General features: G+C 62.0%; 56 protein-coding genes (2 of these 56 cut by a window edge). 40 read left to right on the top strand and 16 right to left on the bottom strand.

What is annotated here, in order from left to right:
• On the bottom strand, nucleotides 1-143 hold the 5' end (the start) of the coding sequence (locus ACZ5J0_RS15520) for a DUF6807 family protein (protein ID WP_464093470.1). The gene continues 1975 nt to the left of window position 1, outside the view; only the first 143 of its 2118 coding nucleotides appear in the window; its start codon is at nucleotides 141-143; its stop codon lies beyond the left edge, outside the window.
• A gap of 264 nt (nucleotides 144-407) precedes the next feature.
• Here ACZ5J0_RS15520 and ACZ5J0_RS15515 point away from each other — a divergent pair, with 264 nt between their 5' ends.
• From ACZ5J0_RS15515 to ACZ5J0_RS15500, 4 genes are all read left to right on the top strand, one after another.
• On the top strand, nucleotides 408-1439 hold the full coding sequence (locus tag ACZ5J0_RS15515) for an acetylxylan esterase (RefSeq protein ID WP_464093469.1): 1032 nt from the start codon (nucleotides 408-410) through the stop codon (nucleotides 1437-1439).
• Nucleotides 1440-1659: 220 nt separating this feature from the next.
• A complete protein-coding gene (locus ACZ5J0_RS15510) occupies nucleotides 1660-2796 on the top strand; it encodes a 3-deoxy-7-phosphoheptulonate synthase (RefSeq protein WP_464093468.1) in 1137 nt (378 codons plus the stop codon).
• 154 nt (nucleotides 2797-2950) lie between these two features.
• A complete protein-coding gene (locus tag ACZ5J0_RS15505; RefSeq protein ID WP_017199160.1) occupies nucleotides 2951-3163 on the top strand; it encodes a helix-turn-helix domain-containing protein in 213 nt (70 codons plus the stop codon).
• 164 nt (nucleotides 3164-3327) lie between these two features.
• Entirely contained in the window at nucleotides 3328-3426 is a 99-nt protein-coding gene (locus ACZ5J0_RS15500) for a 30S ribosomal protein bS22 (RefSeq protein ID WP_003792170.1), read from the top strand.
• Between the two features lie 135 nt (nucleotides 3427-3561).
• Here the strand turns inward: ACZ5J0_RS15500 and ACZ5J0_RS15495 are convergent, their stop codons facing one another.
• Nucleotides 3562-4524 (bottom strand): DUF559 domain-containing protein, encoded by a 963-nt coding sequence (locus ACZ5J0_RS15495; RefSeq protein WP_464093467.1) that lies wholly within the window; start codon nucleotides 4522-4524, stop codon nucleotides 3562-3564.
• 147 nt (nucleotides 4525-4671) lie between these two features.
• The gene (locus ACZ5J0_RS15490) at nucleotides 4672-5535 is read right to left on the bottom strand and encodes an HAD family hydrolase (protein WP_142938092.1); all 864 of its coding nucleotides are present in this window, start codon (nucleotides 5533-5535) and stop codon (nucleotides 4672-4674) included.
• Between the two features lie 100 nt (nucleotides 5536-5635).
• On the opposite strand from ACZ5J0_RS15490, the gene ACZ5J0_RS15485 reads away from it, so the two are divergent.
• The 3 genes from ACZ5J0_RS15485 to ACZ5J0_RS15475 all read left to right on the top strand — a co-directional run bounded on the left by ACZ5J0_RS15485 (nucleotide 5636) and on the right by ACZ5J0_RS15475 (nucleotide 8114).
• Nucleotides 5636-6852, top strand: a protein-coding gene (locus ACZ5J0_RS15485) for an IS3 family transposase (RefSeq protein ID WP_142937384.1) whose coding sequence is annotated in 2 segments (ribosomal slippage) — nucleotides 5636-5900 and nucleotides 5900-6852 — 1218 coding nt in all. Because the reading frame shifts where the segments join, the coding sequence is not laid out codon by codon here.
• Between the two features lie 223 nt (nucleotides 6853-7075).
• Entirely contained in the window at nucleotides 7076-7330 is a 255-nt protein-coding gene (locus ACZ5J0_RS15480; RefSeq protein ID WP_142938093.1) for a glutaredoxin family protein, read from the top strand.
• Nucleotides 7331-7406: 76 nt separating this feature from the next.
• Nucleotides 7407-8114 carry a redox-sensing transcriptional repressor Rex gene (locus tag ACZ5J0_RS15475; RefSeq protein WP_142938094.1) on the top strand — a complete coding sequence of 236 codons (708 nt, stop codon included), beginning with the start codon at nucleotides 7407-7409 and terminating at the stop codon, nucleotides 8112-8114.
• 47 nt (nucleotides 8115-8161) lie between these two features.
• Here ACZ5J0_RS15475 and ACZ5J0_RS15470 read toward each other — a convergent pair whose 3' ends face one another.
• The 3 genes from ACZ5J0_RS15470 to ACZ5J0_RS15460 form a co-directional block, all read right to left on the bottom strand.
• Nucleotides 8162-8902: a hypothetical protein gene (locus tag ACZ5J0_RS15470; RefSeq protein WP_464093466.1), complete on the bottom strand. Its 741-nt coding sequence runs from the start codon at nucleotides 8900-8902 to the stop codon at nucleotides 8162-8164.
• Between the two features lie 261 nt (nucleotides 8903-9163).
• Nucleotides 9164-9886 carry a hypothetical protein gene (locus tag ACZ5J0_RS15465; RefSeq protein ID WP_464093465.1) on the bottom strand — a complete coding sequence of 241 codons (723 nt, stop codon included), beginning with the start codon at nucleotides 9884-9886 and terminating at the stop codon, nucleotides 9164-9166.
• 190 nt (nucleotides 9887-10076) lie between these two features.
• Nucleotides 10077-10628 carry a YceI family protein gene (locus ACZ5J0_RS15460; protein WP_024817916.1) on the bottom strand — a complete coding sequence of 184 codons (552 nt, stop codon included), beginning with the start codon at nucleotides 10626-10628 and terminating at the stop codon, nucleotides 10077-10079.
• Nucleotides 10629-10835: 207 nt separating this feature from the next.
• Between ACZ5J0_RS15460 and ACZ5J0_RS15455 the strand changes: the two genes are divergently transcribed.
• The 10 genes from ACZ5J0_RS15455 to ACZ5J0_RS15410 all read left to right on the top strand — a co-directional run bounded on the left by ACZ5J0_RS15455 (nucleotide 10836) and on the right by ACZ5J0_RS15410 (nucleotide 24983).
• On the top strand, nucleotides 10836-11501 hold the full coding sequence (locus ACZ5J0_RS15455) for a histidine phosphatase family protein (RefSeq protein WP_464093464.1): 666 nt from the start codon (nucleotides 10836-10838) through the stop codon (nucleotides 11499-11501).
• A 4-nt stretch (nucleotides 11502-11505) separates the two neighbouring features.
• A complete protein-coding gene (locus ACZ5J0_RS15450; RefSeq protein WP_142938097.1) occupies nucleotides 11506-12111 on the top strand; it encodes a TlpA family protein disulfide reductase in 606 nt (201 codons plus the stop codon).
• Nucleotides 12112-12116: 5 nt separating this feature from the next.
• Nucleotides 12117-12872: a cytochrome c biogenesis CcdA family protein gene (locus ACZ5J0_RS15445; protein ID WP_166841796.1), complete on the top strand. Its 756-nt coding sequence runs from the start codon at nucleotides 12117-12119 to the stop codon at nucleotides 12870-12872.
• Complete coding sequence (gene resB / locus ACZ5J0_RS15440) at nucleotides 12872-14587, top strand: cytochrome c biogenesis protein ResB (RefSeq protein ID WP_142938099.1); 1716 nt, start codon at nucleotides 12872-12874, stop codon at nucleotides 14585-14587. The genes ACZ5J0_RS15445 and resB overlap by 1 nt, the downstream gene beginning before the upstream one ends.
• On the top strand, nucleotides 14587-15654 hold the full coding sequence (ccsB, locus tag ACZ5J0_RS15435; RefSeq protein ID WP_142938100.1) for a c-type cytochrome biogenesis protein CcsB: 1068 nt from the start codon (nucleotides 14587-14589) through the stop codon (nucleotides 15652-15654). The genes resB and ccsB overlap by 1 nt, the downstream gene beginning before the upstream one ends.
• Nucleotides 15655-15864: 210 nt before the next feature.
• A complete protein-coding gene (locus ACZ5J0_RS15430) occupies nucleotides 15865-17997 on the top strand; it encodes an Hsp70 family protein (RefSeq protein ID WP_464093463.1) in 2133 nt (710 codons plus the stop codon).
• A gap of 3 nt (nucleotides 17998-18000) precedes the next feature.
• Nucleotides 18001-19893 (top strand): LuxR C-terminal-related transcriptional regulator, encoded by a 1893-nt coding sequence (locus ACZ5J0_RS15425; RefSeq protein WP_250820029.1) that lies wholly within the window; start codon nucleotides 18001-18003, stop codon nucleotides 19891-19893.
• 172 nt (nucleotides 19894-20065) lie between these two features.
• Entirely contained in the window at nucleotides 20066-21460 is a 1395-nt protein-coding gene (locus ACZ5J0_RS15420; RefSeq protein ID WP_464093462.1) for an IniB N-terminal domain-containing protein, read from the top strand.
• A 149-nt stretch (nucleotides 21461-21609) separates the two neighbouring features.
• A complete protein-coding gene (locus ACZ5J0_RS15415; RefSeq protein WP_464093461.1) occupies nucleotides 21610-23511 on the top strand; it encodes a dynamin family protein in 1902 nt (633 codons plus the stop codon).
• Nucleotides 23508-24983, top strand: a complete 1476-nt coding sequence (locus ACZ5J0_RS15410) for a dynamin family protein (protein ID WP_142938104.1) — start codon at nucleotides 23508-23510, stop codon at nucleotides 24981-24983. The genes ACZ5J0_RS15415 and ACZ5J0_RS15410 overlap by 4 nt, the downstream gene beginning before the upstream one ends.
• Here ACZ5J0_RS15410 and ACZ5J0_RS15405 read toward each other — a convergent pair.
• Both ACZ5J0_RS15405 and ACZ5J0_RS15400 read right to left on the bottom strand, forming a co-directional pair.
• Entirely contained in the window at nucleotides 24980-25582 is a 603-nt protein-coding gene (locus ACZ5J0_RS15405) for a hypothetical protein (RefSeq protein WP_142938105.1), read from the bottom strand. The two genes, ACZ5J0_RS15410 and ACZ5J0_RS15405, sit on opposite strands and share 4 nt — an antisense overlap.
• A gap of 5 nt (nucleotides 25583-25587) precedes the next feature.
• Nucleotides 25588-26028 (bottom strand): PLD nuclease N-terminal domain-containing protein, encoded by a 441-nt coding sequence (locus tag ACZ5J0_RS15400; protein ID WP_464093460.1) that lies wholly within the window; start codon nucleotides 26026-26028, stop codon nucleotides 25588-25590.
• A gap of 90 nt (nucleotides 26029-26118) precedes the next feature.
• Between ACZ5J0_RS15400 and ACZ5J0_RS15395 the strand changes: the two genes are divergently transcribed.
• Entirely contained in the window at nucleotides 26119-26427 is a 309-nt protein-coding gene (locus ACZ5J0_RS15395; RefSeq protein ID WP_464093459.1) for a DUF4229 domain-containing protein, read from the top strand.
• Nucleotides 26428-26500: 73 nt separating this feature from the next.
• On the opposite strand, the gene ACZ5J0_RS15390 is transcribed toward ACZ5J0_RS15395, so the two are convergent.
• The 5 genes from ACZ5J0_RS15390 to ACZ5J0_RS15370 form a co-directional block, all read right to left on the bottom strand.
• A complete protein-coding gene (locus ACZ5J0_RS15390; RefSeq protein ID WP_142938108.1) occupies nucleotides 26501-27382 on the bottom strand; it encodes a 1,4-dihydroxy-2-naphthoate polyprenyltransferase in 882 nt (293 codons plus the stop codon).
• 60 nt (nucleotides 27383-27442) lie between these two features.
• Nucleotides 27443-28582 carry an AMP-binding protein gene (locus tag ACZ5J0_RS15385; protein WP_464093458.1) on the bottom strand — a complete coding sequence of 380 codons (1140 nt, stop codon included), beginning with the start codon at nucleotides 28580-28582 and terminating at the stop codon, nucleotides 27443-27445.
• Nucleotides 28583-28590: 8 nt separating this feature from the next.
• Nucleotides 28591-29541, bottom strand: a complete 951-nt coding sequence (locus ACZ5J0_RS15380) for a 1,4-dihydroxy-2-naphthoyl-CoA synthase (RefSeq protein ID WP_223940822.1) — start codon at nucleotides 29539-29541, stop codon at nucleotides 28591-28593.
• Between the two features lie 21 nt (nucleotides 29542-29562).
• A complete protein-coding gene (locus tag ACZ5J0_RS15375; protein WP_464093457.1) occupies nucleotides 29563-30000 on the bottom strand; it encodes a VOC family protein in 438 nt (145 codons plus the stop codon).
• Nucleotides 30001-30071: 71 nt separating this feature from the next.
• Nucleotides 30072-30800 (bottom strand): CPBP family intramembrane glutamic endopeptidase, encoded by a 729-nt coding sequence (locus ACZ5J0_RS15370; protein ID WP_166841784.1) that lies wholly within the window; start codon nucleotides 30798-30800, stop codon nucleotides 30072-30074.
• 51 nt (nucleotides 30801-30851) lie between these two features.
• On the opposite strand from ACZ5J0_RS15370, the gene ACZ5J0_RS15365 reads away from it, so the two are divergent.
• From ACZ5J0_RS15365 to ACZ5J0_RS15355, 3 genes are read left to right on the top strand one after another with little or no spacing between them, the layout of a single operon-like run.
• Nucleotides 30852-31796, top strand: a complete 945-nt coding sequence (locus tag ACZ5J0_RS15365; RefSeq protein WP_464093456.1) for a metal ABC transporter substrate-binding protein — start codon at nucleotides 30852-30854, stop codon at nucleotides 31794-31796.
• Complete coding sequence (locus tag ACZ5J0_RS15360; RefSeq protein ID WP_464093455.1) at nucleotides 31793-32527, top strand: metal ABC transporter ATP-binding protein; 735 nt, start codon at nucleotides 31793-31795, stop codon at nucleotides 32525-32527. Before ACZ5J0_RS15365 ends, ACZ5J0_RS15360 begins: the two co-directional genes overlap by 4 nt.
• A 3-nt stretch (nucleotides 32528-32530) precedes the next feature.
• Nucleotides 32531-33403, top strand: a complete 873-nt coding sequence (locus ACZ5J0_RS15355; RefSeq protein WP_250820021.1) for a metal ABC transporter permease — start codon at nucleotides 32531-32533, stop codon at nucleotides 33401-33403.
• Here the strand turns inward: ACZ5J0_RS15355 and ACZ5J0_RS15350 are convergent.
• Both ACZ5J0_RS15350 and ACZ5J0_RS15345 read right to left on the bottom strand, forming a co-directional pair.
• On the bottom strand, nucleotides 33390-34253 hold the full coding sequence (locus tag ACZ5J0_RS15350; RefSeq protein ID WP_464093454.1) for a DUF4097 family beta strand repeat-containing protein: 864 nt from the start codon (nucleotides 34251-34253) through the stop codon (nucleotides 33390-33392). The genes ACZ5J0_RS15355 and ACZ5J0_RS15350 overlap by 14 nt on opposite strands.
• The gene (locus ACZ5J0_RS15345) at nucleotides 34253-34762 is read right to left on the bottom strand and encodes a histidine kinase (protein WP_464093453.1); all 510 of its coding nucleotides are present in this window, start codon (nucleotides 34760-34762) and stop codon (nucleotides 34253-34255) included. Before ACZ5J0_RS15345 ends, ACZ5J0_RS15350 begins: the two co-directional genes overlap by 1 nt.
• A gap of 204 nt (nucleotides 34763-34966) precedes the next feature.
• Between ACZ5J0_RS15345 and ACZ5J0_RS15340 the strand changes: the two genes are divergently transcribed.
• From ACZ5J0_RS15340 to ACZ5J0_RS15325, 4 genes are all read left to right on the top strand, one after another.
• Entirely contained in the window at nucleotides 34967-36631 is a 1665-nt protein-coding gene (locus tag ACZ5J0_RS15340; RefSeq protein WP_464093452.1) for an ABC-F family ATP-binding cassette domain-containing protein, read from the top strand.
• 139 nt (nucleotides 36632-36770) lie between these two features.
• Entirely contained in the window at nucleotides 36771-37118 is a 348-nt protein-coding gene (locus ACZ5J0_RS15335; RefSeq protein ID WP_464093451.1) for a molybdopterin oxidoreductase, read from the top strand.
• Nucleotides 37118-38023 carry an NAD(P)/FAD-dependent oxidoreductase gene (locus ACZ5J0_RS15330; protein ID WP_464093450.1) on the top strand — a complete coding sequence of 302 codons (906 nt, stop codon included), beginning with the start codon at nucleotides 37118-37120 and terminating at the stop codon, nucleotides 38021-38023. Before ACZ5J0_RS15335 ends, ACZ5J0_RS15330 begins: the two co-directional genes overlap by 1 nt.
• Before the next feature lie 220 nt (nucleotides 38024-38243).
• Entirely contained in the window at nucleotides 38244-39707 is a 1464-nt protein-coding gene (locus ACZ5J0_RS15325; RefSeq protein ID WP_142938120.1) for an amino acid permease, read from the top strand.
• Between the two features lie 257 nt (nucleotides 39708-39964).
• Here ACZ5J0_RS15325 and ACZ5J0_RS15320 read toward each other — a convergent pair whose 3' ends face one another.
• A complete protein-coding gene (locus ACZ5J0_RS15320) occupies nucleotides 39965-40834 on the bottom strand; it encodes a DUF1295 domain-containing protein (protein ID WP_464093449.1) in 870 nt (289 codons plus the stop codon).
• A gap of 94 nt (nucleotides 40835-40928) precedes the next feature.
• On the opposite strand from ACZ5J0_RS15320, the gene ACZ5J0_RS15315 reads away from it, so the two are divergent.
• From ACZ5J0_RS15315 to paaZ, 15 genes are all read left to right on the top strand, one after another.
• The gene (locus tag ACZ5J0_RS15315) at nucleotides 40929-41408 is read left to right on the top strand and encodes a MarR family winged helix-turn-helix transcriptional regulator (protein ID WP_223940816.1); all 480 of its coding nucleotides are present in this window, start codon (nucleotides 40929-40931) and stop codon (nucleotides 41406-41408) included.
• The gene (locus ACZ5J0_RS15310) at nucleotides 41405-43273 is read left to right on the top strand and encodes an AMP-dependent synthetase/ligase (protein WP_464093448.1); all 1869 of its coding nucleotides are present in this window, start codon (nucleotides 41405-41407) and stop codon (nucleotides 43271-43273) included. The genes ACZ5J0_RS15315 and ACZ5J0_RS15310 overlap by 4 nt, the downstream gene beginning before the upstream one ends.
• A complete protein-coding gene (locus ACZ5J0_RS15305) occupies nucleotides 43270-43689 on the top strand; it encodes a DUF2177 family protein (RefSeq protein WP_142938124.1) in 420 nt (139 codons plus the stop codon). Before ACZ5J0_RS15310 ends, ACZ5J0_RS15305 begins: the two co-directional genes overlap by 4 nt.
• Before the next feature lie 45 nt (nucleotides 43690-43734).
• On the top strand, nucleotides 43735-44193 hold the full coding sequence (locus ACZ5J0_RS15300; RefSeq protein WP_166841777.1) for an SRPBCC family protein: 459 nt from the start codon (nucleotides 43735-43737) through the stop codon (nucleotides 44191-44193).
• Nucleotides 44193-44849, top strand: a complete 657-nt coding sequence (locus ACZ5J0_RS15295) for a pentapeptide repeat-containing protein (protein WP_166841776.1) — start codon at nucleotides 44193-44195, stop codon at nucleotides 44847-44849. The genes ACZ5J0_RS15300 and ACZ5J0_RS15295 overlap by 1 nt, the downstream gene beginning before the upstream one ends.
• A 142-nt stretch (nucleotides 44850-44991) precedes the next feature.
• On the top strand, nucleotides 44992-46218 hold the full coding sequence (locus tag ACZ5J0_RS15290; RefSeq protein ID WP_250820016.1) for a thiolase family protein: 1227 nt from the start codon (nucleotides 44992-44994) through the stop codon (nucleotides 46216-46218).
• Entirely contained in the window at nucleotides 46218-47048 is an 831-nt protein-coding gene (locus ACZ5J0_RS15285) for an enoyl-CoA hydratase/isomerase family protein (protein WP_223940813.1), read from the top strand. The genes ACZ5J0_RS15290 and ACZ5J0_RS15285 overlap by 1 nt, the downstream gene beginning before the upstream one ends.
• A complete protein-coding gene (locus ACZ5J0_RS15280) occupies nucleotides 47045-47908 on the top strand; it encodes a 3-hydroxyacyl-CoA dehydrogenase family protein (protein WP_464093447.1) in 864 nt (287 codons plus the stop codon). The genes ACZ5J0_RS15285 and ACZ5J0_RS15280 overlap by 4 nt, the downstream gene beginning before the upstream one ends.
• Before the next feature lie 25 nt (nucleotides 47909-47933).
• Nucleotides 47934-48530, top strand: a complete 597-nt coding sequence (locus ACZ5J0_RS15275; RefSeq protein WP_142938130.1) for a GNAT family N-acetyltransferase — start codon at nucleotides 47934-47936, stop codon at nucleotides 48528-48530.
• 148 nt (nucleotides 48531-48678) lie between these two features.
• Nucleotides 48679-49599: an SGNH/GDSL hydrolase family protein gene (locus ACZ5J0_RS15270; protein ID WP_464093446.1), complete on the top strand. Its 921-nt coding sequence runs from the start codon at nucleotides 48679-48681 to the stop codon at nucleotides 49597-49599.
• 160 nt (nucleotides 49600-49759) lie between these two features.
• On the top strand, nucleotides 49760-50497 hold the full coding sequence (locus tag ACZ5J0_RS15265) for a tyrosine-protein phosphatase (RefSeq protein ID WP_142938132.1): 738 nt from the start codon (nucleotides 49760-49762) through the stop codon (nucleotides 50495-50497).
• A complete protein-coding gene (locus ACZ5J0_RS15260) occupies nucleotides 50490-51503 on the top strand; it encodes a glycosyltransferase family 2 protein (RefSeq protein ID WP_223940811.1) in 1014 nt (337 codons plus the stop codon). Before ACZ5J0_RS15265 ends, ACZ5J0_RS15260 begins: the two co-directional genes overlap by 8 nt.
• 281 nt (nucleotides 51504-51784) lie before the next feature.
• Entirely contained in the window at nucleotides 51785-53824 is a 2040-nt protein-coding gene (locus ACZ5J0_RS15255) for an S-layer homology domain-containing protein (protein WP_464093445.1), read from the top strand.
• Nucleotides 53825-53991: 167 nt separating this feature from the next.
• On the top strand, nucleotides 53992-55902 hold the full coding sequence (locus tag ACZ5J0_RS15250; RefSeq protein ID WP_464093444.1) for a carboxypeptidase regulatory-like domain-containing protein: 1911 nt from the start codon (nucleotides 53992-53994) through the stop codon (nucleotides 55900-55902).
• A 211-nt stretch (nucleotides 55903-56113) separates the two neighbouring features.
• Nucleotides 56114-56712, top strand: partial view of a phenylacetic acid degradation bifunctional protein PaaZ gene (gene paaZ, locus ACZ5J0_RS15245; protein ID WP_464093443.1) — the 5' portion only. Its footprint extends 1501 nt past the window's final position; 599 of the gene's 2100 nt are visible here — the first part of the coding sequence; it begins with the start codon at nucleotides 56114-56116; the stop codon falls past the right edge of the window.

Below are 56712 nucleotides of genomic sequence, written 5' to 3'. Positions count from 1 at the left end.
TGCACGCCCACCAGGGCGATTCGGGCGGGGGGAGTGGCGGGCCCAGTGGCACGTCCAGCGGCGCCGGCAGGCCCGGTTGACGCTGCAGTCCCGGTCGAAGCAGGCCTGTTGGGTGTTGGGCTACTGACGGACTTGGTGTCCATGGGCTCTCCTCGGCTGGCGCGGCGACGATGGCGCGTGACGCCGTCGTTTGGGTCTTCACAAAAGTGTTCGGGCGGGTTTAGGCTACACCTCAGCAAGCGCTTTCCCGTGGTTGGCTGTGTTTAGTTTAGCCTGATCCGCCTCGAAATGTAACGATTCAAATTGAGCAACCATTAGAGCCTCTCATGACGTAGGATGTCCTCAATCAGCCTTCGACTCCAGCAGCTCAGCCAGCTCAGTCAGACCCACCCGAACCGGAATGGACCATGCCCCTCTTCGACCTCCCCCTTGACCAGCTCCGCACCTACTCCTCCACGGCCGTAGCACCAGCCGATCTCAGTGACTTCTGGGATCGCACCATCGCTGAGGCCCGGGCGCTCCCGCTCAATGCCGTGTTCGAACCCGTGGACAACTACCTCAGCGTGATCAACACCTTCGATGTCACGTTCTCCGGCTTCGGGGGAGACCGCATCAAGGGCTGGCTGCACGTGCCGTCACAGCTTGAGCCGGGGGAGCAGCTTCCCGTGGTGGTGGAGTACATCGGCTACTCAGGCGGGCGCGGCCTGGTCAACCAGAACACCCGCTGGGCCCAGGCCGGGTACGCGCACTTCATCATGGACACCCGCGGCCAAGGCTATGGCGGCGTCTCCGGAGACACCCCGGATCCACACCCCTCGGCGGGCGAGGTCAATTACGCCGGGCTCATGACCCGTGGGTCCGGGCACCAGGACGATTACTACTTCCGCCGGGTCTACGTGGACGCCTTCCGTGCGGTAGAAGCGGCACAGAACCATCCCGCCGTCGACCCTTCACAGGTAATCCTTACCGGCGTGAGCCAAGGTGGCGGGATTACTGTTGCCGCTGCCGGGCTGACCGCTGGAAGGCTCGACGGCGTCATCGCCGCGCTGCCCGACGTCCCATTCCTGCAGGACTTCCCCCGCGCGATCGACATCACCCCGCGTGGCCCGTACCCCGAGATTGCCGGATTCCTGGGCCGGCACCGCGAAAAGTATGAGCCCATGCTGGCAGTGCTGAACTACTTCGACGGCGTGCACTTGGGCCGTGCCGCCACAGTTCCCGCTCTATTCTCCGCTGCGCAAATGGATGACATCTGCCCTCCGTCAACGGTGTTCGCGAGCTACAACAGCTACGGCACTGGCTTCGGCACTGGCTTCGGCACAGGCTTCGGCGGGGTTGAGAAGGACATCGAGGTTTACCGCTTCAACAACCACGAAGGCGGGCAGGAACACCACTGGATCAAGCAGCTGCAGTTCCTGCGCAAACTACTGTCATCTTGATGGAAGCGATTTGCCCAAGGTGAAGAACCGCGGTTATGGTGTGGCTATGACAAACCGTTGGTATGCGTATTTTTCGTTGGCTCTGGAGGGGCCCGCGTCTAACTGACACGCATCCAACTTTCCTTCAGAGCCAACAGGGCAGAGATTACTCTCTGCCCTTCGCCATATCCGGCGGGTTCTGACAAGGGGCCCGCTCCGCATCCCGGAACAGGACCCAGACATGACCAGCATCGCTGCAGAACCCACACCGCTCCACCCGGCTGATTCCGCCCAGCCCGCCACCTCCAACCTGCGGGTGGCCCGTTTCGAACCGCTTCCGGCGCCCCAGGACCTCATCGCCGAGTTGCCGCTGGACGCCCGCTCAGCTGCCGTCGTCGACCGCGGCCGTGACCAGGTCCGCGCCATCATGGACGGCGTGGACGATCGCCTGTTGGTGATTGTGGGCCCGTGCTCCATCCACGATCCCAAGGCCGGGCTCGAATACGCCCGCCGGTTGGTCAGCCAGGCCGAGAAGCACAAGGAAGACTTGCTGATCGTGATGCGGACCTACTTCGAGAAGCCCCGCACCACCGTCGGCTGGAAGGGCCTCATCAACGATCCCCACCTGGACGGCAGCCACGATATCGCCGCAGGCCTGCGCGCCGCCCGCGGCTTCCTCAAGCAGGTCACCGCCCTGGGCCTGCCCACGGCCACGGAGTTCCTGGAACCCATCAGCCCGCAGTACATGGCGGACCTCGTCTCCTGGGGCGCCATCGGTGCGCGCACCACCGAAAGCCAGATCCACCGCCAGCTCGCCTCCGGTCTGTCCATGCCGATCGGGTTCAAGAACGGCACCGACGGCGACCTCCAGGTGGCCATCGACGCGTGCGGCGCCTCTGCCGCTGAGCAAGCCTTCCTGGGAATCGACGACGACGGCCGGGCAGCTCTCGTAGCGACCTCCGGAAACCCCGACACCCACGTGATCCTCCGGGGCGGACGCAAGGGTCCCAACTACTCTGCCGACGACGTCGCAGCGGCCTCGGGCAAGCTTGCTGCCAAGGGCCTCAACCCTCGCCTGATCGTGGACGCCAGCCACGCCAACAGTGGCAAGAGCCATCACCGCCAGGCCGAGGTTGCACTGGAAATCGGTGCGCAGCTGGAAGCAGGGGAGACCTCGCCGATTGCCGGTGTGATGCTGGAAAGCTTCCTTGTGGGAGGGGCGCAGAACCTGGATACCGCCCAGCAGCTTTCCGGGGAGCAGGAGCTGGTGTACGGCCAGAGCGTTACGGATGCCTGCATGGAATGGGACGTCACGGCCTCGGTTTTGGATCAGCTCGCGGCGTCGGCACGCAAGCGTCGCGCGGTGGTCGCGGCGTAGACCCGGTAACGCCGGGCAGATCTGTGTCGCTGGCTCTTTCACATTGGCCCCATCAGCCTCTAGAGTATCTAGCACATGGTTGTTTGATGGCTCAGCATCGGCACACCGTTCCACTGGGGGTGTCCTATCGTCTGAGAGCAAAGGAATATGGGAAATGTCCGCGGAGACTAACTTCTCGAATGCGCGTTTCATGACGGTGGCCGAGGTGGCCGACGTCCTGCGCGTTTCCAAAATGACCGTGTACCGCCTGGTTCACTCCGGAGAGATGCCCGCTGTAAGGTTTGGCCGTTCCTTCCGGGTTCCCGAAGAGGCTGTTGCCCAGTACCTCAAGGGTGCTGTGGTGGACGGACAATCCGAGACCGCCTGAGACTTGCCGCAGTCCGTCCTCCGGACCGTGGTCACAGGGTGCCTCTTTGAAGCGGTACTCTGTTAAGGAACGTTTTACGTCAATGTAAGAATCTGTCAGTTGTACTGTCTGCTTCCGCGGATCGGTTCCAACAGACAGGAACTTCTAGTTTGTAAGGAACTTTCGTGGGTTCAGTTATTAAGAAGCGCCGCAAGCGTATGGCCAAGAAGAAGCACCGCAAGCTGCTTCGTAAGACTCGCCACCAGCGCCGCAATAAGAAGTAGAGATACTTCATCAAGCGTGAATGCCCGTTGCCTCTCGAGGTGGCGGGCATTTTTGCACCCCCGTCGCTCTCTCACGTCCCGCGGGGTTTTTCCGGTCGCTCTCTCACGTCCTGCGGGATTTTTCCGTTCGCTCTCTCATGTCCCGCGGGAAAAGCCTGAGCTGACGGCGGGATCCTGCCAGGCTGATCTCAGAGCGCGTTTAATCTTCCCAATGGCTGATGAAAAATGGTCCGCCAGGTCATCTTTTCCGAACTTGAGGACCGTCCAACCTGCTGCTTCGAATGCTTTGTCGCGTCGCCGGTCGCTAAATATCTGTTCCTGCTCAAGGTGATGGCCGCCGTCGTACTGTATCGCTACTCGCCGATCGCGGAAGCCCAGGTCCGCGGACGGGGAGAACGGGTCGCCCGGCCGGAGCTGTACCTGCAGCTCCGGTTCGGGAATACCAGCGTCCAGCATCGCCAAGCGGAGTAGCGACTCGGGTGCGGAGTCGGCGCCCACGCGCATGAGGTCGAGTGCTTCTCTTGCCCGAACCACACCCTGGAGATTCTTGTGCCTATCCACCATTTTGCGGAGCGCCTCAAGTGTAGTGAATGGTGTATCGCGTTCTTCGAACTCCAGCCTGGGAGTTCGGATGAGTTCGTCGCCCATGCAGACGAGGTCGGGGACCGGAAGGCGTCTTGCGAGATCCAACCAAGTCCGCGATCGAGTGCTGATCCAGATGCCACGGACAAACTCGATCTCGTCCTCGGAGGCGACTACCGTGTGCCCGATCACTCCCTTGCGCCGAACTGAAGGGAGATGCCTCGGCTTGCTGAGATGCAATTCGTTGGAGTCCGACAACCAAGGCGGAAGACAGGATCCATGTAGCCTCGCGGCCGTTACATGTGAAATCCAAGCGCCAGGAGTTGCAGCTGAGAGCGCTCTTGCAGCCGCTGACAGGTCGAAATTCCAGTCGGAAGGTCGATAAACACCTCGGCTAACGCCATCAATCTTGGTTCGGTTCCTTAGGTGCGATCGCTTGAGGCCCGCAACCTCGGCCTCGTCGAGAGTGAAGGGTGCAACCGTCAGTTGCGGAGGAATCGGCGTGAAGTTCTTCATACCGGCATTCTTGCCCAGATACGTTTAAGGCACCGGAAGTTATCCACAGGCTGTGTGAGGCCCGCGCGTGATGTGAGGGAGCGCTGGGTTTAGGCGCGCGTGATGTGAGAGAGCGTTGGGTTTAGGCGCGCGTGATGTGAGAGAGCGTTAGACGTGGGGGCCGCGGAATTTCGCGAATCCGCGCCATAGACCGTAGACGGCTCCGCCGACGGTCGCGGCTTTGAGGCCGAATGTTGCGGCGCGGCGTCCGGAACGGAAATCGTAAACGGGCCAATTGTTTTCACGCGCATGCCGGCGCAGCTTTGCATCCGGGTTGATGACCACTGGATGTCCCACCATGGTGAGCAAGGGAATGTCATTGGCGGAGTCGCTGTAAGCCCAGCAATGGTCCAGGTCCAGCCCTTCGCGATCTGCAACGATTTGGACAGCGATCGCCTTGGCAGGTCCGTGCAGGATGTCGCCTACAAGCTTCCCCGTGTACACGCCGTCGTCCACCTCGCCCACGGTGCCCAGGGCGCCGGTCAGACCGAGCCGGGTGGAGATGACTGTGGCCACTTCGATGGGCGTGGCAGTCACGAGCCACACTTTACGGCCCACCCGGAGGTGTTGGTCGGCCAGCGCCTTGGTTCCGGGCCAGATCCGCGACTCGATCATTTCGTCGTAAACCTCTTCGCCCAAGGCCTTGATGTCCTCGACCGTAATGCCCGCAGCAAGTGTCAGCGCGGAGTCACGCACCGAATGGACATCTTCCATGTTCTCGCCGCGCATGACGAACTTGAATTGCTTCCAGGCGAATCCGGCGGCCTGCGAAAGAGTGAACGCTTTGCGCTCATACATTTTGCGAGCCACGTGGAAGAGGCTGGCACCTTTCATCAACGTATTGTCGACATCGAAAAAAGCGGCCTCGCCAGCGTACTTCCGCGCCATGTCCTTTTTGGCCGCGTCCCTCTGTACGGCGTCCTGCTGCACCAAGGCATCTGCGACCACGGCGGCGTTCTTCTCCTCGGGCATGCTTTGAGTCTAGTCAATCACCGGGGCCAGTGTTGAGGACGCACGGTGGCGTGCGGCCGTATGGTTTTCTGAGACAGGTTGATGGGAGATCGACTTCAGAATGACTGGTCCTAGAAGAAAATATGATGCGGCTTTCCGTGAGGAAGCTGTGCAGCTGGTGTTGTCCTCGGATCGTTCAGTGAAGCAAGTCGCTGACGAGCTCGGGGTTAAGGAGAGCACGTTGGGGAACTGGCTTCATCGGCACCGGGGAAAACATCAGGACGGTCCTGCTCTAGAGCCTGTGGACCCGGGCCCGGTGTCCTGGGATGAACACCGGAAAGCCTTGGCTGAGAACGAGAGATTGAAGGCCGAGGTCGAGTTCTTGGGAAAAGTCAGCGCCTTCTTTGCCGCGAAGCAAAAGTAGAGGACTTCTACGAGTTCATCGAAGCGGAGAAGGCCAACCATTCCGTGGCCTGGCTATGCCGGGCGTTGAAGGTTTCCAGGGCCTCGTTCTACCGATGGCGCAACCCGGCCGGGCCATCCCCGCGGGCAGTACGGCATCAGGATCTCGCCGCCGCGGTTACCGAGCTGTATAAGGAGGAGAAGGGCCGTGCCGGCCGGGACCAACTGACCCTGCTTTTGAACGAGAAGGGAGTGCGGGTCTCGGCCCCCACTGTCGGGGCGATCATGCGTGAGCACGGGCTGCGGGCCGTCCGCACCCAGGCCTGGAAGGCAACTACCGTCCAGGATCCGCAGGCCAAAACAGCCCACATCGAGAACCACATGCTCGATGCAGAGGGCAAGCGGGACTTCACCTCAACAGTGCCCGGAACCCGCCTGGTCGGTGACATCACCTACCTGCGCACGGGTGAGGGCTGGCTCTACCTGGCTACGGTGATCGATCTTTTCTCCGGCATGGTCATCGGCTGGTCCATGGCCGGGCACATGCGCGCGAGCCTGTGCACCGCGGCGCTGCAAATGGCCCGCAACCACGGCCACCTGACCGGGGCCTCGGTGGTGTTCCATTCGGACCGGGGCACCCAATACACCTCGGATGAATTCCAGAAATGGTGCGGCGATAACTCGGTGACGCAGTCCATGGGGAAAGTCGGGGTCTGCTGGGACAACGCCGTCGCGGAGAACTTCTTCTCCCACCTCAAAACCGAGTTCTACCACCACCAACGCTACGGCTCCCGACTCGCCGCCCGAACCGGTGTCATGGAATACATCGAGGGCTGGTACAACCGCCGCCGGCCCAACCGCCGAGCCGGCGGCATACCACCAGCCAAAGCCCACACCAACTACCAAACCCGCGCCCAGCAACCCCTGGCCGCCTAACCAAAAACAACAACGAGACCTGTCTCAAAAACTTGACGACCGCAGCGTCACCCACGGCGTGGGATGTGAGAGAGCGTTGGCGGGACGGGCTTGGGATGTGAGAGAGGGACGGCGGAAGGGGGTGGGATGTGAGAGAGGGACGGCGGACGGGCATGGGATGTGAGAGAGGGACGGCCGGAAGGGGGTGGGATGTGAGAGAGCGTGGGGCCGGTACCTTTGAGACATGGCTATTCCCGACGTCGTTCTCCTCACCAAAGCTGACTGCCACCTCTGCACTGAGGCTCGTGCCGCCGTCGAGCGTGTCACAAAAAGTCTTGGCGTTCAGTGGACCGAGCAGAAGATTGACGGCGACCCCCAACTGCAGGAGCGGTTCGCAGAGGAGATCCCGGTGGTGCTGGTGGACGGTATCCAGCGCGATTTCTGGAAGATCGACGAGCAGCGACTTACCCGGACCTTGAAGAAAGTCCTGGAGGGCTGAGGGTGGGGTTACCCGCAGGTAATGGCTTTTGTTGAGTCCGCCCGAGGGTCATAGAGTGGAACAACAAAGCGACGCAATGGAGAATACCGTGACTGCGCTGGAACCGTCCCCGGAAGCCACAACCGGAGACAATGAGCCTGCCGCCAAGCAGATCCCGCCCGCGGCCGTGGCCCGGATGACCCTCTATTTGCGTGCGCTCAACTCTCTTCTGGCCGAAGGCGTTGAACGGGTTTCCTCTGAAGCACTGGCGGAAGCCTCGGGCGTTAGCTCATCCACGCTCCGCAAAGACCTTTCCTACGTTGGTTCCTACGGGACCCGCGGCGTAGGTTACGAAGTCCAGAACCTGAGCCGCCACATAGCAGCAGCCTTGGGGCTGACCCACGACTGGAAGGTGGCGATTGTGGGCGCCGGCAACCTCGGCAAAGCCCTCGCCCGGTACGGCGGCTTCGAGTCCCGAGGCTTCGACGTCGTAGCCATTTTCGACGCTGACCCCATGGTGATCGGCAATGAAGTGGGTTGGTTGCGGGTCAGTGACTCAGCCGAGCTGGAACGGGTCCTGGAACGGACCCACACCAACATGGTGGTGCTGGCCCTGCCTGCCACGGTGGCCCAAGCCGTGTGCGACCGCGTCATTGCCGCAGGCATCCGGAGCATCCTCAGCTTCGCCCCGGTACTGCTGCAGGTCCCGCCGCACGTCAACCTCCGCAAGGTGGACATGGCAACCGAGCTACAGATCCTTGCCTACCACGCACAGCGGGCGCAGACACCGGGCCAGGCTGTTTAGCCTTCGCCGGGTCCGCGCCCGCGTGTACTGCTCGGAAGCGTGGGTGTTTAGCGCCCGTACGGATTCTGGTACGGGTTGCCGAAAGGCTGTGCCTTGCGGAAGTACGGCGCCGACGCCGGCAGGTACAGCAGAACGATCGCGGCAACACCCAGCAGGATCACAATGAGCTGCAGGACGCCGTAGGTGGCACCGAACTGGAACAAGCTGGTGAGGCCCAGAACAGAAATGGCAGCGAAGACCGTGCCCAGGATCCTTGCCCAGTTCTTGCCCTTCCGGACAGGGAAGGCAACCAGTGCGTAGAGGCCCAGGGAAATAAAGGCACCCACGATGGCACTGACGCCAATGACGCCACGCATGCCTTCCATGGACCCTTCAGGCAAATCGGTACCCTGCTGGGCCGCCTGCTGGTTCATGGCATTGATGAAGGCATCCGCACCGGTGGTGGCCAGGATAATCGAGCTGATGGCGGATAGAACTCCGGCGGCGATGATCATCCAGAAGGCGTAATTGACCATCTGCGGGACGGTGGTGGGTCCGGGCTGCTGGCTTGGCCAGTTGGTGTCCTGGCCGTACTGCGGAGCTGCGGGAGGCTGACCATACGGGGAGCCCTGCTGACCGTATTGCGGTGCGGCGGGGGACTGCTGACCATACTGCGGCGCGGCTGGCTGGCCATACTGCGGTGCGGAGGGGGACTGCTGACCGTACTGCGGTGCCGGGGGCTGGGAGCCGTTTGTGCCGGGCTGGTTAGTGTCGCCCGGGTTTGACGGCGGGTACGGAGGGTTGCTCATGGCATTCCTTTGCTTGTTCGACTGCTGGTGCGGCCGCCGGGATCAGCAAAACGACCCTGCCCCCAGCGTGGTTCTGCTACCACCGTACCTCCAGGTCCTTGCGCTGCAGACGATCACACGCAGGTATTTACAGCTGGCGGGAAAAATCATCATGTGGGCTTACGCCTTCATGATGAAGGCCGCGGGATCCCTGGGGATTCAACCGCGGCCTTCAGCCTGCATTTGCGTCGAAAACGCCCGACGGCGGCAGCTGGGTACGTGTCAGGCGTGGCCCTTGACTGCCTTGAACCACAGCTGTGAATTAGGTAGCCACATCAGTACCACGGCTACGGCGCTGACCAGGAAGCCGAACCAGTTGCCACCCAGGCCCATCCCTGAGCCGCCGCCGCTTGCTGCGCCGAAGATGGCCAGCAGAAGGGAGATGCCGGCCAGGATGGTCAGGGCGAGGCGTGCCCATTCTTTGCCTTCCTTCATCTTCATGGCCAGGACCACCTGGGCGGCAGAGACGGCCAGGGTGAGGAGTAGGAGGATCAGTGCGATGGCAGCGAATCCTGGAGCGAACGCGAAGGCGGCGATCACCGCGAAGAAGGCGATGAGGCCTAACAACAATCCCAGGAGACCGGAGATCACCCAGATGAAGTAGGAAACCTTCAGTTCCGTTGGCAGGCCCTGGGTTTTGAACATTCCCGAGAAGCCGCCCTGGGGCATGACGTCGTTGAAGTTTCGCGGTCCGTCAGTGGGCATTTCAAAGTGGAAACCCGGCTGGCCGGGTGCGGGCTGGGCCGGTCCGGGCTGTGAGTATTGGCCGGGTTGCGACGGCGGCTGGTAACCCTGCGGTGGCTGGTAACCCTGGGGCGGTTGGTAGCCGGAGGGAGGGACGTCGCCGTGCTGCGGAGGTTGGGGACCCGCAGGAGGAACATTGCCGGGCTGCGGAGGCTGAGCGCCGGGCTGCTGTGGCTGTGGTGTTTCGTCTGGGGTACTCATGGCATCACTTTAGACCGGAGGTTGAAGGATGCATAGGAAATTCGGAGCTAACGCGCAGCTAAATACAGGCTTTTTGCCGAACAATTGCGGGGTGACTTCTCCCTACGCGAAACGGCGCCCCCACAGATTGGACTGTGCAGGGCGCCGTTTGCGGACGCGGGCCGGCAGAAGCCGGCCGGGTGGTGAAGGACTACGCGGCAGCCGGTGCGATGAAAGCGAGTTCCAGGTTGATGACAACCTTGTCGCTGACCAGGACGCCACCGGCTTCAAGGACGGCGTTCCAGGTAAGGCCGAAGTCCTTGCGGCTGATGGTGGTTTCACCGGAAACGCCGGCGCGGGTGTTGCCGAAGGGGTCCACTGCTACACCGTTGAATTCGGTCTCGATGGAAACTTCCTTGGTCACTCCCTTGATTGTGAGATCGCCCACGAGGTCGAAGCTGTTTCCGTTGGCCTTGACGTGCCGGGACACGAAGGTGATTTCCGGGAATTTCTCTACGTCAAAGAAGTCTTCGCCCTTGACGTGCCCGTCGCGGTTGACGTCGCCGGAGTCGAAGCTGGCGGTCTGGATGGTGGCGGTGACCTTGGAATCGGTCAGGGTTTCGCCAACTTCCAAGGTGGCCGTGGCGTCCTTGAACTGGCCGCGGACCTTGCTGATGCCTGCGTGGCGGACGGTGAAGCCGATTTCGCTGTGGGAAGCGTCGAGGGTCCAGGTGCCGGTGGTGACGGAAGCGGGGAGAGTCATCATGGTGTTACTCCTATATCAAGTGGTGGGTACTGCGTGCTTGTCCGGTCGAGCTCATTGCTTGAAGCGTCAACCGAGCTTCGTACCCAGTATAAACATGCATATGCATCTTTTATTCCAACTCCACGGAACATTTCAGGAAAAGTTTGAGTTCTACTAGCGGTAGAAGATTTCGGATCGCCCCGCTTCTTTGAGAAACTGGTAAACATGCCCCAAGCAACTGTCCATCTGCTTCGCCATGGCGAGGTCCACAATCCCGACGCCGTCCTCTACGGCCGGCTGCCGGAATTCCACCTCTCAGAGCGTGGCCGGGAGATGGCCCGGATGTTGGCGGACCACTTCACGGCCCGCGCCAGTGAAGGTGCCAAGTTTGTGCATTTGGTAGCCTCGCCGCTGACTCGCGCCCAGGAAACAGCCATGCCGACCTCCGAGGCGCTGAACCTGGACATCACCACGGATCCTCGCATCATCGAAGCCGAGAACCACTTTGAGGGACTCCATCCCACCAAGAGCGAGTTCCTCAAGCCCAAGCACTGGTTCTACTTCCGGAATCCCCTGCGGCCTTCCTGGGGCGAGCCCTATAAAGAGCAGGCGGCCCGCGTTCTGGCGGCTGTGGAAGACGCGCGGGTGAAGGCGATCGAGCTCGGTGGCGACGGCGCTGAAGCCATTCTGGTGAGCCACCAACTTCCCATTTGGTCAACCCGTTTGACCGCTGAGGGCCGCCGCCTCGCGCACGATCCCCGCAAGCGTGAATGCACCCTCACCTCCCTGACATCCTTGACTTTGGACGATGCCGGCAAGATCGTGCGCGTCGAATACTCCGAGCCTGCTGCCGTTCTGCTCCCCGGCGCGGCGAGCACCCCGGGGGCATAGAGGCATGGACAACAATCTTTCACGCCGCGGCGTGCTGACCGCCGGTGGAGTTCTCCTGGCAGGACTGACCATGGGCCTGTCCGCATGCGCTCAGGAAGACTCCCTTGCCAAGCAGGCCAAGGCCGGCGATAACAAGAACTACGTGGCAGGCGACGGCTCGGTGACGGAATTCGCGAAGGCTGACCGCGCAGCTCCGGTGGCGCTCAAGGGCACTTTGTTTAATGGACAGACCGTCAAGCCTGAGGATCTCCAGGGCAAAGTCACCGTGCTCAACTTCTGGTTTGCCGCCTGCGCTCCGTGTCGCATCGAAGCTCCCCAGCTTGAAGCCCTGCACCAGGACTTCAAGGACCAGGGAGTCCAGTTCTTCGGCGTTAACCTTCGTGACGAAAAAGCCACCGCTGAGGCCTTCGACAAGACCTTCAACATCACCTACCCGAGCTTCGATGACAAGGACGGCGCAGTGCTGCTGTCCGTGTCCGGCATTGTCCCTCCAGGTGCGGTTCCCACCACCCTGGTCCTGGACAAGGAAGGCAAGGTTGCCTCCCGCGTGCTGGGCGAGATTGAGAAGAGCACCCTAAAGGCCCTCATCACCTCCGCAGCGGCGGAGTAGCACCCATGAACAGTCCATTCGCCGAGACGATCCTCAACGGATCACTGCTGCTGGCTGTGCCGGTGGCATTGCTGGCCGGGCTGGTCTCCTTCCTTTCGCCGTGCGTCCTGCCGCTGGTCCCTGGTTACCTTGGCTACGTCACGGGACTGACCGGCGTCGACCTCCAAAAGCAGCGGCGAGGCCGTATGCTGGCCGGAATCGGGCTGTTCGTCCTGGGATTCTCGGTGATTTTTGTCCTCTTGGGCGGTGCTTTCGGGCAGCTTGGAACGTTGCTGACGGGTCCGCAAAACGCCTGGATCACTCAACTGCTGGGCATCCTGGTGATCATCATGGGCGTGGTGTTCATGGGTGGTTTCGGCTGGCTCCAGCGGGACGCGAAAATCCATGCCAAACCGCCGGCAGGCTTGTGGGGTGCTCCGCTCCTGGGGCTGACGTTCGGCTTGGGTTGGGCGCCCTGCATTGGTCCGACGTACTCCGCGGTACAGTTGCTGAGCTTGTCCGGCGGTTCGTCGGCGGCCAAGGGTGCCCTCCTGGCGTTCGTTTACAGCCTTGGCCTTGGCATTCCGTTCCTCCTGATTGCGTTGGCCGTACGCCGGGGCATGGGAGTCATGTCCTTCTTCCGAAAGCATCGGCTGGCCATCCAGCGGATCGGCGGAGGCATTCTGATTTTGCTCGGCATCCTGATGGCCACCGGAGTGTGGGGAGCCTGGGTGACCGAGTTGCAGTACTGGTTCCAAAACGATGTGAAGTTGCCAATCTGATGAGCGAGTCCGTGAAAGCCAAGAAGAAGTCACCAGCCGCTGAGAACACAGCGGACGGAAAACTCCAGCAGGCCAAGTCCGAGGCTGCCCTGCCCGCGCTTGGTTTCAAGGGCATGCTCCGGTGGTCCTGGACCCAACTGACCAGCATGCGCACGGCTCTGTTCCTGCTGCTTCTGCTGGCCGTTGGCGCGGTCCCGGGTTCCCTGTTTCCGCAGCGGCCGGCCAATCCGGTGGTGGTTACTGACTGGATCAGGAACAACCCAACAACCGGCCCATTCCTGGACGCCCTCCAGATGTTCGACGTCTATTCCTCGGCCTGGTTCTCGGCCATCTACATCCTGCTGTTCATTTCCTTGATCGGCTGCGTTACTCCCCGCGCCATTGCCCATTACAAGGCCATGAAGTCTCAGCCGCCGCGCACTCCCAGGCGTCTTTCGCGCCTGCCGGAATACGGCACTCTGGCGCTGCCCGCCGACGCCGGGATCCCGGCGTCGAAGGCCGTCACCGATGCCGCCGGGCTGCTCAAGAAGCGCGGCTACCGCGTGGAAGTCAGGGACGTCGACGGCGACCTGCCGTCCTTGGGTGCCGAGCGCGGCTTCCTGAAGGAAGTGGGGAACCTGGTGTTCCACACCTCATTGATCGGGGTGCTGGTGTCCGTGGCCATTGGTGGCCTTTTCGGGTACAGCGGCCAGCGAATCCTGGTGGAGGGCGACACGTTCGTCAACACCCTGGTGGGCTATGACCAATTCACTCCGGGTACCAACTTCCAGAGCAGTTCACTCCAGCCGTACTCCATGCAATTGGACAAGTTCGAGGCCACGTTCGATCGCGGTGAGTCTCCCGGCAAGGCCGGCCAGCCCATCGATTACACCGCTGAGGTGACCACCAAGGAAACCCCTGATGCGCCGGGCAAGAAGGAAACACTGAAGGTCAACGACCCCGTTTCCCTCGGAGGAACCAGCCTTTATCTCACCGGAAACGGCTACGCGCCCATGGTCACTATCCGCGATGGGGAGGGCAACGTCTCCTTCGAAGGGCCAGTGATTGCCAAGGTCCAGGGCGACAACTATTACTCGTCCGTGGTCATCAAGGTCCCGGATGCCAAGCCGGAACAGCTGGGCTTTGTGGGCTTCTTCCTTCCGACGGCGTTCGTTACAGAGACCGGCACCTCGTTCAGCGCTTCCCCGGAACTCTTCAACCCCCAGCTGAGCCTGAATTCCTTCTACGGAGACCTCGGCCTGGACAAGGGCGTGCCCCAGAACGTGTTCGAGTTGGACGTCAAGGACTTGAAACCCCTTAATGCCCGCGACCTCGCTGCGGGCGGCATCACCTTAACGCCCGGAGCCACCGTGGACCTGCCCGAAGGCAAGGGCAGCATCACGTTCGATGGCGTCAAGAAGTACATCGGCGTGGACATCCACCACAACCCCGGCCAGCTGTACGCCTTGATCTTCGGTTTCCTCGCAGTCGCCGGTCTGGTCATGTCGCTGTACATCAACCGCCGCCGCGTCTGGGTCCGCACCGGAACCCACTCCGATGGCCGCACCATGGTGGAATACGGCCTGCTGGCTCGCGGCGAAGACCACCGCCTCGCCGGTGAAGCAGCAGCCCTCCGCGAGATCTTTGCCCGGGAATGGAACATCCCGGAAACGCCGGCCACGCCGGACACCGCTACAACAACTGCAGGATCTTCCTCAACCTCGAAGGACCAGTAATGCCCGTCATCAACGAAACCCTGGGCCAGTACAGCGAGCTGTTCATGCTGTTGGCCGCCGGCACGTACACCGTGGCGTTCATCGCCTTTGCCTGGGACCTGGCCAAGAGCAGCAAGATGCTCCGCGCCGTGGACCAGAAGGCTGCGGCCAGCACCACCGACCACAAGGTGAGCGTTGCTGCGGGCCGTGTCGCGGCAGGTTTGGGAGGTCCCGACGCCGGTGGGCCGGCTGGCCGCGCCGAGCGTCCGACGTCGGGCCTCACCGTTGAGGGCGGTACCGCCGCCGGCGACATGAAGTACGCAGGCGAACGCCGCGCTCCTGCCCGCGTGGCCGTCGCGCTGACCGTGCTGGGTGTGCTGATCCATGGTGCGGGTGTGGTGACGCGTGCCTTCGGTGCAGGCCGCGTGCCGTGGGGCAACATGTACGAGTTCCTCACCACCGGTGCTTTCGTGGCAGTGGCTGTCTTCCTTATAGTCCTCATCCGTAGGGATCTCCGCTTCCTGGGCACGTTCGTGATCGGCTTGGCCATCATCATGCTGGTAGCGGCTTCGGCTGCTTTCTGGACTCCAGTGGGCCATTTGGTTCCGGCGCTGCAGAGTTACTGGTTGATCATCCACGTCTCCATCGCGGTGCTGTCCTCGGCACTGTTCACCCTGACGTTTGCCATGTCCGTGCTGCAGTTGCTGCAATCGCATCGCCAAAAGAACCTGGCTGCCGGCCGTGCGGACAAGTTGGGCTTCATGCGCCTGGTTCCGAACGCCTTGAGCCTTGAGAATCTCTCCTACCGCATTAACGCCATCGCTTTCATCGGCTGGACGTTTACCCTCATGTTCGGGGCGATCTGGGCTGAGAAAGCCTGGGGCCGGTTCTGGGGCTGGGACCCCAAGGAAGTGTGGACCTTTGTGATCTGGGTGGTCTACGCGGGCTACCTGCATGCCCGGGCCACACGCGGTTGGACCGGAACCCGTGCCGCATGGTTGTCAATTGTTGGCTACGCCTGCGTCATCATCAACTTCACGCTCGTCAATACCGTTTTCAACGGTCTGCACTCCTACTCGGGGCTGTAGGCCGAGGGGCCTGCCGCTTTGGCCCTCTGAGCAGGGGCTTTGCTCCTGCACGCGGATGACGGTCGCGGAGTATGACAAATCGGTGTAGCAATCATGACAATTTGGTGTTGCAACTAAGCCTTTTGCCCGTCAGGGGCAGGTGCTACCTTGTTCAGGACCCGCTTGTGATGCAGCCCGCTAGCGACGCGCCGTGACCTTTTCGAGGTAACCATGAGCTATGTTCTCGCCATCGATGTCGGAACAAGTTTTACCGCCGCAGCCCTTGTCAAGCCCTGCCAAGGACCCACTCCAACCCCTGAAATTCTCTCGTTGGGATTGCATGGCAGTGCCGTGCCCTCGGTGCTGTTTTATGCCGGCGACGGCCGGGTGCTGGTAGGAGAAGCCGCCGAACGTCGCGGTCTGGACGACCCCCAACGCATGGTGCGGGAGTTCAAGCGCCGCATAGGTGACTCCGTTCCCCTCGCTGTGGGCGAAAGCTGGCTGGCACCAGAGGACGTGTACGCCACCATGGCCCGATGGGTGGTGGATAAGGCCCAAGAGCGCGAGGGCACCGCGCCGACGTCGATCATCATGACCCACCCTGCAGCGTGGGGTCAGCACCGCACCTCACTGGTCCTGGCAGCGCTCACCATGGCAGGCCTGCAGGACATCACCCTGATCAGCGAGCCGGAAGCGGCTGCGCTGCACTACGCCTCCCAAACGCGCGTGGAGGACGGCAGCATCATCGCGGTGTACGACCTCGGCGGCGGTACGTTCGACACCGCAATCCTTCGCAAAGCCGGAGCGGGCAACTTTGAGCTATTGGGCCGTCCGGACGGCATTGAAACTCTGGGCGGCGCCGATTTCGACGCCGCCGTCCTGCGCCACGTCATGGGTCACCTTGGCGACGGCCCGGCCATGGACCCGGCCTCTCCCGAGACCTTGGCTGCACTGGCGCGGTTGAGGCGGGAGTGCCGGGAAGCCAAGGAGGCACTCTCACTGGACAGCGAAGCCAGCGTGGCCGTATCCCTGCCCGGAACCCAGACGTCGGTGCGGCTGGTCCGCTCCGAATTCGAGGCGATGATCGAGGCCCCTGTCAGGGATACCGTGGACGCCCTCCAACGCAGCCTGAGAACCATCAACCTCCAAGCCCAGGATCTCAGCGCAGTGCTGCTCATCGGCGGGTCTTCCCGGATTCCACTCGTGGCAGAGCTGATTTCCGTGGAACTTGACCGTCCAATCGCCGTTGACGCCGATCCCAAATCGTCTATCTGCCGTGGCGCTGCTGTCGCTGGCCTGCTCTCGCAGGGGGCGGACGCAGTGGATGCCGCGGCAGCCTCGGCCACGGCCGCTTCAGCTCCGGCCGCTGCAGCCTTGCCATCCGGGCCTGTAAAAACAAGCGCGGCGGCTGCGATGCGGAGGCCGCACGTCCCGGGCAGGGCTCCGGCATTCAACCACCCCAAATCCAGTGTGACCACACCAGGCCGGCATGCCCCGCGGCCCCGCGTGCGGATGGCGGCAGCAGCCGCTGCGGCCGCTACCGCGCTGACCATCGCGACTGCCACGGCGGCCCAAAGCCCCGTAGGCTCAGGACTGCTGGCCACCATGTTCGGCAATCAGGCAGCGGATGTCATGCGCGACGGCGGTGCTCAGGCAGCCGGGGCACAGGCTCCCGGCGCCCAAGGCAACGGCGCTGGAGGCGCAGGGGGTTCGATCCCGGTTGTCGGAGGACTGGCGGGCGGTCTCGAAGCGAGCGCCAAGGCGGGCGTCACGAGGGCTGGATCCAACGGAAAGGCGCCAGCCAAAGGTGCAAACACTCAGGGTACGAACCCCGGGTCAACCAGCGCGGGCACCGGTGGTACAGGAAGCGCCGGGTCCGGCTCCGGAACCACTGCCGGGACGGGAACCGGCGCGGCCGGCACCACCCCACCGGTTGCGCCGGGGGCGTCCACCCCACCGGCTGCACCGGCTCCGGGTACTCAGACGCCGGGTACCCAGGCCCCGGGTACCCAGGCTCCAGGTACCCAGACCCCGCCAGCGACCCCTGCACCTGATCCCACAGGAGGTGCCGCCAGCGGACCGACTCCGCCACCGACCACAACACCGCCAACGACCGAGCCCACCACCCCACCGGTAACAGAACCGACAACACCTCCGAGTACTCCCGCGGACCCAGTGACTCCACCCCCAACGCCGGAACCGACCGTGCCGGCGCCCGAGCCGACGGTGGTCCAAGACCCTCCACCCCCGGCACAGGAACCAATACTGCCGCAAGAGACCACACCGCCGGCCGTCCCTGACCCGGCTCCGTTACCAACGGAAACCAGCCCCGCTGCGGATCCAGCGCTGCTCTCGGCGGTCTAACCCATGACGGGACATGACCATATGCCCGGCCACTATGGTCCCGGCGCAGAAGATCACCCCCTCACAGAGACAACCGATACCTGGGATGCAGCAACGGCACGGTATGCCTTGCTGAAGGAAACTCCACCTGCCCGCACCCGTGCAATGCAAAAAGAGCTGGTGGACAAGACCATTCAGGACGGCCAGCACTTGGGGGAACTGGCCCGTGACCTTGCGCGGACGGGTTTCAAGGATCCCCGCGTGGTGGCTGAGCTCGAACGCTGCGCAGATGAAGCGCTGGAAAATGACCCGCGGCTGGCTGCAGAGCTCTACGCCGAAGCTCTTTTGGCCGGGGGTGACGAGGCCGCCAAGGCCGCAAGACGCGCCCAGGCTGCTGCCGCGACTGGTGATTTGGATGCTGCAGGCAGAATCGCGGACAGACTCCTGGCGGTGCCCAAGGCACCGGACCTGCGACTGGGAGTAGACGTAGCCTCGGCGGTCTGGGCGCAGCGCGGAATGCTGTCCCGGAGCGCCGATACTTACAGCTGGCTTGGGCCGAACAGGATCGATGGTTCGGCACCCCTTGCTGCTGTGGCCATGATCGGGACGGGAAATGCCGCGGCCGCCGAAGAGTTTCTGGCAGCTGCTCCGCCGAGCGGTTCTCCGACGCTCCTGGCAGTGGCCTTGTCACTGACCCAGGAGGGTCTCCGCCGAACCTTGGGGCCGGCCCCGGAACTGGCACTGCCTGAGCTCATCCGGGCCTCGGACATGATGAACGCGGCAGGCACAACCATCCCCCTTCCGGAAACACCCGGAGCCTTGGCAGCCTTATGCGCCCTCCACAGCGGGGAGCCGGAGGTGGCGGACACAGTGCTCAAAGCAGCGCTGGCGGCTGGTCAAGGGGGCGATGCAGCGCGACCACGGCTGTTCCTGTTGCGGGCGTGGTCCTCCATGCAACAGGACAACGCCGATGACGCCATCCTGGCCATCAACGAGGCCCTCAAGGCCAACCATTGGTCCTTGGCACCAAGGGATGGGTTCTTGCTTGCGGCACTGGAGGTGGGCCTTGCCCGGCGCGGCAGTGACATGCACGAGCTCGTGCTTGCCTGGGAGAGAGCCCGCGAAGCGATGATGCATGTGTCCGTGGATCTCTTCAGCCTCCTGCCGTGGGGCGAACTCATGATCACCGCGGCCCGGCTTCGGGAATCAAGGAGGGTTGGCCATTACCTGGACAACGCCTGGGAGCTGCTGGGCAGGCTGGGCAAACCGCCCTTGTGGTCCGTTCCATTGCACTGGGCGGCGGTGCAGGCGGCTTTGCTCAGCGAAGACCCCGCCGGACTGGCACCACACGCTGCAGCACTCGTGCGCGCCTCTGAACACAGCCATCTGGCGTCCGTGCTCGCCACAGGCGGCAAGGCGTGGGTCTCCGTCCTGGCAGGCCGATTTGAAGCGTCCGACGTCGAAACAGCGGCCCGTGGGTTGGCCGCCGTCGGGATGCCTTGGGAGGGCGCGCGCTTGGCGGGCCACGCCGCCGCGCACGCGGATGAGCGACGAGACATGGTGAAACTACTGGCGTGCGCCAGGGATATTCATCCCCAAAGTGCAGCACCGCCTGCCGGGGCGGCCCAACGGCCAGAGGACGCGCGCTCTAGCGCTACAGCTCAACCCGTCATGGACTTTGGCAATGGTGGTCCCGGAACTCCCGACACCTCAGGGCTCAGCGCCCGGGAACGTGAAGTGGGCCGACTCATCCTTGAAGGCAAGACCTACCGGGAGATCGGTGAGGCCATCTATATCTCTCCCCGCACGGCGGAGCATCACGTGGCACGTATGCGGCGACGTCTGGGAGCGGAAAACCGTTCGGAGCTCTTGGTCCGCCTACGGCTGGCGTTGGGGGAGGGGTACCCGCCTCCGTAGGCGGCATACCCCTTCACCCCCTAACGGGAAACCCCGCCATCCCCTAACGGTGGGTGACTGGGTAGGGGGACCACCCCCGATGCCCGGACCCCCGGCCCGGCAATACGTTGAATTCAAGCCCGGCAAAGGCGCCGGGCCAACCACACACCACAGAATTTGAGGGAGCACTCCAATGCCTACACTCGCACAACAGCTCGTGCAGTTCCTGATGAGCCTGTTCAATGATCCAGATGCCGCTGAAGAGTTCGTCCGTGATCCGGAAGCTGCGCTCGCTGCAGCGGGTTTGCGTGACGTCTCCTCGGCCGACGTCGACGCCGTTCGTCCGGTTGTCCTGGACTATGCACCCATCAACGCCCGTTCCTCTTTCGACCGCGAATACAACACTGGCGGCAATCACGCTTCCACCGGTGGCGGGGGTGCCTGGGGTGGCCGCGACGACGATGATCACCCCCACGGCGGCGGCGGCGGCGGACGCCCGGACCATGATGACGACGATCACGGACATGGCGGCCACGGTGGTGGCGGCGGTGGCGGCGGCTGGGGTGGACACGACGGCGGCGGTCACGGTGGCCACGACGGCGGCGGCCACGGTGGCGGCGGCGGTGGCGGCGGCTGGGGTGGACACGACGACGACGATCACGGACATGGCGGCCACGGTGGTGGCGGGGGCGGCGACCACGGTGGCCACGACGGCGGCGGTCACGGTGGCGGCGACTGGGACGACCACGCACATGCCGTTCAGCAGCTGGTCCACGTGGTGAACAATTACTCCTACACCACCACCATCGACGACCGCGACACCATCACTGACCAGTCGGTGAACCAGAACATCTGGGCCGACGGCGATGTCACGCAACTCTTCAACCAGGACGCTGTGGTGGCCTCCGGCGACGGCGCTATTGCTGCCGGCGACGACGTCAGCAATTCGGGCAACACCACCACGACTACAACCACTACCACCACCGATGACCATTCAACGGATAACTCGGTGAACATTACGGAGTCCGGCGACGGAGATGTTGAAGTAGGCAACACGGACATTGAGGTCAAGGATTCGTTCAACGACAACTCCGATCATTCGGTGACCAAGGACTCCTACAACACCGATGTTGATGTTGATGTGGACATCGAGGACTCGTTCAACACGGACAACTCCGTGGACAACTCGGATAACTCGGTCAACGTCTCGGATTCGTTCAACGACAACTCTGACAACTCGGACAACTCGGATAATTCCGACAACTCCGTCACGGACAACTCCGTGAACGTCACCGATTCGTTCAACGACAACTCCACGGATGTGGACGTCGAAGACGTTCAGCTCATCAACGAATCCATCGTTGTACAGGACAACGAGCTGGAAGTTGATAACTCCACCGACATCGACGTCGAGGACGTGCAGGTCAACTACGACTCCACGGTCATCCAGGACAACGAGCTGGAACTCGAATACACCAACGTCGAGGACAACACCGTCATCGCCGACAACGAACTCGACGTTGAGGTTGAATACAACGACATTGATGATTCGATCGTCGTCGCCAAGAACGATGTGGAAATCGACTAGCACCAGGAAGGTCCAAACGTCGTAAAGAATTTTTGACACAACATTTACGAAAACCCCAGCAGTGCCCGGCAGACGCCATAACGTTTGCCGGGCACTTCGTGGCCTCTTCACTGGAGCGGCGCTGGAAAACAAGGGACAAAGGACAGACGGTGACGGAAACAGGACGCATGACCATCTTGGTGGAACAGGGCATGGCGCTGGCAGGGGACCGGAACGACCTCCGGCGTCGTCTGGAAAATACCCTCACCCGCCTCAGCGATCCCAGTGTCCGTGTGATCGTGGTGGGCGAGTTCAAACAAGGGAAGAGCCAGCTCATCAACGCGCTGGTGAACGCACCTGTCTGCCCGGTGGATGACGACATTGCCACCGCCGTCCCAACAGTTGTGCGGCACGGGGACCCGGCGTCGGCGGTCGTTCTCGTTCCCGCCCAACAAAGCAGCGGACCGGAGGCCGAAGGAGATGCCGGAAAACGCGAAAACGGCTTGGAAAGGCAACCCGTCCACCTGGATCAACTCGCGGAATACGTCTCAGAGAAAGGTAATCCGGGCAACGCGAAGAACATCGTGGCCGCAGAAGTGTCACTGCCCCGGAAGCTGCTGAGCGGTGGACTGACGATCGTCGATTCCCCTGGCGTTGGCGGACTGGGCTCAACACACACACTGACCACGTTGACTGCCTTGCCATCGGCCCACGCCATGGTGTTCGTCTCCGATGCATCGCAGGAATACACCGAACCGGAGATGCGGTTCCTGAGTCAAGCGATGCGCATCAGCCCGAACGTCCTGTGTGTGTTGTCCAAGACAGATCTTTATCCCAGTTGGCGCCAAATCGCTGAGCTGGATCAAAGACACCTGGCCAGCGTCGGGCCCGATATTCCACTCTTTCCAGTGTCCTCGGAGTTGCGGCTCCATGCGGCGCGGCTGCAGGACCAGGAATTGAACGCCGAATCAGGATTTCCCGCGCTGATCGGCCATTTGCGGAACAACATTGTGGGCGGGGCGGCCAGGATGCAACGCAGATCCGTCAGCAACGACCTTTTGTCTGTCACCGAAAACCTTCGGCTGGCTTTGCAGTCGGAACTTGAAGCCTTGGAAAACCCGGCAGGAACACCACAAATGATCGCTGGCCTGAACGCGGCGAAGGAGGACGCGGACTCGCTGCGCAAACGCTCCGCCCGTTGGCAGATCACCCTCAATGACGGCATTGGTGACCTGATCGCCGACCTGGAGTACGACTTGAGGGACAGGCTCCGCCGGATACAACGCGAGGCCGAAACTGCCATTGATCAAGGGGACCCTGGACCCGCGTGGGAGCAGTTCACGCAATGGCTGGAACAGAGCACGGCAGCGGCGGTTTCAGATACCTTCGTGTGGACCAGCGAACGTGCGCAATGGTTGGCCACCCAGGTGGCGGAGCACTTCTCAGAGGAAGTGGTGGCCCTCCCCGCCTTGAAAGTGGCAGACACCGGCGGCGTACTGGACCCTGTAGCCGACATCCAGGAGATGCAGGATGGCAGGCTCGGGCCGCTGCAGAAAGTGCTGATCGGGATGCGCGGGTCCTACGGAGGCGTACTGATGTTCGGCCTCCTGACGGGCATCTTTGGGATGGCCCTTATCAATCCGCTATCGGTTGGGGCCGGCCTGATGCTGGGACGGAAAGCCTATAGGGAAGACAAAGAAGCGCGCCTGAAACAACGCCAGTCCGAAGCGAAGGTGCTGGTACGGAAGCACGTTGATGATGTTGTGTTCCAAGTGGGCAAGCAGCTCAAAGACAGGCTGCGGCTGGTCCAGCGTGCCACACGCGACCATTTCACGGAGATCGCCGAAGAGCACCACCGTTCCCTGACAGAATCCGTTGCGGCCGCACAGAAAGCGGCAGCCACGTACGCGGTTGAGCGGGACATGAGAATCAAAGAGATACGGAACCAGCTCACAGCAGTGGACGCCCTGGCGAAGGCCGCGCATCAACTGCACCAAGAGCCACCCGCAACCGCCCAGGCCAACAACCTGCCCCAATCCACCACGTCAACGTCGGCGGTCCCGGCAGGATGATGGACTCGGGCATCGCCGGAGCCTCTGACCTGCTCCGGCAAGCAAGGGAGGCTTTCCAGCACGACGCAGCGGCTCTGGCAGTGGTGGAGGAGCTCGAGGGCAGGCTGGAAGGGCCGTTGCGGGTAGCCGTGGCCGGCATGGTCAAGGCCGGCAAATCCACTCTTCTCAATGCGATCATCGGGGAAGAAATCGCGCCCACCGATGCCGGGGAATGCACCCGAATCGTCACCTGGTACCGGTACGGGCATACTCCCAGGATTACGCTTCATCCCATCATCGGGGAGCCGCTTGCGCTCCCGGTTACCCGTGAGGATGGCCGTTTGATCTTCAGCTTGGGCGATGTCCGGCCTGAGGACGTGGAACGCTTGGTGGTGGATTGGCCGGCAGCGAGCCTGAGGGAGCTGACGCTGATCGATACCCCGGGGATCGCCTCTTTGTCACGGGATGTGTCAGGGCGCTCCGCAGAATTCCTCCTACCCGAGGACGCCCCCATGGCTGCCGATGCTGTCATCTATCTCATGCGGCATCTTCATGCCTCCGATGTCAGGTTCCTCGAGTCCTTTAAGGACACCGCCGCGGGTCAATCCGGGACTGTCAATGCGTTGGCGGTCCTGTCCCGGGCCGACGAGATCGGTGCGGGAAGAATCGACTCCCTCATCTCCGCCGCGGTGATCGCTGATAGATACAGCAGGGACCAGAACCTTAGGCCGCTTGCGCTGGGCGTCGTGCCGGTTGCCGGGCTGCTTGCGCAAAGCTCGCGGACCATGCGCCAAACGGATTTTGAAGCCATGCAGGTGTTGGCGCTGATGGACAGGAACCAGCGGGAAAGGCTGATGCTATCAGCGGACCTCTTTGTCCGGGCCAGCGAACCCGCTGAGCTGACACCGGAAGCCAAAGCGTTCCTCGTGCAAAGATTCGGCCTTTTCGGCATTCGCCTTGGTGTTGCACTGATCCGGGGCGGAATCAGCAACCCCACGGAACTAGCCCATGAGTTGGCACGGCGCAGCGGACTTGGCCAGTTGCTTCAGAATATCGCCTCTTTGTTCCAAACCCGGGCGGACGCACTCAAGACTCGTGCCGCCGTCGTGGGTTTGGAAGCTTTGCTGCGCGGTTCACCGCGGGATACCGTGCTTCCGCTGGAAGCCGGCTTGGAGAGGCTGCAGGCTGGCGCGCACGAGTTCCGGGAGTTGAAACTCCTAGGGACGCTGCGAACGACGGGACTAAGCCTGACCCCGGAGTTGTCTGCGGAAGCCGAGCAGTTGGTAGGCGGCCACGGCAGTACCCCCCAGCTGAGGTTGGGCTTGGATCCCGGGGCAACCCCGGAGCAGATCAGTGAGGCGGCACGGAACGCCTTTAACCGTTGGCGGTTAATCGCGGAAAACCCGCTCACTGAGCCGGCCGCACTGGACGCATGCCGCGTAGTCCTGCGCAGTTGCGAAGGGATGTTGGCCGCAATTCCGGCCGTTCGCTAAGAAAACCGTTCGCTCAGCAGCCAGCTGGTGGTGGATGGGAGAAACAGCAGGATCAGGCCAGCAGCGGCCAGGATGAATTGGGCCGCCAAGAGCACAGTTGTCAGGACGCCATCGGCTCCGGGCGCCACCACGAAGTCGGCGGTGATGACGGTGACCACAGCGTGCAGGAGGACCAGCGGGGCCAAGGCCCAGCGCGCCCAGATGCGGCGTCTAAACAGGGCCGCCAGCAGGGTCGCTTCCATGGCCACCACCAGGGCCAGCATGGCGAGGCTTCCCAGGAACACCACCGCAGTGGCCCCCTCCACTGCATTGGCGTCGCCCTCGGGAACCATGCCTCCGATGACCCCCTTCAAGCGTTCGAAGTGGGAATCACGGCCCAGAAAGCCTGTGGCCACCACGGCTATCCCCGCCACGAAGCTGGCCACCCATAGTGAGCGCGACCATCGCGCTAGTGCGGGAGGTTTGACCACCGCTGCTATGGGCGGGGGCGTGGAAAGTGAAATGCCGGGGCGCGGCGGTGGTGCGGAGGGTGACGCGGGCCCGCTGACTGATGGCGTGGAGGAAGGTGTCTGCCGTGATCCATCAGGTTGCTGGGCCATGTTCCCTACTTCAGCTCGTCCGTATCATGCGGATCCGGCTCGGTACGCTTGGCATCGCCGGGTTTGAATCCGTTGTTTTTGGCGTCGCCGCTGCCATCGCCGGGCTTCTCGCCAAGATCGCGTTCCTTGGCTTCCAAGTCCGCTTTGAGCTTTTTCAGGCGATCGTCTTCAGCCTGGTTACGGCGGCCGGTTTCCAGGTTGCGGAGGAATTCGGGGTCGTCATCCGGAGCTGTGGGCTGGCGTCGAACCGGTGCGGCTTTGGGTTTGTTGTAAGGGCGGCCGAAAATGAACCAGAGGATCGCGCCCAGCAGCGGGAGGACGATCATCACAATGATCCACGCGGGTTTGGAGATCCCGCGTGTCTGGTGGCCGTCGGTGCGGATGACGTCCACCAAGGCATAGACAAAGATGACCAATACAATGACGACGCCTACAACCCGGAGCATGCACCAAGTCTAGTCGCCGGAAGCCAATCACTGGACGCCCTCTTGCGGCTGTGATCAGAGTGCAACCATCCGGGCGGCTAAACTTGGACGGTGGCTTTCCTGAAGTATTCCCTCATCCGCCTGGCACTGTTCGTGCCGTTGTTCGTGTTGTTCGCCTTTTTGGGGGTTGGTTGGATCCTGGCTGTGGTGTTCGCCGGTCTGATTGCCTTCGCCATCAGCTACCTCTTCTTCCAAAAACAGCGCGACGCCGCCACTGCGGCCATGCGTGAACGTTTCTCCGGGCGGGCCAAGCCGATTCGCACTGCGGGTGAGGTTGAAGACGCCGCAGCCGAGGACGGCTTGGTAGAGAAAAACCCGGACATCGCCGTTAACAACGACAAACGCCCGGGCACTGTCTAGAAGTTTTTGTACAGCTAACGCCCCTAAGAGAGCTTCATGGGGGCGTTAGCTGTACAAAAACTCGTATAAAGGTTTAGAAGCCGCGGCTTAGGATCAGCCCCAGCGAGAACAGCAGGCTGTAGCCGAGGTTGATCATGCCGGTCTGCTTGAGGACCGGGATGAGGCTCTTGCGCTTCTTGCCGTTCACCATCAGCCAGGCAGGCATGAGGCACGCGGGGATCAGCAGCAGGACAATGAGCATCCACGGTTTGGTGGGTGCCAGCACGATCACCAGCAGAATGGCGACGGCCAGCATCAGGACGTAGCTTTCACGGGCATGCCTGTCACCAAGCCGCACAGCAAGGGTGCGCTTTCCTGCTGCCGCATCCGTGGGGATGTCCCTCACGTTGTTGGCCATCAGCAATGCGCAGGCAATGAGCCCGGTGCCGATCGCACCAATCACCGCGGCGAGGCTGACCTGCCCGGCCTGGGTGTAGGTGGTGCCAAGGGTGGCCACAAGACCGAAGAACACGAAGACAAAGACGTCACCCAAGCCCAGGTACCCGTAGGGGTTCTTCCCGCCGGTGTATCCCCAAGCTGCCAGGACGCAGCCAATGCCCACCAGGATCAGCCACCACGTCTGGGTAATGATCACCAGGATCAGGCCGCAGATCATCGCCGCCCCGAAGAGCGCGAAGGCTGCCCATTTCACCTGTTCCGGTTTGGCTGCGCCGGAACCCACCAAGCGAAGAGGACCCACCCGGTCCTCGTCCGTCCCGCGGATCCCGTCCGAGTAGTCGTTGGCGTAGTTGACTCCGATTTGAAGCAAGAGAGCCACAAGTGCCGCCAGGATCGCGTTCGGCAGCCGGAAAGCCTGGAGCTCGTACGCCGCTGCCGAACCGATGAGGACCGGCGCAATCGCCGCGGGCAGTGTGCGGAGCCGGGCTCCTTGAATCCATTGTGCAGCTGTCGCCACGTGTAGTACCTCGTGTATTTCGCGGTTGATCTTGAGTCAGGCTCGGGAGGAAGAACGTGTCTATTGTCCCTGATGCAGATTGGAAAGCAGGTCAATCATGGCCATGCGGTCCGGTTTTCCGTTGGGAAGCATCGGCAGTTCCTTCTCGGCCAGCACCGTCTTGGGTGCAAGGACGCCCAGTGCCTCTTCGCGTCGGGCGGTGAATCCCTTCACGCCTTCGGGCGAGGGATCGGTCACGGCAACGTAGGCTGCCACGGCCTGGCCCCATTCGCGCGACGGGACGCCGGTCACGAAAGCCGCGGTGACGCCGTCGAGCTCTTCCAACTTGCCTTGGATGTATGCGGCGGAGGCTTTGACGCCGCCGGTGATGATCACGTCATCGGCGCGGCCCAGAACCGTAAGCTTGCCGTCGTCGGACAGTTCCCCAAGATCCCCGGTGATGTACCAGCGGGTCCCGTCTTCCTCGAAGAACGCAGCCTTTGAAGCCCGGGCAGCATCCATATAGCCTGCCGCCACGGTGTCGCCACCCAGCAGGATGCGGCCTTCCAGTTCGCCCTGGCCGATGCGGACCTCGACGCCGTCCAGCGGCTCGCCGTCGTATACGCACCCCCCGCAAGTCTCGGCTGAGCCGTAGGTGGTCACCACCTTGAGTCCCTGCTCCCGGGCAGTGCTGAGGAGTTCAGCCGAAGCGGGTGCGCCGCCCAGCAGAATCGCGTTGAAGCGGCGCAGCACGGCGAGGGTTTCCGGCACGGGGGAGTCCAGCAGCCGCTGGAGCTGCGTGGGCACCAGGGAGGTAAAACGGATCTTGTCCGTGAGTTCCTCGGCCGCTGCTGTGAAGGCCTCAGGCGTGAAGCCACTGGACTGGTCCATGACCCACGGGCGCGTGCCCGCATACAGCGAACGGACCAGCACCTGAACCCCGGCCACATACTGCAGGGGGAGGGCCAGCAGCCACTGGCCTTCGCCGCGCAGGGCCATGGCTGTGGACACGGAGGACGCAGCCAGGGCGTCAATGGTCAGAACGGTGGCTTTGGGCGTCCCCGTGGAGCCGGAGGTGCGGACCACAACGGCTGCCTCTTCGACGCCGGTCTCTACCGGAACCGCTTGCGGCTCGCCGAGTTCGTCCACGACGATTTCGATGGCGGGGCCCTCGCCGTGGAGGGCGGCCATCAGGGCTTTGAGTATGGGATCGATGTCCACCGGGTGTCCTAGAAGTAGTAAGGGAAGTTGGACCAGTCGGGATCGCGCTTCTGGAGGAACGCTTCTTTGCCCTCCACGGCCTCGTCCGTCATGTACGCGAGGCGGGTGGCTTCGCCGGCAAATACCTGCTGCCCGGCGAGGCCGTCGTCTGCCAGGTTGAAGGCAAACTTGAGCATGCGAATGGCCTGCGGAGATTGGCGGGCGATGTCCGCGGCGTATTCCAGGGCCACTTCTTCCAGCCGTTCATGATCCACGGCCTCGTTGACAGCGCCCATCCGGACCATGTCTTCGGCAGAGTATTCGCGGGCCAGGAAGAAGATCTCCCGCGCGGCCTTCTGACCGATTTGGCGGGCCAGCAGCGCAGAGCCGTATCCGGCGTCGAAACTTCCCACGGTGGCGTCGGTCTGCTTGAACTTGCCGTGCTCGCGCGAGGCGATGGTGAGGTCGCTGACCACGTGCAAAGAGTGGCCGCCACCGGCCGCCCAACCGTTCACGACGGCGATGACAACCTTGGGCATGGTGCGCATGAGGCGCTGGACTTCCAGAATGTGGAGGCGGCCGGCCCGGGCGGGGTCTATGGTCTCCTGGGTATCCCCTTCGGCATAGCGGTACCCGTCCCTGCCGCGGATCCGCTGGTCTCCGCCGGAGCAGAACGAGTGGCCGCCGTCTTTCTCCGAGGGGCCGTTACCCGTGAGCAGGACGGTGGCGACGTCGGGTGTCATGCGGGCATGGTCCATGGCGCGGTAGAGCTCGTCCACGGTGCCCGGGCGGAACGCGTTACGGACCTCGGGGCGGTTGAAGGCGATGCGGACCGTGGGGAGGTCCTTGACGGAGCCGTCCGTTGAACGCTCAACCTGCCGGTGATAGGTCATGTCTTTGAAGTCGTCGAAGCCGGAAACGGTGCGCCAGCGTGAGGGGTCAAAGACGTCGGAAACCTTGGCAGGGAGTTGGTTGTTCACACCCTGAGTCTAGTAATGGCCTTAGCTGATGCAGAACTCGTTGCCCTCGGGGTCGGCCATGGTGTGCCATTCGTGGGGTCCTTGGTTGGCGGTCCATAAGTGTTTGGCACCGCGTGCTTCCAGCTGTTTACGCACGTCGTCCTTGTCACGGCCGTCCAGGCGGACGTCCCAATGGACGCGGTTTTTGACGGACTTTTGGTTGGGATCGGCTTGGAAAAGGATCCGCCGGCCGGTCGTCGGGTCTTTGTCTTCCGCCGGGACAATTGCGCAGCCTTCTGCCCACACCAGTTTGCCGTTGTGGGTGATGGTCTGATCCTCGGTTGCGTAACCCTGCTCGATCATGGACCGGATGAACGCCTCGTCCTGGGGCTCTACCGTCCATTCGAGGGTTTCGGCCCACCAATCGGCAAGCTCGTGCGGCTTCTTGCAATCGACTACTACCTGAATGTTCAGTGTCATGCCCTCAAGCTATTCCCGACTGCGGGTGACCGGGTAGGGCCTTGCGGTCACCTTCCGTCCGGGTTCCCGACTCAGTTGGGTAGGAGTTCGGGGGGAACAGCGTAGATCAGGACAACGGCCATGAGGTTCTTGGCGGCGTGCACAAAGTAGGAGAACATCAGGTTTTTCCCCGTCCACACATAGACCCCCACCAGCACCACGGCCATCCCCAAGTACGGTGCCAACGCGGGCAAAGCAAGCCCTTCGCGGCCCACCACGTGGATGGATGCGAAAACCACTACGGAGATCACGCAGCAGATCCAGATGTTCAGGTACTGCGACAACTTGCCGATCAGGAGGTGACGGAAGAGGTATTCCTCCACGAACGGGCCCAGGATCACCAATAGTGGCACCATCAACCACGCGGGGACCTGTTGCAGCATGCCCTGGATGCCCAGTTGGTTTTCAGAGCTTTGAACGCCTCCGAAGGCCGCCACCAGCAGGGCTGTAAGGATCAGCATCACCACGATGGCCAGCGGCACCATGCCCAGCGTGAACCATGGACGGGTCCCCAGGATTTTGAGGTCGCGCCCGGCTACGCGCCAGGCCGATGCCACGGAGAATATTCCGACGCCGGCATAAAAGATTGCGTTGACGGCAAACGACGCTGTAGCCGGGTTCGCGAAAAGCTGCAGCATCAGGAGGTTGAGCGTCTCTCCGGCCAGCAGGAAGTAGGCCGTGAAGCCTACGTAGACGGCAACAGCGAGGCCGTCCAAGGCAGTGAACTTGAACTCAGGTGCCTTGGTGGAAAGAGTGCCCATATGACCAGCCTAGCTTTGCCGGGCGGCCCATGCGTCGCTACAATTTTCGGTATGCCTAACTTTCCGTTTCGGCGCGCCAAAGATGTCCGCCGTTTCGCTGCTGCCCTGACCGCAATCGCACTTGCCCTGGGGGTCTCCGCCTGCGGTGGGAATTCCTCGGCCGGAAGCGATGACAAACCGGTGGTGCTCACAACGTTCACCGTGCTGGCGGACGTTGCAAAAAACGTTGCAGGAGACAAACTGCGCGTAGAGTCCATCACCAAAGCCGGAGCTGAAATCCACGGCTATGAACCGACGCCAGGCGATATTCGGAAAGCCGCCCAAGCCGACCTCATCCTTGACAACGGGCTGAATCTCGAAGCCTGGTTCGCCCAGTTCGTCGAAGACCTTGATGTGCCGCACGTAGTAGTCAGCGATGGCGTGGAGGTCATGCCCATTGCCGAGGACTCCTACCAGGGCAAGCCGAACCCCCACGCATGGATGTCGCCCAAGAACGTTCAGATCTACGCCAACAACATGGCCAAGGCTTTCGCCAAGCTGGACCCGTCCCACGCCGCCGAGTTCGAAGCCAACGCGAAGGCCTACAACACCCAACTTCAGGCCGTGCAGGACGAAATGGTGTCCAAACTGTCCGTACTTTCGGAAAAACAGAGGGCCCTGGTCACCTGTGAAGGCGCATTCTCATATCTGGCCCGTGATGCCGGCCTCAAAGAGGTCTACATCTGGGCCGTGAACGCAGAGCAGCAGGCCACGCCACAGCAGATCACGCGGGCCATCGAATTCGTCAAGGAGAACCAGGTTCCGGCCGTGTTCTGTGAATCCACGGTGTCCGACGCCCCCATGCAACAGGTTGTCGGAGCCACCGATGCCAAGTTCGGCGGGGTGCTCTACGTTGATTCCCTCTCTGAAGCGGACGGGCCTGTTCCCACGTACCTGGACCTCATGCGCCACGACGCCAAAGTCATCACCACGGCACTGACAGGAGGAACGTCATGAGCACAACCGCCATTGCGGTTGAGGACGTCACGGTCCATTACGGTGAAGTTCTAGCCCTGGACTCCGCGTCGCTTTCCTTGGAGCATTCACGGATCTGCGGATTGGTGGGCATGAATGGCTCCGGCAAGTCCACTCTGTTCAAAGTCATCATGGGCATGGTCAAACCGGATTCCGGCAGGGTGCTCATCAACGGTCAACCCCCGGTGAAAATGCGCAAGGACGCGGGGATCGGCTACGTTCCCCAAAGTGAAGACGTGGACTGGGCATTTCCCCTGTCCGTCCGGGATGTGGTGATGATGGGCCGTTACGGGCACTTGGGATTCACGCGCCGGCCCCGTAAAGCCGACCGGGACGCCGTCGAACATGCTTTGGAGCGTGTAGAGCTGAGCGAATATGCGGACCGGCAAATCGGGCAGCTGTCCGGCGGGCAGAAGAAGCGTGCCTTCGTTGCCCGGGGCATCGCTCAAGGCGCCACCATGATGCTTTTGGACGAGCCGTTCGCGGGCGTGGATAAACGGTCCGAGGCCACCATCACCAGGCTGCTCCGGGAGTTGGCTGATAACGGCGCCACCATCCTCATCTCCACCCACGACCTTCACGCCCTGCCCCAACTCTGTGACGAAGCCGTGCTGCTGATGCGCAAGGTGCTCATGCATGGAAGCCCGGACACCGTCCTCCAACCGGAGAACCTTGCCATGGCCTTCGGCCTCGACGTCATGAACAGGGGCTAGGCCATGGAATTCCTGCTGGAACCCCTCAGCTACGACTTCATGGTCCGGGCCCTGGCAACCACAGCAATTGCCGCCGTGGTCTGCGCGGTCCTGAGTTGCTGGCTCGTCCTGATCGGCTGGTCCCTCATGGGCGACGCCGTCTCGCATGCGGTGCTTCCCGGCGTCGTCCTCGCCTACATTGTGGGTGCGCCATTTGCGTTGGGTGCCTTGGTGTTCGCGCTGATCGCGGTGACATTGATCGGCGTGGTGCGCAATACCAGCCGTGTGAAGGAAGATGCGGCGATCGGCATTGTGTTCACGTCGCTGTTCGCACTGGGCCTGGTGCTGATCTCAGTGACCCCGAGCCAGACCGACCTGAACCACATCATCTTCGGCAACCTCCTGGGTGTCAGTGTTCCGGACCTCATCCAGGTGGTGGTTCTGGGTGTGGTGGCCTTCGCGATCCTGATCCTCAAACGCCGTGACCTCACGCTCTACGCCTTTGACCCTACGCACGCCCACGCGATTGGTCTGTCACCCAAAAGGCTCGGGGCACTGCTCTTGGGCCTGCTGGCGCTGACCTCCGTGGTTGCACTGCAGACCGTGGGCGTGGTGCTGGTGGTGGCCATGCTGATCATCCCGGGTGCCACCGCGTACCTGCTGACCGACCGGTTCGCCCGGATGCTGGTGATTGCCCCCGTCATTTCAGTGGTGTGCTCCGTGGCCGGCATCTACCTCAGCTACTATCTGGACACGGCTTCCGGGGCCATGGTGGTCCTTACCCAGGGAGTGGTGTTCGGCTTTGTGTATCTGTTCAGCCCGCGGCAGGGACTGATCGGTACGCGACTGGCCAAAGCCCGCAGGAAGCGGGCCCTCGCCACAGCTACCGCGCGCTGACAGGGGACCGCATCACCGCGATATCGCCATAGGCGTTGCGGGCGCGGATCTCCACTCTGTCCACGGTGTCGCCCGGTCCGTTGGTAGCTTTGAGGGCATTGCGCACACGTCCGTATTTGGTGCTGAGGTCGAGCCACGCGGCAGTGCCTTCAGACACACCCACGGCCAGCGTGCCGGCAGCAGTCTGAACTGTGAGGCTGCCGGCGGCCACTTCGCCCACGGTGACATCGCCGCTGGATGTTTTGACGGTGGTGGAAAGGCCGGCCCGTTCCAGCGAAATGTCGCCATTGGCTGCGCTGACGCTGAGTTCTCCGGAGGCGTGGGCGATGTACGTGTTGCCATTGCCGTTCTTGACGGTGGCAACTCCGTCCAGGTGGTGGATGCGGATTTTTCCTGAGCCCGTCTTGATCCGGCACCGGCCCACAGCCCGCTCCACCGTGATGTCTCCCATGTCCGTATGTGCCCTCAGCTCGCCGCAGTGATCAACGCGGATGTGGCCCATATCGGTCCTGAGGTCGGCTGCGCCGAATTCGCCGTCACAGCTGAGGTCTCCCATGGCTGACTTCAGCTCCAGGCTGCTGCCGGTAGGAACCTCCACCGTGATCTCTACAGCGCCGCCGTCGCTGAACCAGCTATGGCGGAACGATGGGTGAAGCCTTACCTGCAGGCGGCCGTCGGAGTAGTCCACGGTGGTCTGCTCGGCCATTTTGACGTCCAGGTTTCGTGTGGCCTTGCGGGGTTGGACCGTCACCTCGGTGTCGTGGCGATCTTGGGCTACCACCTGGATATCGCCGCGGACGGAGACGTCAATGACGACGGCGATTGGCTGCGGGGTCTGGAAGGTTGCCATTAGCGGGCCCATCCTGTGAAGTTTTGCTCGCCGGGTTCGCGGCGTGTGCCTTTCCTGGGCGCGTTGCCGCCGTTCAACGCTTCGGCGATGGTGCGGACCAGCCAGGAGTTCACGGAGAGGCTGTCCCGGCCGGCCGCCTCTTCAACTTGTTGCTTGAGCTGATCCGGAAGCCGGAGCGTGGTGCGCGAGGTACTGGTGCCATCGAAGTCTTCCGGTGCCATGGTGCCTTGGATGGTTTGTTCGATCATGGCCTCGAAGTCCCCGCCGTGCGGATTTGTGACCACGAATTCCGGGTCACGCCCCCGGAGCCTGACTTCCACGGACCCGGGAGCGAGCTCCAAGGTAATCTCGCTGGCGGCATCAGAGAGGGCCTCCAGGAGGACCAGACGGACCGTGGATTCGACCGCGGCAGTGAGGCGTTCGCTGAGGGCGCGAGCCTCCGGGCCGCCAGCCTCGGCAGCGGTCTCCAGCTGGTGCTGCACCGCCGTGATGTACTGGTTTAGCTGCATGACACCATTTTGACGCCATTTTGGTGTCATCACAATGGTATTTCGGAACAACTGACGCCAAGGGGTGTTGCGTCGGCTTGACGCATCCGGCTTCCGCCGTCAGGCTTGAGCAATGAAGTCTTGAGCGCAGCCCCCTCCCAACGGCTGCATCCCCAGTACCCACATGGCTTTCTGCCACCCACTGCGGACTTGCGAGGATTCCTCTTGACTAACCACCTGCACCTTTCCGGCGTTTCCCACGGCTACGGGGACCGCCAACTCCTGAATGCTGTTGACCTCGCCATCCACCACGGCGAACACGTCGCTATTGTCGGCGAAAACGGTGCCGGCAAATCCACCATGCTTCGCTTGCTGGCCGGTGTGGAGACGCCCGACGACGGCACGGCGGGTTTGTCCGGTAACCCCGGCTACCGCGTGGGTTACCTCGCGCAAACTCACGGGTTCTCCGAGTCCCTGACCGTAGGTGACGCCATTGATGCTTCCCTTGGTTCGCTGCGTTCCCTGGAGGCACGCATTGCCGAGCTCGAGTCGGGTTTGGCTGACGCCGATTCGGAGGATTTGGAGCTCTACGGAAGCCTGCAAACGGAGTACCAACTCCGTGAAGGCTACGCTGCCGAATCCCGGGTGGAATCAGCGTTGGACAAGCTGGGGCTGGGAGGCTTGGACCGGCGTCGAACACTGGGGTCTCTGTCCGGCGGCGAGCAGGAGCGGGTAGCGCTGGCCTGTCTTTTGGCCGACCCGGCTGAGGCCTTGCTGCTGGACGAGCCCACCAATCATCTGGATGCGAACGGCACGGCCTGGCTTGAGTCGAGATTGGCGGCGCATCGGGGCACGGTTGTGGTGGTCTCGCACGATCGCGTGCTGCTGCGGAAGGTGGCCAGCACCATCATCGAAGTTGACGCTGACCGGCGGTCCGTAAACCGGTACGGGAACGGATATGAGGGCTACCTCCGCGAAAAGGCGGCCGAGCGTGCCCGCTGGATCCAGGAATACGATCAATGGCTCGACGCCATGGCTGCTGAACGCCACCAGGCTGCCACGGTTGCAGATGGCATGGGCTATGGCCGCAAACGCGACAACGACAAGATGGCGTTCGGATTCAAGACCGGAACCTGGCAAAGCGCCGCGGCCAGTAAGGTCCGTAACGCCCAGGAGCGGCTGCGCAGGCTCGAGGACAACCCGGTGGATCGGCCACCAGTGCCGTTGAAATTGGCAGCACCGTCCCGGGCCGCGGCCGTGGCGGAGATTGCGTCCGCTCCCGCGTTGGAAGCCAGGGGTGTGAGTGTCCCCGGGCGTCTCCAGCCCACCGATCTTAGGGTGGAAACCGGACAGAAAGTGCTCATCACCGGCCCCAACGGCGCTGGCAAGTCCACGCTGCTGTCCGTCCTTGCCCGGACTCTGGAGCCCGCTGCAGGCACTGTGAACGTCAACGGCAAGGTGGGCTATCTGCAACAAGAACTCGAGGTGCCCGCCCGGCCCGGGCTGCGGCTGCTCCCTGCGTTCGCTGCGGGATTGGGCGGCAACATCGACGAACATGCTGAGGGGCTGCTGCGGCTGGGGCTGTTCCGACCGGCCGAATTTCATGTTCCTGTGGGAGGCCTTTCAGCCGGGCAGCAGCGCCGACTTGCCCTTGCCCGGCTCCTCCTGGGTGGATTCGACACCATGATCGTGGACGAGCCAACCAACCATCTGGCCCCGGTGCTGGTGGAGCAGCTGGAAGCGGCTCTTGCTTCCTTTGAGGGCACGGTGGTGATCGTGAGCCACGATCGTGCGCTGGGGGAGTGGTTCGATCGGAGTGCTTCCCACCATGCCCGCCCCGCTGCGGGCACGTGGGTGCGGTACGGGATGCAGGGCGGCGAATTGCAGTAGTCCCCGGGCGGCTTCCCTGCCGGTGAGCTGTTGGCAAAGAGATGGTTACCGCATGGCCCGAAGGTGGAAACACGGCGTCCAGCGTCCTGAAACAGCGGCAATGGATCATGGGAAGGGAACGGCCGAAAGGACTTGTCCCGTGATCATTCAGAATCTCTTCCTGCAGGGCATCTACACCTTTGACGGCGCTGGCCTGGACAAACCGGTGCCCCTCCATGCCGAGCTCTCCCACTTCGTGCCCGATGGCGTTATCAACCAGACGCTCTACTTTCGCGGGGGCAATTCGAGCCCGGAACTGGTCACCGTGGTGCTGATGCGGGACCGCATTCCCTTGCGCTATTTCCCCATTGGAGCCAAGAGCGATGTTCATATCCCGCTCAGGGTAGTGGAAGACACCGAGGGCGGATCGGTGATTGAGCTTTTCATCGTGGCTCCCGTGGGAACCAGGGGATATGTGGTGGTGGACCTGGGGATGGTGGAGCACTGATGAGCGTGCTGGTGAAGAAGCGGCTGGTGGTGATCGGCAACGGCACGGCCGGCGCGCGGGCAGTGGAAGAGGTCCTGGCCAGGGGTGGCGCGGATCTTTTCGACATCACGGTGTTCGGCGACGAACCCTATGGGAATTACAACCGGACCAGGCTTGGGCGGGTGCTGTCCGGGAAGGAAAGTGAGGCGGACATACTCATCCATTCCCTGCCCTGGTACCAGGAGAACAACATCACGTTTCATGCAGGGGTCCGGGTGGAACGCATCGACAAGTTCAGCCGGCACGTCTTCGCCGCCGATGGCCGCGTTGTCCAGTACCACCAGCTGATCATCGCAACCGGCAGCCACCCGTTCCTGCCACCCATGGCCGGGCTCCACACTCCCAGCGGAACCATCCGCAACGGAGTCTTTACCTTCCGAAGCTTGGACGATGCCCGCAGGATGATCACGTTCGCTCAGCAGGAGCACCACCGACGGGCAGCGGTGATTGGCGGGGACTCATTCGCTCTGGAAGCAGCCCGAGGTCTGGAGTCCTGCGGTCTGGATGTTCAGGTTCTTTCCGGAAGCCGGGTCACCGCGATCCTCGGGGCTGATCGCATCACGGGACTGAGCGTACGCAACCAACCCGACATCGACTGCCACATGGTGGTGGTCTCCGCAGGCGTCCGACCGAACGTTGACGTCGCCGTCGTCAGTGGTTTGGCGGTTGAGCGCGGAATCGTGGTGGACGACCACCTGAGGGTGATGGACGAGGATGACATTTACGCTGTGGGCGAGTGCGCCCAGCACCGCGGTGAGGTGTACGGGATGGTGGCGCCCTTGTGGGAGCAGGCCGCCGTGTTGGCCGACCAGATCACGGGCTCGGATCGCAGCTCGATATACCTGGGAACCAGAGCCGCGGCGTAGCCGGAGGACGCCTTATCCGCAGCCACCTGTTGCCTGCGTCACGGGCATTCGCGTTAATCCCGTAAGATAGACGGGTTGCGCGAAGCTTCGGCGTTCTGCGTCCTTTGTCACACTTCGGGCCCTCCAAAGAGGGAAAGATCGAATTTTGTGTGCCAAAGCCGCCTGTGTCCCGGCACTGGCGTAACACCTACAGCAACACCCCAACCCACAAGGAACAGCTGTGCCGCAAAGTACTCCCACAGATCTCCAGAGCCCCAAGGCCTCATCTGCAGCCTCGGACTCCAACCTCAGCGCCGAGGGATATCAGAAGACCCTGAGCCGCCGTCACGTCACCATGATCGCCATGGGTGGCGCTATTGGCGTCGGCCTCTTCATGGGCGCCGGTGGCCGCCTGGCCTCCACCGGCCCGGCCCTGATCTTCTCCTACGCCATTGCCGGCGTCATCGCATACCTGCTGATGCGCGCCCTCGGCGAACTCATCATGTACCGCCAGACCTCCGGCTCGTTCGTAAGCTACGCCGGCGAAATGTTCGGCAAGAAGGGCGCCTTCCTTTCCGGCTGGATGTACTTCATCAACTGGGCCATGACAGGCATTGCTGAGCTGATCGCGATCGGCCTGTACTTCCAGTTCTTCTTCCCCAACGTGCCCATTGAACTGTCCGCCATTGCCGCATTGGTGCTGCTGGTGGCCGTGAACCTGTTCAGCGTCAAGGCGTTCGGCGAATTCGAATTCTGGGCATCCTGCCTCAAGGTCGCGGCAATCGTGATCTTCCTGGCTGTTGGCACATTCATGGTGGTCACCAACGCCAAGGTGGGCGACGGAAACGCGTCTGTGGCCAACCTCTTCCACGAAGACGGTGGCATGTTCCCCAAGGGCGGCCTGGTGATGATCCTGGTCCTCAACGCCGTGATCTTCGCTTACAACGCCATCGAGCTCGTCGGCATTACTGCTGGTGAGATGGAAAACCCGGAACGCGAAGTTCCCAAGGCGATCCGCGCCGTCGTGATCCGTATTGTGGTCTTCTACGTCGGTTCGGTGACGCTGCTGGCTATGCTGCTGCCGTCCGACCAGTACGTTGCCGGCACCTCGCCGTTCGTTACCGTGTTCGGCCAGATGGGCCTCGGCTGGATGGGTGACGTCATGAACATGATCGTCATCACCGCCGCGCTGTCCTCCTGCAACTCGGGCCTGTACTCGATCGGCCGCATCTTCCGCACCATGGCCAACAACGGCCACGCTCCTCAGTGGCTCACCAAGATGTCCACACGCCACGTGCCGTACGCGGCCATCCTGGCCATCGGCGGCGTGTACTTGGTGGGTATTCTCCTCAACATCTGGCTGGGCGGCTCGCACGCGTTCGACCTCGCACTTAACACCGCGTCCATCGGCGTGATCTTCACGTGGGGCTCCATTTTCGCGAGCCAGATTGCCCTGCGAAAGAAGCGCGGCAACGTCTCCAGCCTGCCGATGCCCGGTTCGCCGTGGACCAGCTGGCTCGGCCTCATTGCGCTGCTGGCCATCACCGTGCTGATCGGTTTCGATTCCATGACGGACAAGGAAACCGGCGAGGTCTTCCTCCTGGGCCTGTGGACCCTTGCCACGATCCCGTTCTTCGCATTGGTGCTGTGGCTCGGGTGGCAGAAGGTCAAGAACAACGAGCCCAAGAGCGAGCTGTTCAGCTAAGGCTCCAAACGCTTTAGACGCTTCAAACGTACGACGGCGCGTGCCTCCTTTCGGGGGCACGCGCCGTTCGTGTTTGCTGACCCCGGCGTTGTGAGGCCTGCTTTGCTCGTCATTCCTCGCGCATAGGGTGCAGAGCGGGCCTCGCAACGGGAGGTGTCCGTGTTGTGAGGCCTGCTTTGCTCGTTATTCCTCGCGCATAGGGTGCAGAGCGGACCTCGCAACGGGAGGTGTCCGAGTTGTGAGGCCTGCTGTGCGTTCTAGCCGAGCTTGGGGATCAACACCGGTGTGTTCTTCTTGTAAGCCTCGTACCCCGCTTCGCCGCCCCAGGTCTTGTCCGCCTTCTTCTCCAGCAGGGGGATGCCACTGACCCTGGTGAGGAGGAGGGCCACGAAGACCGGTGAGATCATGGCAACCCACTGCCAGCCTTGGAGTACGGGGATGGTGACGATCGCAACGCCAATCCAGAGCAGGATTTCGCCAAAGTAGTTCGGGTGCCTGGACTTGGACCACAGCCCAGTGGATATGAACTTGCCCTTGTTGGCGGGGTTGGCCTTGAACCGGCTCTTTTGCAGGTCGGCCACAATTTCGATGGCGAACCCGGCTGCCCACACTAAGAGCCCCACGATGGCCAGCCAGTCCACGGCCACCCGGTTGGTGCTTGTGATGGCCACCCAGGCGGCTGCTGCCGTGAAGACCACCCAGAGTCCCTGCATGGTCCAGACGTTCAGAAAGCGGATGAACGAGGGCTTGATCTCGTCGAATCGATCGTCCTTGCCTGCTTTGTGGATCCGCCGCGACAGGAAGGTGCCCAGGCGGAGTGCCCAAGCGGTCACCATGGCCGCGAGGAGCAGCGAGCGGGCGTCAATTCCGGGTGTGGCAAGCACCAAAAACACTGTGATGGCTACGTAGGTCAGCGAACCGGTGAGGTCGAAGAATTTTTCCGTCTGGGCTTTGAAGGACGGGATGAAGACGATCCATTGAATGATGAAGGCGGCGGCGACTGCTGCCGCAAAGAGTGGAATGTCTGCCAAGACTTGCCCATGCTGGCTTCCTGCCCAAGCGACCAGTGCCCCCAGCAGCACTACCACGGGAAGGGCAATGAGGCCCTTCCTGTCTGAATCCTTCACGGCGTGGTTCCTTTCGCGGTGGGTCCCTCGCGACGAGTCGTGAAGGATTACCTAGCCTGTTTGATGTTCAATCTATTTTGATTACTATATAACCATGCAAAACCATGAGAGTGCTACCGAAGGCTCGGAACATCCGGTTTCCCTGACCTTGCAGGGCCTTTTCGGCCTCGCGAACGAGACGGAACGTGAGGTAGCCCGGACTCTGGGCCTCAACCTCACCGACTACAGGGCGCTGACCGTCCTTGCCGACTCCGGACCCGTCACCGTTGGAGCACTTGCCGCGGACCTAGGTGCGACAGCGGCCACCACCACAGCGCTGGTCAGCCGCTTGGAATCGCATGGTTACGTTGAACGCATGCGCAGTACCGAGGACCGGCGCCAAGTGCACGTGAACGTTACAGAGGCGGCATCCAGCAAGGTCAAGGATCTGATGCTGCCATTGCTGTCCGCTGCCAGCCGGCAACTGGACGCATTGCCCCAGGACCGCCAGGAAGTCGTCACGGAATTCCTGGACGCCGTCTTGAACCTCATGCAGGATCACTTGCAAGCGATATCAACAGAGGGTGTCCGATGAGAGAATTCACCTCCCCGCCGTTGGTTGACGCCACAGTTCACCGCAATGCCACCGACCTTCTCATGCAACGTTTGCGGACAAGCCCAGGGCATGTCGCGTTCGAAGTCCGCGAGTCCGGTGCTGCCATCACCGATCCGTGGCGGCAGGTAACCACCGAGCAGTTCGTGGATGAGGTTCGCGCCTTGGCCAAGGGCTTCATCGCAGCCGGGATTCAACCGGGTGAGTCGCTGGCCATCATGTCCCCAACCCGTTACGAATGGGCGCTTGCCGACATGGCGGCGTGGTTCGCCGGCGCCGTCGTGGTTCCTGTTTATGAAACCTCCGCGGCACCGCAGGTGACAGCGATCCTTGCCGATGCCGACGTCCGGCTCGCCGTGGGGGGCAGCACCGAACACGCGGCGCTCTTGGAGCAGGGCTTCGCGGGAGCCGGACTGACGGCGTTGGGGATCTGGACCTTTGATGCCCGGCCGGGCGCTGACCTGTCTGACCTGGTGGCGCGTGGCGCGGGCATTCCGGACCACACCGTGGAGGAACGGCGGCTCCTTGCTGACCTACATACCGTTGCCACCATCGTCTACACCTCCGGAACAACAGCCGCTCCCAAGGGTGCCCTGATCACGCACGGCAACTTTGTGGGACAGGTACTGAATGTGGCGGCCGCGTATACCGAGGTGGTCCGTGAAGGCGGCAACACCATCATTTTCCTGCCCATGGCGCATGTGCTGGCCCGCGGGCTGCAGCTGATCTGCCTGGCCAACGGCATGCGCATCGCCCACCTGTCCGATCCCCGCGACGTCGTGCCAGCCCTGGGTGCCCTGAAGCCCACGTTCCTGGTGGTGGTCCCGAGGGTCCTCCAGAAGATCCAGGCATCCGCGGCTGCTGCCGCAACGCAGAAACGTCTGGGGCGGGTGTGGTCTGCAGCGCAGCGCACCGCTGTGGAGTGGGGCAGGTTCGCAGAAGCGCACGACGCCGACCCCCGGCTGCGTGCCTCAGCCGGCCTCCGCGTCAGACGCGCCCTGTTCGACCGCCTCTTCTACTCGCGGCTGCGGCAGTTGGTGGGTGGGCGGCTGGACTACCTGCTATCCGGTGCAGGCGCCCTTGACGCCGAACTATCCCTGTTCTTCCGAGGATTAGGGCTTCCTGTGATCGAAGGCTACGGCCTCACCGAAACCACGGCACCGCTGACTGGCAACCTTCCAGGGGCCATCAACTCCGGGTCGGTGGGCGTTCCCATGCCGGGGACCACCGTCCGGCTCTCGGAACAAGGAGAAGTGCTGGCGCGCGGCGTGGGCGTTTTCTCCGGGTATCGCCGCGACGCAGACAACGCTGAAGCCTTCGTTGACGGATTCTTCCGTACAGGCGACCTCGGCGAACTGGACCACTTGGGCCGCCTGACACTGAAGGGTCGCATCAAGGATGTGATCGTTACTGCCGGTGGCAAGACCATCTCACCAGCCATCTGGGAGGGCTATGTAGAAGGTGATCCCTTGGTGGCCCACGCCGTCATGGTGGGGGAGGGCAAGCCCTATCTGGGCGGGCTGGTGCTCCTGGACCCCGAATCAGTGGCCGCATGGGCTGAGCGCGAAGGCATCTCCGATCTGAAGGGCCTCACGATTCCGGACGACGGCGGTGCTGTCCAGATTGACGACGTCCGGCTTCTGGCCGTGATTGGTAAGGCCGTCAGCGCTGCCAATTCCAAAATTGCCCGCTCCGAGCAGGTGCGCCGGTTCGTTTTGTTGCTGACAGACCTTAGTGAGGCCAACGGATTTGTCACTCCCACCATGAAGCTCAAACGGAGTGCTTTCACCAGCCGCGCAGGCCACATTGTGGAAAGCCTCTACAACCAGCCCCGGAGTCGAGCATGAAGCGGTGGTTGCTCGCCTACGCCCTGGCAGCAGTGATCTTCGCCGCGATCGATGTCGTCTGGATCCTCACTGTGGCGCAGCGGCAGTATCAGAGCCAGATGGGGCATCTCCTGGCAGCCAGCCCGCAGCCGGTCGCGGCCGTGCTGTTCTACCTCGTCTTCGTTGCGGGGATAGTGCACTACGGGGTGCGGCCCGGGAGGGCGGACTCGACGCTGCGCCGGCGGATCTTCGCAGGTGCCTTGTTCGGTTTCTTCACCTACGCAACCTGGGCGTTGACGGCGCTCGCTGTCCTCAAGGACTTCCCTGCCCTGGTGGCCTTGACTGACATCGCCTGGGGCGTTGGTGTGTGCGGTGTGGTCACGTGGCTTACGGTGGTGCTGCTTCGACTGATTCCGTGGGGGCGCCCGGCGTCGTAGGCCTTTGCGGTTTGGAGTGTCGGGGGTCGGGTCTAGGCTCGATGTATGGAACACACCACCACCTTGACGCAGCACGTCAACGCACGCCCGGAGAAGGTTTGGGCCGTCATTTCGGACATTCCCGGCTCGGCCGGCACGCTCTCAGGCATCAACTCAATCCAGATGCTCAGTGAAGGCCCCTACGGGGAGGGAACGCGCTGGAAGGAAACCCGGACCATGATGGGTAAGCAGGAGACGGTTGAGATGTGGGTTTCCGAGACTGACCCTCCGCGGAGCACCACGGTCAAGGCAGTTCAGGGCGGTGCGGACTACACCACCCGTTTCAACCTCACCGAGCGCGATGGCGGTACGGATCTGACCCTGACCTTCGGCGCCGAGGTGATCAATCCCTCGCTCATCAGCAAGGTGGGGATGGCCCTGTTCGGGAAGTTAGGGATGAGCATGACCCGTAAGGCTCTCAGCAAGGACCTCGCCGAGATCGCTGCCAAAGCGGAATCGCTCTGATGGCGGTTGCGAAGGTTGCCGCGCCCAAGATTTCGCCGGTGCGCCTGGATGAACTACGCGACGACGACGCCCCGGACTTCCAGCGTGGCGAACGGTACGACGGCGTCAGGCTCACCCGTGTTTCTGCCGACGGAGAGGAACTCAGCGGCGCCGATTTCATAGAGTGCGAGCTGAACGGGGTCTCCTTCAACGAGGCTCAGCTGCGGGGGGCAACGTTCCGCGAGTGCATCTTCTCCGAGCCGTATGCCCCGGTCTTCATGGCTGCGCGAACTTCCTGGCAGGACGTGGAGATCACCAACCCGCGGTGGGGGTCGGCCGAACTCTATGAGGGTAACTGGCGCTCTGTCAGAATCGACGGCGGCAAGCTGGACTATGTGAATCTGCGTGGTTCCAAGCTCATGGACCTTCAGATTTCCGATTGCATCATCAATGAACTTGATCTTGGCGGCTGCACGGGTACGCGGTTGGCCTTGAAGAACTGCACCATCGGAACGCTGGATGTCACGGGCGCCAAGCTGAAGGACGTGGATCTGCGGACCTCGGAGTTCCGCGGAATCAACGGATTGGCCGGACTGGCAGGAGTGGTGATCGACGACTACCAGCTGAGCCTCATGGCACCGCTACTGGCCGGGCATTTGGGAATTCGAGTGCTCTGACGCCGGCAGGGGCCGGTCTCAGCTGATCCGTAACTGAGGACTTCAACTGTTGACCGGCTCCCCGGGCCGTGTAATCTTTATAGAACGAACGGTCGGTATATTATTCCAGGCCGGTCCCTTTCACTTCGCGAAGGATGTTCTCATGGTCGAGGCTTTTCTTGTTGGCGGCGCACGCACGCCTGTAGGTCGCTACGGTGGGGCGCTGTCCTCCGTTCGTCCGGACGATCTCGCCGCGCTGGTGGTCCGGGAAGCGGTGGCGCGTGCCGGCGTCGATCCTGACACCATTGACGAGGTGATCCTCGGTAATGCCAACGGCGCGGGTGAGGAAAACCGAAACGTGGCCCGTATGGCCACCCTCCTCGCCGGACTTCCCCTCCACATTCCCGGCATCACGGTGAACCGCCTCTGTGCCTCGGGCCTCAGCGCCATCATCATGGCCAGCCATATGATCAAGTCCGGAGCTGCGGACATCGTAGTGGCCGGTGGCGTCGAGTCCATGAGCCGCGCACCTTGGGTACAGGAGAAGCCCACCACGGCGTTCGCCAAGCCGGGCCAGATCTTTGACACCTCCATCGGCTGGCGCTTCGCCAACCCGCTGTTCACCAAGGGCGAGCTGTCCCGCGACGGCAAGATGACCTACTCCATGCCGGAAACCGCCGAGGAAGTGGGACGGGTGGACAACATTTCCCGCGAGGACGCTGACGCGTTTGCCGTCCGCTCACACGAACGTGCGCTGGCAGCGATCGCGGGCGGTCGCTTCAAGGATGAGATCGTTCCTGTCACTGTAAAGACCCGTAAGTCGGAAACCGTGGTGGACACCGATGAAGGTCCCCGTTTGGGCACCACCATGGACGTTTTGGCCGGCCTGCGGCCTGTTGTTCCCGGCGGTTCAGTGGTCACGGCAGGTAACTCCTCCACGCTCAACGACGGCGCATCAGCCATCATCGTTGCCTCCGAGGCCGCCATCAAGAAGTTCGGCCTGACACCCCGCGCGCGCATCGTGGACGGCGCATCGGCCGGCTGCGAACCGGAGATCATGGGAATCGGCCCGGTCCCCGCCACCCAGAAGGTTCTGGCACGCACCGGACTAACGGTCGGACAGCTAGGCGCCGTGGAACTGAACGAAGCCTTCGCCACGCAGTCGCTGGCCAGCATGCGTCGGCTCGGCCTGGACCCGGACATCGTTAACAACGACGGCGGTGCCATCAGTTTGGGGCACCCGCTCGGTTCCAGCGGCTCGCGTATCGCGATCACGTTGCTGGGCCGTATGGAGCGGGAGCTCGCCTCAACCACCGGACCTAAGCTCGGGCTGGCGACCATGTGCATCGGCGTCGGGCAGGGTACCGCGATGCTGCTGGAAGGCGTGTAATGGCCTTGGATACGAAAGACTTCACCACCCTCCTGATCGAGGAACGCGAGGACCGCCTCACTGTCTTGCTGAACCGTCCCGAGGTCCGTAATGCGATCGACCAGACCATGGTGGACGAGCTTCACACGGTTTGCGCTGAGCTTGAGCGGAACCCGAAAGTGCTGATCATTGCAGGCACTGAGGGTGTGTTCGCCTCCGGCGCGGACATTGGACAGCTCCGCGAACGCCGCCGGGACGACGCCTTGCAGGGGATCAACTCCACCATCTTTGTGCGCATCGCCAAACTGCCCATGCCGGTTATTGCGGCTCTGGACGGGTATTGCCTGGGCGGGGGAGCGGAACTCGCCTACGCCGCCGATTTCCGTATTGGCACACCGAGCGTTCGGATCGGCAACCCCGAGACCGGGCTGGGAATCCTCGCGGCCGCCGGGGCCAGTTGGCGGCTGAAGGAGCTTGTGGGTGAGCCGAAAGCCAAGGAGATCCTCCTGGCCGGTGCCGTTCTCCGTGCCGAGGAAGCCCTGCGCATCAGCCTCATCACTGAAATCCACGAGGCTCCCGAACTCATGGATGCAGCACACAAACTGGCGGACCGGATCGGGCGTCAGGACCCTCTAGCTGTGCGGATCACCAAATCGGTCTTCCACGCCCCGGCTGAAGCTCACCCGCTGATCGATACCCTTGCGCAGGGAATCCTCTTTGAATCCCAAGCCAAGTTTGATCGCATGCAGGCCTTTTTGGACAAGAAAACGGCCAAGGCTTCGCAAGACACCGCAGCCGCACCCGACACCGCAACCCACACCGCCGATTCGCAAGACAGGACCCGGAAATGACCCAAACTCCCACCATCCCGCACGTCGTTGGAGTTCTCGGTGGTGGCCGGATGGGTGCGGGCATCGCGCACGCTTTCCTCACCAAAGGCGCCAATGTGATCGTTGTAGAACGCGACCACGAGGCAGCAGCCGGAGCCCAGGATCGCGTTGCTGACGCCGTCACCAAGTCAGTCGCCCGCGGGACCCTGAACGAATCTCACGAAAAGGCGATGTCCCGTTTCAGCACTTCCACGGACTACGAATCCTTCATTCATTGCGGCCTCGTGGTGGAGGCAGTGCCGGAGGACTTCGACCTCAAGGTCACAGCGCTGAAGGCCGTAGAGCAACACCTCTCAGCCGACGCCTACCTGGCCTCGAACACGTCCTCGTTGTCAGTGACCGGACTCGCCGACGAACTTCGCCGTCCGGCTAACTTCGTGGGGTTGCACTTCTTCAACCCGGTGCCCGCTTCCACCCTCATTGAGGTGGTTCTGGGCATGAAAACCTCCCCCGAACTCGCTGTGGCGGCCAAAAACTGGACCGAGGCACTCGGCAAGACCGCCGTCGTCGTCAATGACGCCCCGGGTTTCGCCTCTTCCAGGCTGGGTGTCGCGATTGCCCTTGAAGCGATGCGTATGGTGGAAGAGGGAGTGGCATCGGCGGAAGACATCGATGCCGCCATGGTCCTGGGCTATAAGCACCCCACCGGTCCGCTCAAGACCACGGATATTGTTGGCTTGGACGTTCGGTTGGGTATCGCCGAATATTTGCACGCCACGTTGGGCGACCGTTTCGCTCCGCCGCAGATCCTTCGGGACAAAGTGGCGCGCGGGGAGCTTGGCCGGAAGACCGGCAAGGGATTCTTCGACTGGAACCACTAACGGCCGGGCCGGTTAGGCTAACCGGGTGACTTCCATTGAACCCATCACCCTGACCGGCCAGTTCGTAACGCTGGAACCGTTGAGCCAGGAACACCATGACGGACTGGTAGACGCTGCACGCGACGGCGATCTCTGGAAACTTTGGTACACCTCGGTCCCCACACCCGAGGGTATGGCCGCTGAAATCGATCGCCGCCTGGGACTACAGGCAAAGGGATCCATGCTGCCTTTTGCGACGCGATCAAACCTCACAGGCGAGCTGATCGGCATGACGACCTATATGAATATCGACGCCCAAACACCTCGCTTGGAGATCGGATCCACATGGAACGCAGCGTCGGCTCACGGCACTGGCACCAACCCGGATTCCAAGCTGTTGCTACTGCGCCACGCCTTTGAAACCTTGGGCTGCCCCGCCGTGGAATTCCGCACCCACTGGATGAACCAGCAGTCCCGCGAAGCAATCGCCAGGCTCGGCGCCAAGCAGGACGGCGTGCTTCGAAGCCATTCCCGCAGTGCCGATGGAGCCCTCCGCGACACGGTGGTCTTCTCCATCCTCGACCACGAATGGCCAGCTGTTCGCAACGGGCTGGAATTCCGGCTGGCCAAGTACGGCGCATAGCTCGGCATGGTGTCAAGGTCTTTCCCCTGCACACCCTTAAGCGTAATCTTGCCAACACATTGCCCCGGTACACGGCCGAATGGTGGGCGAGCCGCGACTTCCGCACATGCGGGACCGGAGCCCCGAGCGGTAAAAGAGGGGATTCACCATGGCAACTCATCAAGGACGACGGCGGCATGCGGCTTTTGCAGGCGGGCTCGCCATTGTGGCACTTTGTTTAGGTTTCGTGGCCAGTCCAGCGACGGCCGCTCCACCGCCACCGGTCGACTACGTTGCGCTCGGGGACTCGTATACGGCGGGGACCGGGGCGGGCGGACTGTATCGGGACGCGGTTTGTTGGCAAAGCGAACCCGGATATGTAGACGTTGTGGCGGCTTCCGGTCGCGTGGATTTACTGAGCAATTTAGCCTGCCATGGTGCTTTACTGTCCTTTGATCCGCTGAATCCGAGCCCGTTCTACAACGGAGCTCCAACCGTTGTTGAGCAGATTTTCTCTGGCCAGGCTGACCTCCAAAAAGCCGAGCTCGTGAGCATTACGGCCGGCGCCATAGATGCCGGAAGCCTTCTTGCTTTGCAGGCCTGCGCTTCACCGGACACCGCCACGTGCGCGGGCACGGTTGCGGGGATCCGCGCCAACTTCGGCTCTATAACTACTGCACTTGCGGGTACGTACGGGCTCATCCGTGCGGCGGCTCCCAACGCGACTATTGCCGTGATGGGCTATCCTCGCCTCTTTGATCCGAGCCAGGGTGATCTGGTTATCCCGGGCGTAACCATTGTCCCTGTCGCTAACCAGGTCATGGCCAATAGTGCCGTTGATGATTTGAACAAGGCCATCGCAGCAGCCGTACAACTCAGCGGGAAGAACGTGGTCTTCGTCGACGTCACCAAGCGCTTCGGTGGACACGCCGTCAACTCCGCAGATCCTTGGATTGTGTTGGTCCCCGTTCCCGTGGCCCCGTTCGATCGTCTTCCGGACGCAAACTTCCATCCAAACGTGGCAGGGCACCAGGCCTATGCCTCAGCACTCATCTCCACGGTGAAACCCGCGCAGCTGGCCAAGCGATAGCCCGTTCGTTGAAGGGTGGGCTCTCGGCGGTCATCGAAGGCTATGACGCCGAGAGCCAACCCCGCGTGCTTTCCCGCGACCGTCTCTCACATCCCGCGTGCTTTCCCGCGACCGTCTCTCACATCCCACCCCATGGCGCCGATGTGCTTAGCTGGCTCCTATGGAAGGGACTACTTCAGCTCACCAGAGCGTCCAGTGGGACGGCGCCGTCAACGCTTGGCGAATCGCGGGGGACATTTACCGTATGGGTCGCCACGAATGGGTCACCGAGTCCGGTTGGCAGCAAATGTACGACGACGGCGTCCGCACCGTGATCGATCTCCGCGCCTCGCGCGAGCGGCGGCAACGCGACACCGACCCCCAGGTGCCTGACGAGGCGAAGGCGCGTATCGCCGTCGTGCATTGCCCGACGGAAGATCCGGACCATCAGGATTTCAGCGAACTTTTCGGCCCGTACCTCAAAGATCCCGCCCAGTATGGCGATTACCTCGAACTGTTCGCGGACAGGATCGCTGCAGTCTTCAAGGCTATTGCCGCCTCGCCCGGCAAAGTGGTGGTCCATTGCTCCGCGGGCAGGGACCGCAGCGGCATGATCGCGGTGATGTTGCAACGATTGGCCGGCGCCGACGATGAGGAGATCATGCACGGATACGTACTTGCAGCGCGGGGGATCAATGAGCGGCATCGTACGCACGGGGCGCCGCACGCCCACGATCCCTACCTGTCCCACGAAGACCTGGAGGCGATGCTGACCGATCGTCGGAACAGTCTGCGGGCCTTTCTTGCCACGTTGGACGTCATCGGGTTCCTGAAGGCCAACGGCGTCTCGGACAGGGAGCTGGACGCCGTCCGGGCCAAGCTGGGTGTACCTCCGCTGCTAAAATGGAGAGTTGACTAATTCCGAAACGGACGGACCAGAAATGACTTCCGGCGCCCGCGTCACTATCGTGACGCGAACCAAGAACCGACCCATCTTCCTGGCTCGGGCTTTGGACGACATCTTCGCCCAGACGTTCCAGGACTTTGAGCTGGTGATTGTTAACGACGGCGGGGACCCGGGCGACGTCGACCATCTCACCGCCCAGCGTTCGGAAGCCGAACGGTCCCGCATTACCACTCTTCACCACACAGAGTCAGCTGGCATGGAAGGTGCATCGAACGCTGGACTCAAGGCCGGTTCCGGCGAATTTGTGGTGATTCATGACGACGACGACTTCTGGGCTCCCGAGTTCCTGGCCCGCACAGTGGCCTACCTCGACGATCCCGCGCACGCTGCCGAAAGCGGCGTGATGGTGCGGACGGAAATCGTCATTGAAGAGCTTGTTGACGGCAAGATCGAGCCCATTCGCCGTGAGATCTTCTGGGCTGACATGCGGCAGATAACGCTGGCAGACATGCTCAAGATCAACCGTGCGGTCCCCATTTCTTTCCTGTACCGGCGCAACCTTCACGATCATGTGGGCTACTACAACGAGAACCTGCCGGTGGTGGGGGACTGGGAATTCCACCTCCGCGTCCTGAGCCACTCGCGCATCGGATTTCTCGACGGCGAACCGCTCGCCTTCTGGTCGCAGCGGCCCCAATCCGATGGTCATCACAGCAACAGCATCTTCGCGAAGGTTGCCGAACACGCCCAATACGATGCCTTGGTCCGTGACGACTACCTCCGCGACCAGGCCGCGCAGGGCGGACTTGGAGCCATGTTGTACCTGACTCGGGTGCTGTCAGAGCAGGAGGAACTCATCGTTACCCAGCAGCGCCGCTTGGATGAGTCCGCAGCCAAACTCGATCACATTCTGGAACGCCTCGAAGCGCTGAACCAGACCGTGGTGGTGCGGACCAGTGTGGGTGAGTTCCTGAAGAAGCCCATGCTGTTGGTGAGGAAGATGCTCCGCCGGAGCTAAACGGTCATGCAAGCGTTCTTCGCTCGATGTGTCATGTGAGCCTCGACTATCGACTGTGCTGTGCCTGAGGCCCTATGATCTCGGAAGGGCTGCTGATTAAGCGGCCCTTTCGTTCGCATAAATATGGGGGACCCATGAGGGGTTATTCTCGCGGCCGTTTTCGGCTCGCACTCACACTCTTAGCAGCACTCATTTTGGGTACATTCCCCGTCGGGCTCGCATCCCCAGCTTCAGCCGCGCCCGCGGGGAGCATTTCCGGAACTGTCGCGGTGCCCGCCGGTGTGGATGTTACCGCGGTCTACATCTATGCCGAAGGCGGTCCGACCTCTGCGAGCGCTCGGCCGAATGCCAGCGGTCAGTTTACTGTCTCAGGACTAGCAGCGGGCGAGTATCGGCTGCGCTTCGTGAATTTTGCCTACGATCATCTGGTCATCCATTCCTACTACGGTAGTTTCAAATTTGCTGACGCAACAAAGATCGCGGTGGCACAGGGTGCGGCGGTCACGGGAATCAATCACACGATGACCCCAGGTGGAAGAATCAAGGGAAGAGTGGCGATGCCGGCAGGTACCAATGCCGGAAATGTCTTTGTACATGCCCGGGTTCACAACGACTATCAAGCAGACAGCGATTGGTCATATCCCTCCGACGGCGAGGGTAACTTCGAGCTTGGTCCTCTGGCCCCTGGTGAATATGTTGTCTCATTTACGCAAGCTTTTGGCTCCGAACCTTTTATTGAGACGCACTATCCGGGAGTCCCCAACGGAGACTTGGCCACAAGGGTCAAGGTTGTTGATGGGCAGACAACTACCGGCATAAATCAGGTCTTGAGGAAGTCCGCATTGATTTCAGGGACCCTATCGAGCCCCGTACCGTTCGGCGGCACCGTTTTCGCAAAGCCGATCGGTGACCTCGGAAAGATGGCAGGATACGCCGCCGTTAAAGGTGGGTCTTACACCATCGGAGGACTTGAGGCGGGAACCTACAAACTTGAATTCCGTCCCGATGAGGCCACTTTTGCGTCCATGTGGCACGGCGGTGTTGCCGGACCGGCTGCATCACCATCCGTAACTGTTGGGAATGCGCAGCATCTCAGTGGACTATCGGACACAGCAGTAAAAGGGGCAACGATCAGGGGCTTTACGGCAGGTGACGTCAACTATCAAAGTGTGGACGTGGTCAACCTTGACGGCTCGCTCGCAGAATACGTCAACACGGTCAGGTTGCTCAAACCGGAGGAATACGCGGTCAGCGGGCTGTTTCCGGGGACTTACAAGGTCCAATTTAATCGCTACACCCATGACACTTACCGGACCGCTCAGGAAGGGCAGTATTACAATGCTGTGCCCGAAAGTGCCGGTCTGGGAAGTGCCGCCGCAATTACTGTTGCTCCGGGTCAAACCGTCTCGAATATTAACCAAGTGAGACGCGTCGGAGGAACCCTGACGGGCAAACTTATGGGTGCCAACGGCGCGCCTTTGAAGGATGCATCAGTTCGGGTTTACAGCAAGGATGGTCTTCTGGTCGCCCGTCGCGGGACAACGGCAGCTGATGGGGCATTCAAAGTGACCGGGCTCAGTACAGGGCTCTATTTCGTGTCGGCTACATCTGCCGGTGAGTCGGGCCCCATCTACTCCGGCAATGTTCTCACAGAGGTCAATGCCCGGTCCGTTTCCGCGTTCGCAGGGCAAAACACCGACGTTGGAACATTGAGCTACGCCGCCGCTTCGCAGGGCGTCCAGGGCTTTGATGATGTCCCGATCGGCGCACAGTTTGAGAATGAAATGCAGTGGTTGGCTGACAAACAGATATCCACGGGGTGGGAGTCCAACGGGACGAGGATTTATAAGCCGCTAACTCCTGTCAACCGTGATGCCATGGCTGCGTTTATGTACCGGTTGTCGGGCAAACCCGACTTCACGGCACCCAACGTTTCCCCTTTCAAAGACCTGCCGGTGACGGCGCAGTTCTACAAAGAGATCACGTGGCTTGCCGACAAGGGGATTTCTACCGGCTGGGAAGAGGCTGACAAGACCAGGACCTACCGGCCGTTGCAGCCCGTGAATCGTGACGCCATGGCGGCGTTCATGTACCGCTTCGCTGGTGAGCCTGAGTTCACGCCGCCGGCGGAGTCGCCGTTCATCGATGTGTCCGTTGAATCCGAGTTTTACAAGGAGATCACCTGGCTCGCGGCTCAGGGCATCTCCACGGGTTGGGCTGAACAGGGAACCACCAGGTCGTTCAAGCCTTTGCTGCCCGTGAACCGTGATGCCATGGCAGCATTCATGTTCCGCTACAACACGAAGTTCGGCGTCAGCTAGCCAGAGCTTTCAACCGGAAAGGGTTGGTTCCGATGCATCCGGGACCAACTCTTTCGGTTTAAGAGCCAAGTTCAAAAAACGGCGTTTAGAAGAGATCTATTTCTCGACTAGGATCGCGAGGGGCCGCCATTTGCGGCCCCTTCGTTCGCATGAAACATGGGGGACCCATGAGGGGTTATTCTCGCGGCCGCTACCGGCTCGCACTCACACTTTTAGCAGCACTCATTTTGGGTGCATTGCCTGCCGGGATCGCATCCCCGGCGTTTGCAGCTGCTACAGGCAGTATTTCAGGAACGGTCACTGTGCCCGCGGGCGTGGATGCCACCAAGATAACTGTCTTCGCCGGCCCCGAAGTCGGTTATTACCAAACGGCGACTGTGGCTTCGGACGGAACGTTCACGGTTAGTGGGCTTCCGGCGGGGAGCGTTTGGGTCAACTTCAACTACTTTCCCCAGCCTTCGCCGGTGGTGAATGCCCACTATTCAACATCCCCGGATGGTGCCAAGACCCTCGTTAGCGTCACCGGGGGTGCCACCACCACGGGCATCAACCAGACGCTGAAGCCAGCAGCCTTCATTTCCGGAAAGATCTCCGTTCCGGCTGGCTCTGCTGCCTTTACCGGTCAGGTTAATGTCATCAAGGGTCCTGACTACGCGAACAGCGGCTACGCGGGGAATGCATTTCTCCAAAGCTCGGACTCCGGAAACTATGTGGTGGGTGGCCTCGCGCCGGGCACTTACAAGATTCAGTTCCAAGCCCAGGGTGGGTGGGCGAACATGTGGCATGGCGGTGTTGCGGGAGTCGGGAGCTCACAGTCAGTGACGGTTACTGAAGGACAGCAACTCGCTGGTGTCCAGGACACTGCCGTTGCGGCTGCCACTATCGGAGGCTCCATCGCGGGTGCCCCCGCCCCTGGCCCCACTATGAGTGGTCCGGGCATGAGCATTACTGCCATTGCCCAAGACGGCACTGTTGCAGCGTCAACGGTCATGGAAACCTCCCAGACCACCTACGCGCTGAAGAACCTGCTGCCTGGCACGTATAAGGTTCAGTTCAATCGGACCAAGGGTTTCTTGTCCAAATACGAGGCACAGCTTTATAGGGATCTTCCCGAGTCCGGGGGCGCGGGTAACGCAACGCCGGTGACCGTGGCCGCCGGACAGGCCTTGAACAGCGTCAACGCAACCGTTCGCCAGGGCGGAACCCTTACGGGAAAGATCCTTGGATCCACCGGAGCACCCTTGAGCGGTGTCCGAGTCAACGTTTACACCAAGGACGATTCGCTTGTGACTCGTTTTTCCTACACCGCAGCGGACGGTACCTTCAATGTCACAGGCCTGACCACGGGACTCTACTTCGTGGTGGCTGAGCCCGAGGGGGCGGAGCCGATCTACTCCGGCAATGTCCTCACCGAGGCCAACGCCAGGTCTGTTTCCTCATTCGTGGGCCAGAACACGAACCTTGGGACACTGAGTTACGCCACTGCCACGCAGGGTACTCGGGGCTTTGACGATGTTCCCCTCGGAGCCCAGTTCCAGGATGAAATCCTTTGGCTGGCCAACGCCGGAATCTCCACTGGCTGGGAAGCTAATGGGTCCAGGACTTACCAGCCCCTGACCCCTGTGAACCGTGACGCGATGGCTGCGTTCATGTACAGGTTGTCGGGTGAGCCTGAGTTCACACCGCCCGCAGTTTCCCCCTTCGCTGACCTCCCGGTTGATGCGAAGTTCTACAAGGAGATCACCTGGCTTGCAGACAAGGGCATCTCCACCGGTTGGGAAGAGGCTGACAAGACCAGGACATACCGGCCGTTGCAGCCCGTGAATCGTGACGCGATGGCTGCGTTCATGTACCGCTTGGCTGAGCAGCCCGAGTTCATTGCGCCGGCGACGTCGCCTTTCAACGATGTCCCCGTCGGCGCCCAGTTCTACAAGGAGATCACCTGGCTCGCAGCTCAGGGCATTTCCACGGGTTGGGCCGAAGGGGGTGGCAAGGCGTTCAAGCCTTTGCTCCCGGTGAACCGTGATGCCATGGCAGCGTTCATGTTCCGCTACAACACCAAGTTCGGATCCTCGTAGCCATACTGCGTGTGCCAGCAATGCGAAGGGTCGGTCTCCCGCTATGGAGGCCGGCCCTTCGCCGTATCCGGGGCGAGCATAAGAAATTCCTGCTGTACTCCACCGGGCATTCATGTACCCTGTATATATTACCGAACGGCCGGTCAGTAATGTTGGCTCCAGTCAGCAATGACCGTGCCGATTTCACGTGCCTTGGAAGGACCCGTCGACGATGACCACTACCGCAGTCGCCCCGGAAACCACAGCCGTTGCAACCGTTCCCAGCTACGTCCAGGATGCCTGGTGGACGCCGGCACCCGATGCCAAGAGAGTCCCGGTCCGTGATGCCAGCACCGGAGAGGTCCTGGCCAACGTCAGCACCGACGGACTGGACCTTGCCGCCGTCGTCAATCACGGCCGCACCACCGGCCAAACGGAACTTGGCAAGCTGACGTTCCACCAGCGCGCGCTCAAGCTCAAAGAGCTGGCCATGTACCTCAACGGCCGTCGCGAAGAGCTCTATGAATCCTCTTCGCAGAGCGGTGCCACCAAGATCGACAACATGATCGACATTGACGGCGGCATCGGCGTGCTCTTCACGTTCGGCTCCAAGGGGCGGCGCGAACTGCCCAACTCGCAGGTTGTGGTGGACGGTCCCATGGAGACGCTGTCCAAGGACGGATCGTTCGTCGCCGAACACATCTACACCCGGATTCCCGGCGTTGCCGTCCAAATCAACGCGTTCAACTTCCCGGTCTGGGGCATGCTGGAGAAGTTCGCTCCCGCGTTCCTGGCCGGTGTCCCCACCATCGTGAAGCCGGCAACGCCCAC

This window comes from Arthrobacter sp. DualSoilB13 (genome assembly GCF_055389195.1).
The sequence above is the reverse complement of the archived record's forward strand: the minus strand, read 5'-3'. Positions and strand labels throughout refer to the sequence as shown.

Bases quoted from the DNA above. Each gene is read 5' to 3' on its own strand.
- ACZ5J0_RS15300 (WP_166841777.1), top strand. From the start codon at position 43,735: ATGGAACACACCACCACCTTGACGCAGCACGTCAACGCACGCCCGGAG.
- ACZ5J0_RS15480 (WP_142938093.1), top strand. From the start codon at position 7,076: ATGGCTATTCCCGACGTCGTTCTCCTCACCAAAGCTGACTGCCACCTC.
- ACZ5J0_RS15315 (WP_223940816.1), top strand. From the start codon at position 40,929: ATGCAAAACCATGAGAGTGCTACCGAAGGCTCGGAACATCCGGTTTCC.
- ACZ5J0_RS15345 (WP_464093453.1), bottom strand. From the start codon at position 34,762: ATGCAGCTAAACCAGTACATCACGGCGGTGCAGCACCAGCTGGAGACC.
- ACZ5J0_RS15510 (WP_464093468.1), top strand. From the start codon at position 1,660: ATGACCAGCATCGCTGCAGAACCCACACCGCTCCACCCGGCTGATTCC.
- ACZ5J0_RS15420 (WP_464093462.1), top strand. From the start codon at position 20,066: ATGCCTACACTCGCACAACAGCTCGTGCAGTTCCTGATGAGCCTGTTC.
- ACZ5J0_RS15495 (WP_464093467.1), bottom strand. From the start codon at position 4,524: ATGAAGAACTTCACGCCGATTCCTCCGCAACTGACGGTTGCACCCTTC.
- ACZ5J0_RS15410 (WP_142938104.1), top strand. From the start codon at position 23,508: ATGATGGACTCGGGCATCGCCGGAGCCTCTGACCTGCTCCGGCAAGCA.
- ACZ5J0_RS15360 (WP_464093455.1), top strand. From the start codon at position 31,793: ATGAGCACAACCGCCATTGCGGTTGAGGACGTCACGGTCCATTACGGT.
- ACZ5J0_RS15405 (WP_142938105.1), bottom strand. From the start codon at position 25,582: ATGGCCCAGCAACCTGATGGATCACGGCAGACACCTTCCTCCACGCCA.
- ACZ5J0_RS15330 (WP_464093450.1), top strand. From the start codon at position 37,118: ATGAGCGTGCTGGTGAAGAAGCGGCTGGTGGTGATCGGCAACGGCACG.
- ACZ5J0_RS15285 (WP_223940813.1), top strand. From the start codon at position 46,218: ATGGCCTTGGATACGAAAGACTTCACCACCCTCCTGATCGAGGAACGC.
- ACZ5J0_RS15265 (WP_142938132.1), top strand. From the start codon at position 49,760: ATGGAAGGGACTACTTCAGCTCACCAGAGCGTCCAGTGGGACGGCGCC.
- ACZ5J0_RS15505 (WP_017199160.1), top strand. From the start codon at position 2,951: ATGTCCGCGGAGACTAACTTCTCGAATGCGCGTTTCATGACGGTGGCC.
- ccsB (WP_142938100.1), top strand. From the start codon at position 14,587: ATGCCCGTCATCAACGAAACCCTGGGCCAGTACAGCGAGCTGTTCATG.
- ACZ5J0_RS15310 (WP_464093448.1), top strand. From the start codon at position 41,405: ATGAGAGAATTCACCTCCCCGCCGTTGGTTGACGCCACAGTTCACCGC.
- ACZ5J0_RS15355 (WP_250820021.1), top strand. From the start codon at position 32,531: ATGGAATTCCTGCTGGAACCCCTCAGCTACGACTTCATGGTCCGGGCC.
- ACZ5J0_RS15305 (WP_142938124.1), top strand. From the start codon at position 43,270: ATGAAGCGGTGGTTGCTCGCCTACGCCCTGGCAGCAGTGATCTTCGCC.
- ACZ5J0_RS15295 (WP_166841776.1), top strand. From the start codon at position 44,193: ATGGCGGTTGCGAAGGTTGCCGCGCCCAAGATTTCGCCGGTGCGCCTG.
- ACZ5J0_RS15365 (WP_464093456.1), top strand. From the start codon at position 30,852: ATGCCTAACTTTCCGTTTCGGCGCGCCAAAGATGTCCGCCGTTTCGCT.
- ACZ5J0_RS15270 (WP_464093446.1), top strand. From the start codon at position 48,679: ATGGCAACTCATCAAGGACGACGGCGGCATGCGGCTTTTGCAGGCGGG.
- ACZ5J0_RS15470 (WP_464093466.1), bottom strand. From the start codon at position 8,902: ATGAGCAACCCTCCGTACCCGCCGTCAAACCCGGGCGACACTAACCAG.
- ACZ5J0_RS15280 (WP_464093447.1), top strand. From the start codon at position 47,045: ATGACCCAAACTCCCACCATCCCGCACGTCGTTGGAGTTCTCGGTGGT.
- ACZ5J0_RS15290 (WP_250820016.1), top strand. From the start codon at position 44,992: ATGGTCGAGGCTTTTCTTGTTGGCGGCGCACGCACGCCTGTAGGTCGC.
- ACZ5J0_RS15375 (WP_464093457.1), bottom strand. From the start codon at position 30,000: ATGACACTGAACATTCAGGTAGTAGTCGATTGCAAGAAGCCGCACGAG.
- ACZ5J0_RS15450 (WP_142938097.1), top strand. From the start codon at position 11,506: ATGGACAACAATCTTTCACGCCGCGGCGTGCTGACCGCCGGTGGAGTT.
- ACZ5J0_RS15460 (WP_024817916.1), bottom strand. From the start codon at position 10,628: ATGACTCTCCCCGCTTCCGTCACCACCGGCACCTGGACCCTCGACGCT.
- ACZ5J0_RS15465 (WP_464093465.1), bottom strand. From the start codon at position 9,886: ATGAGTACCCCAGACGAAACACCACAGCCACAGCAGCCCGGCGCTCAG.
- ACZ5J0_RS15400 (WP_464093460.1), bottom strand. From the start codon at position 26,028: ATGCTCCGGGTTGTAGGCGTCGTCATTGTATTGGTCATCTTTGTCTAT.
- ACZ5J0_RS15250 (WP_464093444.1), top strand. From the start codon at position 53,992: ATGAGGGGTTATTCTCGCGGCCGCTACCGGCTCGCACTCACACTTTTA.
- ACZ5J0_RS15445 (WP_166841796.1), top strand. From the start codon at position 12,117: ATGAACAGTCCATTCGCCGAGACGATCCTCAACGGATCACTGCTGCTG.
- resB (WP_142938099.1), top strand. From the start codon at position 12,872: ATGAGCGAGTCCGTGAAAGCCAAGAAGAAGTCACCAGCCGCTGAGAAC.
- ACZ5J0_RS15370 (WP_166841784.1), bottom strand. From the start codon at position 30,800: ATGGGCACTCTTTCCACCAAGGCACCTGAGTTCAAGTTCACTGCCTTG.
- ACZ5J0_RS15350 (WP_464093454.1), bottom strand. From the start codon at position 34,253: ATGGCAACCTTCCAGACCCCGCAGCCAATCGCCGTCGTCATTGACGTC.
- ACZ5J0_RS15430 (WP_464093463.1), top strand. From the start codon at position 15,865: ATGAGCTATGTTCTCGCCATCGATGTCGGAACAAGTTTTACCGCCGCA.
- ACZ5J0_RS15515 (WP_464093469.1), top strand. From the start codon at position 408: ATGCCCCTCTTCGACCTCCCCCTTGACCAGCTCCGCACCTACTCCTCC.
- ACZ5J0_RS15425 (WP_250820029.1), top strand. From the start codon at position 18,001: ATGACGGGACATGACCATATGCCCGGCCACTATGGTCCCGGCGCAGAA.
- ACZ5J0_RS15475 (WP_142938094.1), top strand. From the start codon at position 7,407: ATGGAGAATACCGTGACTGCGCTGGAACCGTCCCCGGAAGCCACAACC.
- ACZ5J0_RS15490 (WP_142938092.1), bottom strand. From the start codon at position 5,535: ATGCCCGAGGAGAAGAACGCCGCCGTGGTCGCAGATGCCTTGGTGCAG.
- ACZ5J0_RS15455 (WP_464093464.1), top strand. From the start codon at position 10,836: ATGCCCCAAGCAACTGTCCATCTGCTTCGCCATGGCGAGGTCCACAAT.